Annotated in this window: 51 protein-coding genes (1 of these 51 running past the window's edge); 17 read left to right on the plus strand and 34 right to left on the minus strand. The window is 57.0% G+C overall.

Features of this window, described 5'->3' with window-relative positions; translation table 11 throughout:
• Positions 1–118: 118 nt before the first annotated feature.
• From ML541_RS00350 to ML541_RS00375, 6 genes are all read right to left on the minus strand, one after another.
• Complete coding sequence (locus ML541_RS00350; RefSeq protein ID WP_243369642.1) at positions 119–418, minus strand: zf-TFIIB domain-containing protein; 300 nt, start codon at positions 416–418, stop codon at positions 119–121.
• A 107-nt stretch (positions 419–525) separates the two neighbouring features.
• Positions 526–2,151 (minus strand): NADP-dependent glyceraldehyde-3-phosphate dehydrogenase, encoded by a 1,626-nt coding sequence (locus ML541_RS00355; protein ID WP_243369644.1) that lies wholly within the window; start codon positions 2,149–2,151, stop codon positions 526–528.
• 55 nt (positions 2,152–2,206) lie between these two features.
• Entirely contained in the window at positions 2,207–4,273 is a 2,067-nt protein-coding gene (gene fusA, locus ML541_RS00360; protein WP_243369645.1) for an elongation factor G, read from the minus strand.
• A gap of 100 nt (positions 4,274–4,373) precedes the next feature.
• Positions 4,374–5,525 (minus strand): bacteriohopanetetrol glucosamine biosynthesis glycosyltransferase HpnI, encoded by a 1,152-nt coding sequence (gene hpnI / locus ML541_RS00365; protein WP_243369647.1) that lies wholly within the window; start codon positions 5,523–5,525, stop codon positions 4,374–4,376.
• Entirely contained in the window at positions 5,518–6,108 is a 591-nt protein-coding gene (locus tag ML541_RS00370) for a class I SAM-dependent methyltransferase (protein WP_243369649.1), read from the minus strand. Before ML541_RS00370 ends, hpnI begins: the two co-directional genes overlap by 8 nt.
• Before the next feature lie 360 nt (positions 6,109–6,468).
• Positions 6,469–9,156 (minus strand): MMPL family transporter, encoded by a 2,688-nt coding sequence (locus tag ML541_RS00375; RefSeq protein ID WP_243369651.1) that lies wholly within the window; start codon positions 9,154–9,156, stop codon positions 6,469–6,471.
• 193 nt (positions 9,157–9,349) lie between these two features.
• Between ML541_RS00375 and shc the strand changes: the two genes are divergently transcribed.
• The 4 genes from shc (at position 9,350) to hpnH (ending at position 15,466) form a co-directional block, all read left to right on the plus strand.
• On the plus strand, positions 9,350–11,416 hold the full coding sequence (shc, locus tag ML541_RS00380; protein WP_243369652.1) for a squalene--hopene cyclase: 2,067 nt from the start codon (positions 9,350–9,352) through the stop codon (positions 11,414–11,416).
• 13 nt (positions 11,417–11,429) lie between these two features.
• On the plus strand, positions 11,430–12,416 hold the full coding sequence (gene hpnA / locus ML541_RS00385) for a hopanoid-associated sugar epimerase (RefSeq protein WP_243369654.1): 987 nt from the start codon (positions 11,430–11,432) through the stop codon (positions 12,414–12,416).
• A 100-nt stretch (positions 12,417–12,516) separates the two neighbouring features.
• The gene (dxs, locus tag ML541_RS00390) at positions 12,517–14,427 is read left to right on the plus strand and encodes a 1-deoxy-D-xylulose-5-phosphate synthase (protein WP_243369656.1); all 1,911 of its coding nucleotides are present in this window, start codon (positions 12,517–12,519) and stop codon (positions 14,425–14,427) included.
• 40 nt (positions 14,428–14,467) lie between these two features.
• Positions 14,468–15,466 (plus strand): adenosyl-hopene transferase HpnH, encoded by a 999-nt coding sequence (gene hpnH, locus ML541_RS00395; protein ID WP_243369658.1) that lies wholly within the window; start codon positions 14,468–14,470, stop codon positions 15,464–15,466.
• Between the two features lie 71 nt (positions 15,467–15,537).
• Here hpnH and ML541_RS00400 read toward each other — a convergent pair whose 3' ends face one another.
• From ML541_RS00400 to ML541_RS00430, 7 genes are all read right to left on the minus strand, one after another.
• Positions 15,538–17,532, minus strand: a complete 1,995-nt coding sequence (locus ML541_RS00400; RefSeq protein WP_243369661.1) for an adenylate/guanylate cyclase domain-containing protein — start codon at positions 17,530–17,532, stop codon at positions 15,538–15,540.
• An 11-nt stretch (positions 17,533–17,543) separates the two neighbouring features.
• Entirely contained in the window at positions 17,544–19,880 is a 2,337-nt protein-coding gene (locus ML541_RS00405) for a GspE/PulE family protein (RefSeq protein WP_243369663.1), read from the minus strand.
• 105 nt (positions 19,881–19,985) lie between these two features.
• Positions 19,986–20,831: a hypothetical protein gene (locus ML541_RS00410; protein ID WP_243369665.1), complete on the minus strand. Its 846-nt coding sequence runs from the start codon at positions 20,829–20,831 to the stop codon at positions 19,986–19,988.
• 64 nt (positions 20,832–20,895) lie between these two features.
• Positions 20,896–21,693, minus strand: coding sequence for a peptidoglycan editing factor PgeF (gene pgeF, locus ML541_RS00415; protein ID WP_243369667.1), 798 nt, complete (start codon positions 21,691–21,693; stop codon positions 20,896–20,898).
• Positions 21,694–21,714: 21 nt separating this feature from the next.
• Positions 21,715–22,674, minus strand: coding sequence for an RluA family pseudouridine synthase (locus tag ML541_RS00420; protein WP_243369669.1), 960 nt, complete (start codon positions 22,672–22,674; stop codon positions 21,715–21,717).
• A gap of 75 nt (positions 22,675–22,749) precedes the next feature.
• Positions 22,750–23,013 (minus strand): hypothetical protein, encoded by a 264-nt coding sequence (locus ML541_RS00425; RefSeq protein ID WP_243369671.1) that lies wholly within the window; start codon positions 23,011–23,013, stop codon positions 22,750–22,752.
• A 65-nt stretch (positions 23,014–23,078) separates the two neighbouring features.
• Positions 23,079–24,509: a DegQ family serine endoprotease gene (locus ML541_RS00430; RefSeq protein WP_243369673.1), complete on the minus strand. Its 1,431-nt coding sequence runs from the start codon at positions 24,507–24,509 to the stop codon at positions 23,079–23,081.
• A 206-nt stretch (positions 24,510–24,715) separates the two neighbouring features.
• Between ML541_RS00430 and ML541_RS00435 the strand changes: the two genes are divergently transcribed.
• The gene (locus ML541_RS00435) at positions 24,716–25,306 is read left to right on the plus strand and encodes an XRE family transcriptional regulator (RefSeq protein ID WP_243369675.1); all 591 of its coding nucleotides are present in this window, start codon (positions 24,716–24,718) and stop codon (positions 25,304–25,306) included.
• Here ML541_RS00435 and ML541_RS00440 read toward each other — a convergent pair.
• Positions 25,303–25,506 (minus strand): hypothetical protein, encoded by a 204-nt coding sequence (locus ML541_RS00440; RefSeq protein WP_243369677.1) that lies wholly within the window; start codon positions 25,504–25,506, stop codon positions 25,303–25,305. The genes ML541_RS00435 and ML541_RS00440 overlap by 4 nt on opposite strands.
• A 171-nt stretch (positions 25,507–25,677) precedes the next feature.
• On the opposite strand from ML541_RS00440, the gene ML541_RS00445 reads away from it, so the two are divergent.
• The gene (locus ML541_RS00445; RefSeq protein ID WP_243369679.1) at positions 25,678–27,807 is read left to right on the plus strand and encodes an EAL domain-containing protein; all 2,130 of its coding nucleotides are present in this window, start codon (positions 25,678–25,680) and stop codon (positions 27,805–27,807) included.
• Between the two features lie 109 nt (positions 27,808–27,916).
• Here ML541_RS00445 and ML541_RS00450 read toward each other — a convergent pair whose 3' ends face one another.
• A complete protein-coding gene (locus ML541_RS00450) occupies positions 27,917–29,764 on the minus strand; it encodes a phosphoenolpyruvate carboxykinase (GTP) (protein ID WP_243369681.1) in 1,848 nt (615 codons plus the stop codon).
• Between the two features lie 215 nt (positions 29,765–29,979).
• Here ML541_RS00450 and ML541_RS00455 point away from each other — a divergent pair, with 215 nt between their 5' ends.
• Both ML541_RS00455 and rd read left to right on the plus strand, forming a co-directional pair.
• The gene (locus ML541_RS00455; RefSeq protein WP_243369683.1) at positions 29,980–30,141 is read left to right on the plus strand and encodes a hypothetical protein; all 162 of its coding nucleotides are present in this window, start codon (positions 29,980–29,982) and stop codon (positions 30,139–30,141) included.
• A 252-nt stretch (positions 30,142–30,393) separates the two neighbouring features.
• A complete protein-coding gene (gene rd, locus ML541_RS00460) occupies positions 30,394–30,552 on the plus strand; it encodes a rubredoxin (protein WP_243369685.1) in 159 nt (52 codons plus the stop codon).
• A 35-nt stretch (positions 30,553–30,587) separates the two neighbouring features.
• On the opposite strand, the gene ML541_RS00465 is transcribed toward rd, so the two are convergent.
• The 5 genes from ML541_RS00465 to ML541_RS00485 form a co-directional block, all read right to left on the minus strand.
• The gene (locus ML541_RS00465; protein WP_243369687.1) at positions 30,588–30,764 is read right to left on the minus strand and encodes a hypothetical protein; all 177 of its coding nucleotides are present in this window, start codon (positions 30,762–30,764) and stop codon (positions 30,588–30,590) included.
• Positions 30,765–30,997: 233 nt separating this feature from the next.
• Entirely contained in the window at positions 30,998–32,062 is a 1,065-nt protein-coding gene (locus ML541_RS00470) for an alanine--glyoxylate aminotransferase family protein (protein WP_243369689.1), read from the minus strand.
• A gap of 121 nt (positions 32,063–32,183) precedes the next feature.
• Positions 32,184–33,437 carry an NrfD/PsrC family molybdoenzyme membrane anchor subunit gene (gene nrfD / locus ML541_RS00475; protein ID WP_243369691.1) on the minus strand — a complete coding sequence of 418 codons (1,254 nt, stop codon included), beginning with the start codon at positions 33,435–33,437 and terminating at the stop codon, positions 32,184–32,186.
• Between the two features lie 2 nt (positions 33,438–33,439).
• On the minus strand, positions 33,440–34,225 hold the full coding sequence (locus ML541_RS00480) for a 4Fe-4S dicluster domain-containing protein (protein WP_243369693.1): 786 nt from the start codon (positions 34,223–34,225) through the stop codon (positions 33,440–33,442).
• Entirely contained in the window at positions 34,200–34,694 is a 495-nt protein-coding gene (locus ML541_RS00485) for a cytochrome c3 family protein (protein WP_243369695.1), read from the minus strand. The genes ML541_RS00480 and ML541_RS00485 overlap by 26 nt, the downstream gene beginning before the upstream one ends.
• A gap of 461 nt (positions 34,695–35,155) precedes the next feature.
• On the opposite strand from ML541_RS00485, the gene ML541_RS00490 reads away from it, so the two are divergent.
• Complete coding sequence (locus ML541_RS00490) at positions 35,156–36,682, plus strand: NapC/NirT family cytochrome c (RefSeq protein WP_243369698.1); 1,527 nt, start codon at positions 35,156–35,158, stop codon at positions 36,680–36,682.
• An 84-nt stretch (positions 36,683–36,766) separates the two neighbouring features.
• The gene (locus ML541_RS00495) at positions 36,767–36,946 is read left to right on the plus strand and encodes a hypothetical protein (protein WP_243369702.1); all 180 of its coding nucleotides are present in this window, start codon (positions 36,767–36,769) and stop codon (positions 36,944–36,946) included.
• Between the two features lie 15 nt (positions 36,947–36,961).
• Here ML541_RS00495 and rocF read toward each other — a convergent pair whose 3' ends face one another.
• The 9 genes from rocF to ML541_RS00540 form a co-directional block, all read right to left on the minus strand.
• Complete coding sequence (rocF, locus tag ML541_RS00500) at positions 36,962–37,852, minus strand: arginase (protein WP_243369704.1); 891 nt, start codon at positions 37,850–37,852, stop codon at positions 36,962–36,964.
• A 32-nt stretch (positions 37,853–37,884) separates the two neighbouring features.
• Positions 37,885–38,985: a hypothetical protein gene (locus ML541_RS00505; RefSeq protein ID WP_243369706.1), complete on the minus strand. Its 1,101-nt coding sequence runs from the start codon at positions 38,983–38,985 to the stop codon at positions 37,885–37,887.
• 374 nt (positions 38,986–39,359) lie between these two features.
• Entirely contained in the window at positions 39,360–39,512 is a 153-nt protein-coding gene (locus tag ML541_RS00510) for a hypothetical protein (protein ID WP_243369708.1), read from the minus strand.
• A 3-nt stretch (positions 39,513–39,515) separates the two neighbouring features.
• Positions 39,516–40,970, minus strand: a complete 1,455-nt coding sequence (gene glgA, locus ML541_RS00515; RefSeq protein WP_243369713.1) for a glycogen synthase GlgA — start codon at positions 40,968–40,970, stop codon at positions 39,516–39,518.
• 29 nt (positions 40,971–40,999) lie between these two features.
• On the minus strand, positions 41,000–42,025 hold the full coding sequence (gene galT / locus ML541_RS00520) for a galactose-1-phosphate uridylyltransferase (protein ID WP_243369718.1): 1,026 nt from the start codon (positions 42,023–42,025) through the stop codon (positions 41,000–41,002).
• A gap of 150 nt (positions 42,026–42,175) precedes the next feature.
• Positions 42,176–44,356, minus strand: a complete 2,181-nt coding sequence (locus tag ML541_RS00525; RefSeq protein WP_243369720.1) for a glycoside hydrolase family 57 protein — start codon at positions 44,354–44,356, stop codon at positions 42,176–42,178.
• A gap of 87 nt (positions 44,357–44,443) precedes the next feature.
• A complete protein-coding gene (locus tag ML541_RS00530; protein WP_243369722.1) occupies positions 44,444–46,951 on the minus strand; it encodes a mannose-1-phosphate guanyltransferase in 2,508 nt (835 codons plus the stop codon).
• Positions 46,952–47,040: 89 nt separating this feature from the next.
• The gene (locus ML541_RS00535; RefSeq protein ID WP_243369727.1) at positions 47,041–47,415 is read right to left on the minus strand and encodes a response regulator; all 375 of its coding nucleotides are present in this window, start codon (positions 47,413–47,415) and stop codon (positions 47,041–47,043) included.
• The gene (locus ML541_RS00540) at positions 47,408–49,039 is read right to left on the minus strand and encodes a GAF domain-containing sensor histidine kinase (protein WP_243369729.1); all 1,632 of its coding nucleotides are present in this window, start codon (positions 49,037–49,039) and stop codon (positions 47,408–47,410) included. The genes ML541_RS00535 and ML541_RS00540 overlap by 8 nt, the downstream gene beginning before the upstream one ends.
• A 356-nt stretch (positions 49,040–49,395) precedes the next feature.
• Between ML541_RS00540 and ML541_RS00545 the strand changes: the two genes are divergently transcribed.
• Positions 49,396–49,848 (plus strand): DUF523 domain-containing protein, encoded by a 453-nt coding sequence (locus ML541_RS00545; RefSeq protein WP_243369731.1) that lies wholly within the window; start codon positions 49,396–49,398, stop codon positions 49,846–49,848.
• A 7-nt stretch (positions 49,849–49,855) separates the two neighbouring features.
• On the opposite strand, the gene ML541_RS00550 is transcribed toward ML541_RS00545, so the two are convergent.
• The 4 genes from ML541_RS00550 to ML541_RS00565 all read right to left on the minus strand — a co-directional run bounded on the left by ML541_RS00550 (position 49,856) and on the right by ML541_RS00565 (position 52,390).
• On the minus strand, positions 49,856–50,545 hold the full coding sequence (locus ML541_RS00550; protein ID WP_243369733.1) for a Crp/Fnr family transcriptional regulator: 690 nt from the start codon (positions 50,543–50,545) through the stop codon (positions 49,856–49,858).
• Between the two features lie 195 nt (positions 50,546–50,740).
• On the minus strand, positions 50,741–51,385 hold the full coding sequence (locus ML541_RS00555; protein ID WP_243369735.1) for a FlgO family outer membrane protein: 645 nt from the start codon (positions 51,383–51,385) through the stop codon (positions 50,741–50,743).
• Positions 51,382–52,029: a FlgO family outer membrane protein gene (locus ML541_RS00560; RefSeq protein ID WP_243369737.1), complete on the minus strand. Its 648-nt coding sequence runs from the start codon at positions 52,027–52,029 to the stop codon at positions 51,382–51,384. The genes ML541_RS00555 and ML541_RS00560 overlap by 4 nt, the downstream gene beginning before the upstream one ends.
• The gene (locus ML541_RS00565; protein WP_243369741.1) at positions 52,022–52,390 is read right to left on the minus strand and encodes a hypothetical protein; all 369 of its coding nucleotides are present in this window, start codon (positions 52,388–52,390) and stop codon (positions 52,022–52,024) included. Before ML541_RS00565 ends, ML541_RS00560 begins: the two co-directional genes overlap by 8 nt.
• Positions 52,391–52,549: 159 nt before the next feature.
• On the opposite strand from ML541_RS00565, the gene merA reads away from it, so the two are divergent.
• Entirely contained in the window at positions 52,550–53,953 is a 1,404-nt protein-coding gene (gene merA, locus ML541_RS00570) for a mercury(II) reductase (RefSeq protein WP_243369743.1), read from the plus strand.
• 45 nt (positions 53,954–53,998) lie between these two features.
• Here merA and ML541_RS00575 read toward each other — a convergent pair whose 3' ends face one another.
• Complete coding sequence (locus tag ML541_RS00575) at positions 53,999–54,565, minus strand: HD domain-containing protein (protein WP_243369745.1); 567 nt, start codon at positions 54,563–54,565, stop codon at positions 53,999–54,001.
• A gap of 356 nt (positions 54,566–54,921) precedes the next feature.
• Between ML541_RS00575 and ML541_RS00580 the strand changes: the two genes are divergently transcribed.
• The 5 genes from ML541_RS00580 to ML541_RS00600 form a co-directional block, all read left to right on the plus strand.
• Entirely contained in the window at positions 54,922–55,836 is a 915-nt protein-coding gene (locus ML541_RS00580; RefSeq protein ID WP_243369747.1) for a serine protease, read from the plus strand.
• Between the two features lie 214 nt (positions 55,837–56,050).
• Positions 56,051–56,752, plus strand: coding sequence for a DNA alkylation repair protein (locus ML541_RS00585; RefSeq protein WP_243369749.1), 702 nt, complete (start codon positions 56,051–56,053; stop codon positions 56,750–56,752).
• Between the two features lie 133 nt (positions 56,753–56,885).
• Positions 56,886–57,140, plus strand: coding sequence for a hypothetical protein (locus ML541_RS00590; protein ID WP_243369752.1), 255 nt, complete (start codon positions 56,886–56,888; stop codon positions 57,138–57,140).
• Positions 57,134–57,490 (plus strand): type II toxin-antitoxin system PemK/MazF family toxin, encoded by a 357-nt coding sequence (locus ML541_RS00595; protein WP_243369755.1) that lies wholly within the window; start codon positions 57,134–57,136, stop codon positions 57,488–57,490. Before ML541_RS00590 ends, ML541_RS00595 begins: the two co-directional genes overlap by 7 nt.
• Positions 57,491–57,523: 33 nt before the next feature.
• Positions 57,524–57,671, plus strand: partial view of a hypothetical protein gene (locus ML541_RS00600; RefSeq protein ID WP_243369757.1) — the 5' portion only. The gene runs 647 nt beyond the window's last position; 148 of the gene's 795 nt are visible here — the first part of the coding sequence; the start codon lies at positions 57,524–57,526; its stop codon lies off the right edge, out of view.

The raw sequence follows: 57,671 nt of genomic DNA on the forward strand, positions 1-57,671 counted from the left end.
GCGGTGCCACCCATGTAATGCCGCACGATGCTTAAACGTTCGCCCCCTCCTCCGTTCAAGAAATCTCTGAAGGCAAAAAGGCCCGTCGAAATCCGGCGGGCCTTTTCAGTATCCAAAATCAGCCTTCCTCTTCCCTGAACCACTTGTCGAACCAGCTGCGATGGTCCTTCGATGCAAGTATCTGCAGGTCCCTGGGACCAAGCCAGATGCCGCCGCAGGTCGGGCATTTATCCAGGGGGACGCCGCGGAAGGTCATGGGCATTATAGCGGTGCCACACTTTGGGCACCTATTCTTGCAGTAGGTCTTTATGATCTTTTCCCGGGCTGCCTCCCGCATCTTTTCGATCTTTTTCTTCTCCTCGTTGTAAATATACTGGTCTTCCAGGGCTTTTTCCCGCTCGTCCCATTTGCTGTTCATACACGCCTCCTTCTTTATTGCATTGGGAATAACATCACTTCGCCCGCCACATTCTCATTATAACCTTGTTAATGGCCGCCGCAACGGCTAACCTCTGTATAGCCAGCTTAGAGGATGAAGTCGGTGGAAAGGAAGTTGGATTTCCCCTCCCGGACGATATTGCGGATGATCTCCTTGTTCTGGTCGGACTCCCTGGCGGCCACCAGGGCACGGATGGAAAAGGCCCGCAGCGCATCGGAAACGGAAAGGGTCCCCACCGCCGAGTCCTTGCGCCCCGTAAAGGGAAAGATGTCGGGCCCGCGCTGGCACTGGCTGTTGATGTTGACCCTCGACACCTGGTTGACCAGGGGGTCGATGAGGTTGGCCAGTTCCATCGTCTCATGGCCGAAGATGCTCACCTGCTGACCATAGGCCGATTGGGTGATGTAGTCGATGGGAACGGAAAGGTCGCTGAAGGGGAGGATGGGGATGACCGGACCGAACTGTTCCTCGGTGTAGACCCGCATCTGCCCGTTCACCGGATAGAGAACCGCCGGATGGAAGAACGTTTCCCTGACCGTCCCTCCCCCTTCGTTCATAACTTCGGCACCGAGACGCGTCGCATCGTTCACGAGTCCCGACAGGTATTCCGGCTTGCCCGCCTCGGGCAATGGCGTTATGACCACCCCCGGCTCCCACGGCATGCCGCATTTCAGCGCGTTAACGGCTTTGGCAAAGGCGGCGACGAATCGATAGGCAATGGATTCATGGACGAAGATGATCTTGATGGCTGTACAGCGCTGGCCGTTGAAGGAGAGACTTCCCACCAGAGACTCCTCCACCGACTTATCCAGGTCCGCATCGGGCAGGACAATGGCCGGGTTTTTCGCCTCCAGCCCCAGAACCGAGCGCAGGCGGTGCATTTTGGGGTGGGCCTTCTGCAGGAGATCGGCTGCCTTACTTGAGCCGATGAAGGCCAATACATCCACCTTCCCCGATGACATGAGCGGGGGGGTGATGGTCCTGCCTGCGCCGAAAAGGGTATTGACCACTCCCGGCGGGAATGATTCCTGAAAAGCCTTGAGCAGCGGGGAAAATAGCAGGATGCCGTGGCGGGGCGGTTTGAGCAGCACCGTGTTGCCCATGATAAGCGCCGGGATGAGTGTTGTGAAGGTCTCGTTAAGGGGATAGTTATAAGGCCCCATGCTCAGGGTCACCCCCAGGGGGGAGCGGCGGATCTGGCCGATGATGCCCTGCTGGATGACGAAGCGGGACGAAACCCGGTCCAGCTCCTTCAAGGCGTCGATGGTATCCATGATGTAATCCACCGTCCTGTCAAACTCCTTTTCCGAATCCTTGAGGGACTTGCCGATCTCCCACATGAGCAGCCGGACCACTTCACCCCGTTTTTCCTTCATGCGCCAGGCAAATTCCTGCACGCACTCGATGCGGGCGGCCACCGGCATGGTCGGCCAGCGGCCGCGGCCAGAATCGTAGGCCTCGACGGCAGCAGCAAGAGCGGCCAGAGCATCCCCCTCGGCCATGAGGGGAAACCGGCCGATCATCTTGCGCGACAAGCCGGTGTCTTGGCGCACACACACCGGCGAATAAACCTCCTGCATTGGACCTTCCCAATGGCGAAGCTCTCCGTTGAGCAGGAACCGGTCCATCTCCACCGGCTCGGGCAGCCCATAGGCCGCCGGTATGTCGGCTTCGGCAGGGAAAAGCCCCGCCATGCTCTCTTGCAGAACCATATGACCTCCCATGTCCCTGGATCGACAGCTTTAATTTGTCCGCCCGTATTCATAATTATACCAGACCGGAACCCTTCCGGACCTCGGCGCTTGCCTCCTGGAAATGATCGAACTGCATGGTGAAACTCCCTCCCCCCCTGGTGGCGCTGCGCAGTTCGGTCATGTAACCGAACATCTCCACCAGGGGCACCTGGGCACTTATTATCTGGTTCTCCGACCATACCGCCAGCCCTTCGACCCGCCCCCGCTTCTGCTGTATCTGCCCCAGGACCCGCCCGGCATATTCGGCGGGAGTTATAATCTCAAGGGCCATGACCGGTTCGAGGACAATGGGTGCCCCCTCCTCTGCCGCCCGGGCAAAACCGCGGTGGGCAGCAGCCCTGATCCCCATCTCGGTAGTGATCCCCGGCTCGAAAGGAACCTCCACGACTTCTACTTCAAGATCAGCATAGGGATAGCCGGTCCTGCCCCCCGACGCGCAGGCTGAACGTAGGCTTTCTTCCAGAGCTGTCTGCATCTCCAGCGGCAATGGCGACGATTCGCCAAGTGGCCCGATAATCCGGATGCCCTCCCCTCGCGGCAATGGCCGGATGGAAAGCAGGACTTCCCCCTTCTGCAGGCGACCGTTCACCTCCTGGGCAAACAGCTCCCGTCTGGTCACCGGCCGACGCAAGGTCTCCCGGCACATGACACGCGGCGGACCAATCTTGACGCCGATGCCGTACTCCCGCTTCAGCCTGTCGGTAACAATCTCCAGGTGCAATTCCCCCATGCCGGTCAGGATCGTCTCTCCGGTTTCCCGGTCCTCGTGGACGCGGAAGGTAGGATCCTCCCATTGCAGCGTCTCCAGCGCCTCGGGGAGCCGCTCCCGGTCTTCGGCCCCCTTTGCTTCAACGGCCACTGATACCACCGGTTCTGGGACGGTGAGCCCCTCCAGGACCAGGGGATGGCTGGGTGCGCAGATGGTATCCCCGGTGAGGGTGTGCTTCATGCCGGTTACGGCAACAATATCCCCTGCAGTGGCCTCGCCAATCTGCTCCCGCTTGTGGGCATGCATGTGGAAGAGACGGTCAGCCCGCTCCAGAACCTTGCTGCTACCGTTGAAAACGGCCGCACCGCTGGAAAGCTTCCCCGCATAGATACGCAGATAGGTGAGTCTCCGCCCTTCTTCGGCAAGCACCTTGAAGGCAAGGGCGACCAGGGGAGACGCCGGATCGCAGGGAACTGCCACGGTCTCGCCACCTCCGGGGGGGCGTGCCGTGACCGGCGGCAGATCCAGCGGCGAGGGAAGAAAGTCCACGACCCCGTCGAGAAGGGGCTGAACTCCTTTGTTGCGCAGGGCGGAACCGCAATAGACCGGGCAAATGCTGCAGGAGACGGTTCCCTGCCGCAGGGCAGGAATCAGCCGTTCCGCGGAAATTTTCACCCCGGCGAGGTAATCGGCAAGGACCCTGTCGTCGAAATCAGCGGCAGCTTCAACCACCAGATTGCGGGCGGCTGCAGCCTCTTTCTCATATTCCAGTGAGATCGGCAGCCGCTCAACGGTCATCCCCCGGTCCGCCTCGCTGAAGAGAACCAGTTCCTCCGCCAGTAGGTCGATGACCCCGATAAAGCCGGCCTCCGAGCCGACTGGGAGCTGCACGGGCACGACCCGGACCTTCAGCCGGGATTCAATCGACGAAAGGACCGCGGCAAAGTCGGCGCCGATGCGGTCCATCTTGTTGACGAAACAGATGCGCGGCACCCGGTAACGATCTGCCTGACGCCACACCGACTCGGTTTGGGGCTGAACCCCTTCAACGGCGCTGACGATGGCGATTCCTCCATCCAGCACCCGCATGCTCCGCTCCACCTCGATGGTAAAGTCGATATGCCCCGGCGTGTCGATGAGATTGATGCGGCAGTCCCGCCAGGTGCAGCTGTTGGCGGTAGCGGTGATGGTAATGCCCCGCTCCTGCTCCTGGGGCATCCAGTCCATGACCGCCTCCCCGTCATGCACCTCTCCCATCTTATGGATTTCGCCGGTGTAATAGAGGATGCGTTCGGAAACGGTGGTTTTTCCCGCGTCGATATGGGAGATGATGCCGATGTTGCGGATCCGGGCAAGGAGTGGGGTAATCATGACACCTCGCAAAAATCAGCAGGTTGGAAGGAAAGGGAGGTCTCGGAACCAGTAGATTATAGCAGATATGGAGGGAACGGCATCCGGCGAAGGTAGTAGATCAGCGGGTCCCGTGGCTATGGTTTTCTGTGATCTTGCCGCCCGGAAGGAGTCGAAACCAATGGCCGCGCCAGGCGACCCGGTTGCCGAGAAAGGAAAGCGCCCAGGTTGCGAAGGCAAGACAGTCCCGCAGGGGAAGCAGCCAGAGCCATTTTGGAAAAAGGCGATCGCCGACGAAGGAGCGGCTGTAGATGAGGGTAACAAGAGAGCGGCAGCCATACAGGATAGCGGCAGCAGTGAAACCGGTCGCGGAAAATCGGGAAAGGGCAATGGCGAGGAGTGCGGCGGGAAAAGGCTGGGTGATGCCGGAGGCAAAGTAGCCTCCCGGGCGGCTGACGCGCATGGTTCGAGCCCAGCGCAACTGGCGGGAAAGGATATTCCGCAGGGATTCCCGGTGGAGGATGCTCTCCACATAGCAGTCGGACAGCTCCAGCCGGTAACCAGCCCTGTGGACCTTGTTTCCTAGCTGGTAGTCATCGGCCAGGTAATCTACCAGCGCAGCAAAGCCGCCGATTCTCTCAAGCGCCTCCCGTCTCACCGCCATGGAAGCCCCCAAGGCAAAAGAAAGTCCCTCCAACCTCAGGGCCACCATGACATTGGGCACCATTTCCGCGGTAAAGCCCATGGCCTCGATGGCGCTGGCGGCTCCCAAAACGCCGGTCGTCCGGTAGAGGGAAGTGACAAGCCCCACCCGTGGATCGGTAAATGGAGCGCAGACCTCCTGCAGATAGTTTGTGCGGACACGGATATCGCTGTCGCAGACGATGATGATGTCGTGCTTCGCCTTGGGAAAGGCGTTGATCAGGTTGCAGACCTTGTAGTTCGGGCCGTAGATCCGTTCATCCACCACCAGTTCCAGGTCGGCCTCGGGAAATTCCACGATCAATCGTTCGATGACCGGTATGGCCGGGTCGGCAGCGGAGGCAACGGCGAAGATCATTTGAAAGCAGGGGTAATCCTGGGTGCAAAAAGAAGCGAAATTGGCGAAGCTATCCGCATCCATCCCCTTGACCGGCTTGAGGATCGTCACCGGCGGCAGGAAGTCGCATGGCGGCTTTTTCCGGCCCAAATAGGCACGGCCGCACCAGAGAGAAAGCAGTGAATAGATCAGGGGCGGTGCAATGAGGAGAAATGGGAGAAGCGTATCAAGCATGCCTTGCTGAATCCTTAAGGGTGGATTTTTGCACAGTAACCACATATGGGGCGTTGGATGATCGATTGATCTGCCTGCTGCACCAGGCGGAGTATTGCTGCGGCGCTAGCAAGCCGGCCCATTGCTCCACCGCAGCCGCCTCCTCGCCACCACCTTCATGCCCTGGATACACGGCGGCTACCAGAATCCCCCCCGGCTGGATCAGATCTGCAGCTTGTTCCAGGGCGGCACGAGTTGTCTCTGGCCTGGTAATGCAGCTTTTATCGCTGCCGGGGAGATAGCCGAGGTTAAAAACCACTCCCCGCACCGGCGCAGTCACATGGATTGCCATTTCCTCGTGGCCCACATGGAACAGCTGTACCCGATCCAGGCAATGATGTTCCTCAAGCAGTTGTCTAGTTGCTGCCAGAGCCTCTGCCTGAACATCGAAGGCGAAGATTTTCCCCTCAGTACCCACCAGTCCGGCAAGAAACAGCGTGTCATGGCCATTGCCGCAGGTGGCATCCACCACCCTGTCCCCCGGCCTTACCCGCTCGCGCAGGAAAAGATGGCCCAAGGCCACTGCATTGCGAAAAGAATCCATCAAATTTTAGCCTCACGTGCGGCAAGGATGCCTGCCGCGACTTCGTCCGTTCGTTCGGTCGCTACAGCTGCGGGCCTTGCAGGGACTTCGCCTTCAACAGCTGTAAAACCAAATGCGGGCAGTCCCTGCTTAGAGCAATTCCAGGCGGGCGTCCGCTCGCCGCTGCAGCTCGATCACTCACTACCGAAGCCACGGCAGCCATCAAAGAAAACGTGTGAGTAAAAAAAACCGACCGGCTTCGAGAAAAGCTCCAGCTGCAAGGCTTGCGAGGACGGCAGTGCGAGGCGTAGCAGCGCTACGTTGAGCGCTGTGGCCCGCAGCATAACGCCGCAGATGGACTTTTATCGGAGCCGTCTATCCCTACTTCTTGCCGACCAAGGTCAGGACTGCCGGCAACGTAATGATAAACGCCAACTGGCACGCCGCCATCCCCAAGGACATGACGGCGCCGATGCTGAATACCCCCTGGTGGTGGGCCACCATCAGCGCGCCGAAGCTGGCCATGATGGTCAGGGTATTGAGGATGACTCCCACACCGGTGCTGCTCATGACCACCGACGTTGCCGAACCGTCTTCGCGGCGGAAGCGGTTGATGATATAGATGCCCGAATCGACCGCAATGCCCAGCACCAGGGGCATGACGATGATGTTGGCCGAATTGAAGTTGATGCCGAACAGCCACATGCCGCTGACCATGAAAAGCACCCCGACAATGAGCGGCACCAGGCCGATCAGGGCGAACTTGATGCTCCTGAAGGTGATGAGCAGAATCATGACGATGGCGATGAAAGCATAGGCGAAGGCCTTCATGTAGGAATCGCGCATGATCGTCATTGATTCATAGACCATGACCGGTTCGCCGGTGGCATGGGCATCCACCTTGCGCACGTCGTCGAGGAACGCCTTGAGCGGTTCCCGGTTGAAGATATCATGCTTGGGCACCACCTGCAGCATGTAGCGACCTGTCTTGCCGACAAAGCGGCTTTTCAGTTCCGTAGGAATGGACGAGGCAGTGACCGCCTCGGCATTCAAGGTTTCCTTGAGGAACTTGATCTTCTCGGGCAGCTCGGCGAACATTCCTCCCTGGAAATCCTTGAGCATTCCCACGGCATTACGGTCCTTCTCCTTCTCCAGTTTGGCGAAAAACCTATCAAGGGTGGTCAGAAAAGCCGCAACAGGCTGAGCTTCCGGTTTCCGCTCCTCCTCCAGCTTTGTCTTCAGCCGTGCCACGGCATTGCGGAAGTTTTCAAAGACCTCCGGCAGCTCCATGAGGCTCAGATCTTCCTCATAGGTGCCCGGCTGCACGTCGGCCAGTTCCCGGCGCAATGCGGCCAGGTCGGTTATTTTCTGGGCCTGATCCTCCGGGACGAAAGAATTGAGGCTCACAACATGATCGACCGTGGGAAGTGATTCCAGTGCCTTGGTCTTTGCCGCCGCATCCGCAGCCGAATCGGCCGTAACCACAGCAAAGTAGCCAGAGTTTTCCGAGCTGCGCATGAGCTTGTAGGCATACTTTACCGATTCGAGCCCCTTGGCCTGGAGATTCATCAGGTTGTAATCGAAGGTTACCCGGGACAGGGGATAGAGGGAGGCGAGGCAGAGAAGGAGGGAAATTCCCACCACCGCCTTGGGGTGGCCAAAGAGGAACTGTTTGACCGGCTCGGGAATCGCCACATGGGAGGCACCACCGGCGGCTTTGCGCTGCTTGTCCCTGCGAAAACGGGCCAGAAGAACCAGCATGGCCGGCAGCACAGTAAAGGTGATGATGACGCAAATGGCGACGCCGCCGGCGGCAATGATGCCCAACTCGGCGATGCCCTTGAAATCGGTAAAGATGAAGGTCAGAAAGGCAGCGGCAACGGTCGCTGCTGCCATGATGATCGCCCAGACGTTTTTTCTCACCCCGGTCTCTATGGCGGCAAGGGGGTCGCTCCCTCCGGTCAGCTCCTCCTGGTAGCGGAGCACCACCTGAATGCCGTATTCGATGCCGATGCCGATGAGCATGATGGCGAAAACCATGGAGAGAATATTCAGGTGCCCCACGGTCAGGGTGGCAAAGCCGAAGGAAAGGCAAATTGCCACCACCAGGGAGACCATTGCCGCTATGACGTTGAGGACGCCACGGAAGGCGACCAGCAGAAGGATGACCGTCAGAATGAGAGAAACGACCGTGGCCAGGGTGATATCGCTCTGGCTGGTGGACATCTCCTCGTGCTCCAGAACCGGATTGCCAGTCAGACCGGCAGTGACCTCCCTGAACTGGGGCTGCTTGCGAAGTTCCGCCAGATGCCCCCGGATCACCTTAATCGCCTCTTCCGCAGGGACGAAGCTGGCTTGGTTCTTCACCGGCAGCACGGTGATGATCTGCATCTTGCCGGCCTTGGCAAAGCTGGACTCCTTGCCATCCTTCCCCTGGAAAAAGAACTGTTCCAGTGTAGGGGGGGGACCCTGAGCGTCGCCGAAGCTTCTGAAGCCGATCCCCAGCTTGTCCAGCATGAAGGTAAGACTGCTCAACCGTGCCTCGGCATCCGGCAAAGTACGCCACTCGTCCACATACTGGTCGATGTTCCTGGTAAGATAAGTAAAGAGAGTCTGGACCGAGGGTGATGCCGAGAGTTCCTTGAGCACCGGTTTTAGGGGGGTCAGATTTTCCCGTAGCGCATGCACCTCCGGGGCAGGCATGAAGAGCAGGCCGTTCTTCTTGAAGAACTCCAGCCCGAAAGGATAGAATACGTCCTGGAAGTGCTGCTTATCGGCAACGAGTTTTTGGTAAAGGGCCGTGCCGAAGCGGGCGGCCCGCTCCGAGTCGGAGCTCTCGATGACGACGACGATATCATCCATGTCGCCGAACTCCTGGCGCCAGTTCCGGTAATCCTGGTGGTAACCGGTATTTTTCGGCATCAGATCGTCGCGCCCCGTAAGAAACTCCATCTTCCTCGCCGTATAGAATACGGAAAGAAGGGCAGAAAGCAGAGCAACCACCATAATGACGCGGGGATATGCAGCAACAAAACCGAACAGGCCTTTGAATCGTTTTTCAGTTTTCATATTTCTCCTTGAAGTGAAGCAATTCAGCTTATGTAACACAGCCGTTTGGTGAAATCAACCACGGCCGTACTTTGCAGAACGGGCGTAAACATCATTAAGGGTATACCTTTTCACAAAATTGTGCTATCCCTAGCAACTTGTATCTGAAGGATAATTTGTAAAGACTAACGAGAAAAAAGGAGCATGGTGTATAATGAGTCCCTGCAAACATCCCATATCACATGCACTGACATCCTTTAACGGCGAAAGCGTCGATACCGTACCGGCACAGCCACCAAAAACAGGGGGCAAGGTGCACCACCTCCCCCCTTCCATCTGGAAGAAGAAGGAAGGTGATCAGAAGAGCCCGCTGGATATGGCCATCGAGAACAGCCGCGACTTCTTCTTTCGCGAGCAGCTTCCCGACGGTTATTGGTGGGCGGAGCTTGAAGCGAACTGCACCATAACTGCCGAATACATCATGCTCTACCACTTCATGGACATTGTGGACCGTGAACGTGAACGGAAGATGGCCAACTACCTCCTCAGCAAGCAGACGGAAGAGGGCTTCTGGACCATTTACTACGACGGTCCCGGAGACCTTTCCACCACCGTCGAGGCATATTTCGCCCTGAAACTTGCCGGCTATCCAGCAGATCATCCGGCCATGGTCAAGGCCCGGGCGTTTATTCTCGACAACGGCGGTATTATCAAAACCCGCGTCTTCACAAAGATATTCCTGGCACTGTTCGGGGAGTTCGCCTGGTTCGGCGTACCCTCCATGCCTATCGAGCTGATCCTGCTACCCAACTGGGCATATTTCAACATGTATGAACTCTCCAGCTGGTCGCGGGCTACCATCATCCCCCTGTCCATCGTCATGACCCAGCGGCCGGTGCGCAAGCTTCCCCCCTCTTCCAGAGTCCAGGAGCTGTACGTCCGCCCGCCCAGCCCTATCGACTACACCTTCACCAGGGAAGATGGCATCTTTACCTGGAAAAATTTCTTTATCGGCGTAGACCACATCCTGAAGGTATACGAGAGCAACCCGATCCGTCCCTTCAAGAGAAAGGCGATGCTCAAGGCGGAAAACTGGGTGCTGGAACACCAGGAAGTAACCGGTGACTGGGGTGGAATCCAGCCGGCCATGCTCAATTCCGTGCTGGCGCTGCACTGTCTGGGCTACGCCAACAACCATCCGGCTGTGGCCAAAGGCCTGGAAGCCCTGGAAAATTTCTGCATTGAGAGCGAAGACAACCTGGTGCTCCAGTCGTGCATCTCACCCGTCTGGGACACGGCACTGGCATTGAAGGCGCTGGTTGATTCCGATGTTCCCAACGATCACCCATCGCTGGTCAAGGCGGCCCAGTGGCTTCTGGACAAGGAAGTGCGCAAGGCGGGCGACTGGAAGATCAAGTCTCCTGATCTTGAACCGGGCGGCTGGGCCTTTGAATTTCTCAACGACTGGTATCCCGACGTGGACGATTCAGGATTCGTCATGATGGCCCTGAAAGACGTTGCCGTCAAGGACCGTAAATCCATGGACACCGCCATCAAGCGCGGCATTGCCTGGTGCCTGGGCATGCAGAGCAAGAACGGCGGCTGGGGCGCCTTCGACAAGGACAATACCAAATACTTGCTGAACAAAATTCCCTTCGCCGACCTGGAAGCCCTCATCGACCCGCCCACCGCCGATCTTACCGGAAGGATGCTGGAGCTGATGGGCACCTTCGGCTATGCAAAGGATTATCCCCAGGCAGTAAAGGCGCTGGAATTCATCAAGAAGAGCCAGGAGCCTGACGGCAGTTGGTGGGGACGCTGGGGAGTCAACTACATCTACGGCACCTGGTCCGTTCTGTGCGGCCTTTCAGCCATGGGCGAGGATTTCAACCAGCCGTACATCCGGAAAGCAATCAACTGGCTCAAGTCCCGGCAGAATATCGACGGCGGCTGGGGAGAAACCTGCGAATCCTATCATGACCCTTCCTTGGCGGGCATCGGCGCCAGCACCCCGTCCCAGACCGGCTGGGCACTTCTGGCACTGATGGCAGTCGGCGAAGAGCATTCCAGCGCCGTAGCACGGGGCATCCAGTACCTCCTTGCAAACCAGAAGAGCGACGGCACCTGGGACGAGGACCTCTACACAGGCACCGGCTTTCCCAAGTTTTTCATGATCAAGTACCATATCTACCGCAACTGTTTCCCTCTCACCGCTTTGGGCACTTACCGTCGCAAGACCGGTGGGAAAGCCGAGCTGCAGGCCGGCGAGCAGAAAAAGTAATATCGGCGGGACAATGAAAGCTTTCGTTACCGGCGCAACCGGTTTCATAGGTGCAAGCATCGTCAGAGAGCTTCTGCAGGATGGCGCCACGGTCATGGCCCTGGTCAGGGCAGGCTCGGACCGCGGCAATCTCAAGGGGCTCGACGTGGAGGTCTGCGAAGGGGATCTCTGCGACCCGGATACCCTGAGAAAAGGGATCGGCGGATGTGACACGGTGTTCCATGCCGCCGCCGATTACCGGCTTTGGACGAAAAACCCGTCGCAGATGTACGAGATCAACGTCAACGGCACCCGCAATGTCCTTTCTGCAGCATTGAAGGCAGGTGTGGAGAAGGTGGTCTACACCAGCAGCGTCGGCACGTTGGGCAATCCAGGCGACGGCAATCCGGGCGACGAATCGACACCTGTAACACTGGCAGACATGGTCGGCCACTACAAAAAGAGCAAGTTTCTCGCCGAGCGGGAGGCGGAATCGTTCATCGCCAAGGGGCTGCCGCTGGTCATCGTCAATCCGTCCACACCAGTTGGCAGAATGGATATCAAGCCGACCCCCACCGGCAAGATCATCGTCGATTTCCTCAACGGCAAGATGCCTGCCTACCTGGATACGGGGCTCAACATCATCGATGTGGAGGACTGCGCCCACGGCCATCTCCTGGCTGCCAAAAAGGGACGCATCGGTGAGAAATATATCCTGGGAAATCAAAACCTGAGCCTGAAGCAGATTTTCTCCCTGCTACAACAGGTCACCGGGTTGTCGGCACCAAAGGTACGACTCCCCTATTACCCCATTCTTCTGGCCGCCTATGCCAACGAAGCGCTGGCGGCGCTGACAGGCAAAGAACCTTTGATCCCCCTGGCCGGCGTACAGATGGCACGCAAGTTCATGTTCTTCGACTCGACCAAGGCAGTGCAGGAACTGGGGCTGCCGCAGAATTCAGTTGGCGATGCCCTGGCAAAGGCGGTAGAATGGTTCCGCTCCGCAGGGTATGCCAAGTGAAACGTGTTCTAGGTTCTAGGTTCAAGGTTCAAGGTTCCAGTCTTGGTTTCTAACGTAGAACACCGAACATAGAACCCGGAACTGTTTTTAAGAGGTTTGTATGTCCAGCATTCTCAATAGAATAAACAGCCCCGCCGACCTGAAGACCTTGAAGGAGGATGAGCTGCTTGCGCTGACTGGTGAAATCCGTCAGTTCCTGCTCGAAACCGTTTCCAAGACAGGGGGTCATCTGGCGTCAAACCTTGGGTGCGTCGAACTGACCCTGGCGCTGCATTACTGCTTCAACTCCCCCAGCGACAGCATCATCTGGGACGTGGGGCACCAGGCTTATACACACAAGATCATCACCGGCCGTCGGGATGTCTTCCACACCCAGCGCCAGTACCAAGGCATCGCCGGATTCCCTAAACGCTCCGAATCGGCACACGACGCCTTCGGCGCCGGTCATTCATCCACATCCATCTCCGCCGGGCTGGGCATGGCAGTCGCCAACTGTCTCAAAGGAGACCGGAGCAAGGTCATCGCCGTCATTGGCGACGGCTCCCTCACCGGCGGCATGGCCTTCGAGGCGCTCAATCAGGCAGGTCACCTGCGAAAAAACCTGGTGGTGGTCCTGAACGATAACGAGATGTCCATCTCTAAAAATGTCGGCGCCCTCTCCACTTTCATCTCCCGCAAGCTGACCGGTAACTATTACCGCGGGCTCAAAAAGGAGATGCAGGGGCTCTTGCAGAACATTCCCGCCATCGGCGGCAACATCCTCCATTTCGCCCGCAAGGCGGAAAACTCCCTGAAGGGCTTTCTCACCCCCGGCACCCTCTTCGAGGCGCTCGGCTTCGAATATATCGGCCCGGTGAACGGCCACGATCTCCCCCAGCTGATCGAGATCATGAAGAATGTCCGCTCCCTGGAAGGTCCGGTCCTGGTCCACGTGGTGACCACCAAGGGGAAGGGATACCAGCCTGCGGAAGACACTCCGGACAAATTCCACGGCGTTGGCCCTTTCGACATCAGGACCGGTAAGGTTACCGGCGGCAAGCCGGGCCCCGCCTCCTACACCGGGGTCTTCGGAGACACCCTCTGCAGGCTTGCCGAAGAGGACGAAAAGATCGTCGCCATCACTGCCGCCATGCCCGATGGCACCGGCCTCTCCAAGTTTTCCAAGGCCTTTCCCGATCGTTTCTTCGATGTGGGCATCGCCGAACAGCATGCCCTGACTTTTGCCGCCGGCATGGCCACGGAGGGCTTCCGCCCTGTGACAGCAATCTACTCCACCTTCGCCCAGCGCGCCTACGATCAGATCTTCCATGATATCTGTCTGCAGAAACTGCCGGTCACCCTGGGCCTGGATCGGGCCGGCCTGGTGGGGGACGACGGACCGACACACCACGGCGTTTTCGATCTCTCCTACCTGCGCCACCTGCCGGAGATGGCCGTCATGGCCCCCAAGGACGAGAACGAGCTGCAGCACATGCTGAAAACCGCCATCTATTCCGGCCGTCCCATTGCCCTGCGCTATCCCCGCGGAGCAGGCTACGGCGTCCCCATGGACTCCGTTCTCAAGGCCATTCCTCTGGGGGCGGGCGAGCAACTGACAGACGGGGAAGATATCACCCTCATCGCCATCGGCAGCACCGTCTATCCGGCCCTGGAAGCCGCCGAGCAGCTGAAAACAAAAGGCATCAACGCCGGCGTCATCAACGCCCGCTTCGTCAAGCCCCTGGACCGCGACCTGATCCTCGCCGCGGCTGGCCGCAGCGGTTGTGTGGTCACCGTGGAGGAAAATGCCCTGCAAGGGGGCTTCGGTACAGCAGTAATGGAACTCCTCGCCGACGAAGGCACCGGCATCCGCATCAAAAGGATCGGCATACCCGACCGCTTTATAGAGCAGGGAAGCCAGGCCCAGCTGAGAAAAGACTTGGGACTGGACGCTGTCGGCATCGCCGGGGCTGCCGAAGCATTTCTCAAAGCCGGCAATCAAAGCCACCCCGGCTTGGTCCGGGTGAAATAAAATCATCGATTTTTAAGCAAACAGTATGAAAGGATAGTGAATGCGCTTCCCCCTCCGTCTCAATTACGACCTGACCAAATACATCATTGCCAACAAAATGAACAAGGTGGAGAAATACCCCCTGGTGCTGATGCTGGAACCGACCCATCTCTGCAATCTGGCCTGCTCCGGCTGCGGCCGCATTCGTGAATATGCCGACACCATCCAGCAGATGCTCTCCCTGGAAGAATGCCTGAGCTCCGTGGACGAGTGCCCAGCCCCCGTCGTCACCATCACCGGCGGCGAGCCGTTCCTCTACCCGCACATCTATGAGCTCATCGACGGGGTGCTCAAGCGGGGCAAGCACATCTACCTCTGCACCAATGCCCTTTTGCTGGAAAAAGCCCTGGACAACATGCGCCCCCATCCCAACTTCACCCTCAACGTACACATGGACGGCATGGAAGAAACCCACGACCGCATCCTGGAGCGCAAGGGAACCTTCAAGACCGCCATCGAGGCCATCAAGAAGGCGAAGAAGCTCGGCTTCCGCGTCTGCACCAACACCACCATCTTCAAGGAAACCGACCTGGTGGAGATCGAGATGCTCTTCTCCAAGCTGGAAGAGATCGGCGTGGACGGCCTTTTGGTGGCCCCCGGCTTCGGTTACGAGGCGGTCGGCGAAAAGCTCTTCCTGGAGCGGCGGGAGATCGAAAAGAAATTTGAGCAGGTCTTCGAGATGAGCAAGCGCTTCCGTTTCTTCTCCACCCCCATGTACCTGCGCTTCTTAAAAGGTGAGAAAAAGCTGGACTGCACCCCTTGGGGCAACCCGACCAGAAACACCCAGGGCTGGAAAGCCCCCTGCTACCTGATCACCGACGCCCACTACAAGAGTTTCGAAGAGATGATGGAAAAAACCGACTGGGAAAAATACGGCGTTGGCAAAGACCCCCGCTGCGCCCAGTGCATGATGCACTGCGGTTTCGAGCCGACGGTCGTCGGGGAGATCGGCAAGAGTTGGAAGGATATTTGGGAGATGATTGTGTGGAATTTGACGTAGAAAACTGCAGCACATACCACAACAAAAAGCCGACCTTGTTACCCAAGGCGGCTTTTTGTTTTTAAAAATTGTCACTTCTCCAAAAACCGCACCACCGCCACCTCGGGGCAGTCTTCGATGATGAGGGGCTGCGACGGGTCGGGCTGTTCATCCAGGCGGTAGAGAGCCACCGGTTCTGCCTTTCCCTTGACGATGACCCGCTCCATGCCGTGGATGGCCAGGCCCGAGAGCCTGTTGTCCGGGCCCTTCGCGCAGAGCTTGGCGATGGTGTTGGCGGTGATGAGGATCGGCACCCGGTAGTGGCGGGTCAGGGATTCCACCCGGGAGCCCAGGTTGACCTGGTCGCCGATGACGGTGTAGTCCATTTTCTTCCCCATGGCGCCGATGTTGCCCACCAGCACTTCGCCGGTGTTGATGCCGATGCCGGCATAAAGCGGCGCTTTTCCTTCTCCCAGCCATTTTTCCCGCAATCGTCTCATCTCTTTGGCCATTTCCGCGGCGCAGCCGATGGCCCGCTCCGCATGGTCCGCAGCAGGCAGAGGCGCCCCCCAGAAGACAACAATGGCATCGCCGATAAACTTGTCCAGGGTCCCCTGCCACTTGAGGACGACGTCGGTCATCACCCCCAGGTACTCGTTGAGCACCGCCACTACCTCCTCCGGCGAGTGCTGCTCGGAAAAGGTGGTGAACCCTACCAGGTCGCTGAAGAGCACCGTCACCTCCCGCCGCTCCCCTCCCAGTCGGGCCATGTCGGGATTGTCGATCAGGGCATTGACTATGGTGCGGGCCACATAATTGGAGAACATGGCCCTGATGCGGCGCGCCCGCTGCTCCTCGAAGGCATAGTTGAAGGCGGTGACGCCGATGAAGATGAAAAGCAGGTTGTTGGTTGGGTAGGCCAGGTTGAGCCAGATCCCTTTCAGGCTGAAGAAGAAATAGCCGCTTGCCAGGAGCCCCACCATACCGAAGGCCGTTGTCATGATGGCGCCCATGATTTTTCTGCGGCTTAAAATCGCCGTCAGGAGCAGACCGCTGACGATGAGTATGGCCAAATCGGCCCGGGCAGGGAGTTTGCGGATAAAGGAACGGTCAATGATGGAGGCAACGATGGCGGCATGCTTCTCGACCCCCGGCATGGCGGCCGCCATGGGGGTCACCCGCAGGTCGTAGATCCCGGGAGCGGTTGCCCCCACCAGGATGACCCGGTTTTCCAGGAGCTTCGTGGGAATTGTGCCGTCGATGATGTCGCTGATGGAGTAGTGGGGAAAGGAGCCACCGGGGCCGTAGTAGTTGATGAGGGTCCGTCCCCAGATGTCGGTGGGAATCACCGCCTGGCCGACGGCAACCGACTCCGTTGCCCTGACGACGATGCTCTCAGGAGGCACGCCTAGGAAATAGGCGGCAGACTGCAAGCCGAGGGGTGGAAAGTAACGGCCGCCGCAGGAAACGAGCAGAGGCTCCCAGCGCATGGTGCCGTCGCTGTCGGGAAGCATGCTGATATGTCCGAATCCCATTGCTTCGGTGCTCAAGGCCGACACCGGCAGGCTGACGCCGCTCGCAGTGGGGGGGACGAAGGCGCTCAGAAGCGGCTGGTTGTGGATGTTTTGGTAGGCGGAGGCGTTCAGCAGGGGATCAAAGCCCCCTCCTGGAGTCCCGTAGAAATCGAAGACAACGGGAAGAACGACATTGCCGGCACGATTGATGGCCCGGGCAAAGAGCGGGTCGTTTTTGTCCGCCTCGGAAAACATCACGTCGAAGGCGATAACTGCGGCATTGGCTTCTGCCAGCCGGTCCACCAGCCTCGCCATAACGCTCCGGTCCCACGGCCAGCGGCCGATCTTCTGCAGGCTCTTTTCGTCGATCTCGGCAATGGCCACTGCATCGGGAGGATTGACCTTGCCCCTCAGCATGAATGCGGTGTCGAAGAGCTTCATCTCCAGGAGTTCCAGGGGATAGAACTGCCGGAGCATGAGCAAGACCATCACGGCGGTGACGAGCAGGCCGATGAGCACCCGCCAGACCGGGGCGGGAACCGTTGCCAGACGCTGGAAAGAGAGCCGCTTCATGGGCTGCTCCGTTACTTGATGCAGACCCGGCGGACTTCCTTCAAGTCGGTCAGACCCTGGAAGACCTTGAGGATGCCGTCCTGCTTGAGGGTAGTCATGCCGTCGGCGATGGCCTGGCGGCGGATCACATCCACTTCATCCTTGCGCTTGATCAGGGCCTTCATGGCATCGGTGCATTCCAGGATCTCGTGCAGGCCGAGCCGCCCCTTGTAGCCGGTGTCGTTGCACTTGGGACACCCCTTGGCGCGGCTCAACTTTATGGTCTCCCGGTCAACTCCAAGCCGGGCGAAATGTTCCGGGCCATATTCCTCGATCACCCCGTCCAGTTCCCGCGCATCGGGGGCATAGACCTCCCGGCAATCGCAGAGCCTGCGGGCAAGGCGCTGGGCGAGGATGCAGAGCAGGGCGTCGGAAAAGCTGAATGGGTCCATCCCCATGTCCAGGAGCCGGGTGACGGTCTCCGGGGCGGAGTTGGTGTGGAGGGTAGAAAATACCAGGTGGCCGGTCAGCGAGGCCTCGATGCCGGTGGAGGTGGTCTCGGCGTCCCGCATCTCGCCGACCATGATCACATCCGGATCGGCACGGAGGAAAGAACGGAGCGCCGCAGCAAAGGTAAAGCCGATGCGGGAGTTGACCTGCACCTGGCGAAGCCCCTTCTGGGTGATCTCCACGGGATCCTCGGCCGTCCAGATCTTCGTTTCCGGGTCGTTGATGCGGGCGACCGCCGAATGGAGGGTGGTGGTCTTGCCCGAGCCGGTGGGGCCCACCACCAGGATCAGGCCGTAGGGCTTCTTGATCGACTCCTCAAAGATCCGGGTGTTGCGCTGGGTGAGCTCCAGCTTGTCGAAGGGGATCGGCTCCCCGGAGGCGAGCACCCTGAGCACCACGTCCTCCAGCTGTCCGGCAGTGGGAAGGGTGGCAACGCGCAGTTCCACATCGATGGGGCCGAATTTCTTGAAGTCAATCTTGCCGTCCTGGGGCTTGCGCCGCTCGGCAATGTCCAGCCCCGACATGATCTTGATGCGGGAGGTGATGGCGTGCTTGTACTTGTAGGGGATGCGCTGGTAGACCTTGCAGCGGCCATCGATCCTGATCCGCACCAGGACGTCGTTCTTTCCCGGGTAGGGCTCGATATGTATATCTGATGCCTTGGCGTTGTAAGCATCGCAGACGATCTTGTTCACCAGCTGGACTATTACACTGTCCTGGTCCGAGACCTTCTGCACCTCCTGCTCCACTTCCGGCTCGTCTGATGTGTCGAGCTTATCGAGCAGCTCGGAGATGGTGGAGGAATCACCGGGCAGCCCCCCCAGGTTATAGAAATGATCGATGAAGAGGTCGATGTCCTGGCGATAGGCGCCGACAAAGCTCAAACGACGATACTCGGGGTAGACGAACTTGATCAGGTCCTGCTTGGCCAGATCGGTAGGGTCCTCCATGGCCACCTGCAAGACACCGTTTTCCACCTTGACCGGCACCCAGCGCTCCTTCTTCAGTCGGTCGGGCTTGATCCGCTCCAGGAGATCGACCAGTGGAGGGAGTGCACCGTCAAAGCAGATAAAATCGGTACCAAAGTAAAGGCTTAAGCTCTTGACCATATCCTCGGAGGAAATGGAAAACTCGCGCATGATGACATGATCGAGACCGATCTTCGCCAGGTCAGGATGGGCCGATGCTTTCTGGATGTCCTTCTCGTCGAGCAGGTTCTTGTCCAAGAGGTAGTTGTAGCGGGAGTTCTGACGAATGATCTTGACCGAGGCACTGAGGCGATAGATGTTGTGGATGGCGATGGAAAGCGAGGTAGCGAGTTCGGAGGCGTAGTTCAAGTCGGTAGCGGTAAAGGCTACAGCACCCTTCTTGTTGATGAGCTGCATAACGCCGATCAGCTTGCTGTCGAAGATCATCGGCACGCAGAGCACCTGCGAAGTACGGAAGCCGGTCTTCTGGTCCCATGTCTCGTCGAAACGGAGGCTGGTGTTGATCATTTTCAGCTCGTGGCTGTCGTAGGCGTTGGTAATATTGACCAGTTGCTGCGACGTGGCGCAATAGCCGGCGATGCTTTCCGGGGAGATGGGAACGACGATCTGCTTGACCTCATCCCCCGATTTGATCCGTGAGATAAGCACGTTCCGCTGCCGGTCCGCCACGTAAATGGTCATCCTTTCCGCCTTGAACAGTTCTGCGATGCTGTCTTTCAGCTGAATGAGAATGCTGTTCAGGTTGGCGGCGGAATGGATCTCATTGATCTTCTCCATGAAACGCTTGCGGTATTCCAGTTGCTCCTTCAGTACGCCGGTTGCCATATCCATAACAGTTCCCTCGACTGCAGTGATAATTTCATTAAACATAGCAGGCAGCTGCTGTTTTGCAAGCATGTATAAAGCAAGACCCGCGCCAAGCCGGTGCGGGTCTCTTTTCATCCGTTATTGTAGCGTCTGATCCTCAACGTCGCGTCACTTCTGCTCGGCCCCCTTCTGCTCCTTGCCGTCATCCTTTTTGCCGCCGAATAAGTTCCGCTCGGGCTGCTGCAGCGAAGCCATGTCGGCGAAGATGTTGTTGTAGATGGTGGAAACCTGCCCTTTCCCCCGGGCGGCTTCCATTTTGGCAAAGGCCCGGGCGATGCCGGGGATAGTCTTGAAATGCACCTCGACACGGTCGCTCTCGTTGGCCTTCGCTTCATCGAAGTCGGGGTACTGGAGAGCAAACAGCATGGGGTAGGAAAGGGAACGCTGGCGGAAGTTGGGGTATTCCCAGAGGGTGTTCCCTTCTGCATCGAGGATCTGCGCGGAGACGGCCAGATAGTTGTAGTCGCTGTCCAGGTAAGAGAGCAGGTTGCTGGAATAGACCTTCTCCTGAGAGGTAAGGCCGTTCACTGTCACCAACATGACGGCATCAACGCCGTTTTTGGCAATGAGGTTCTTCAGCTCCTCCGGCTTGAAAAAATACTTGTTGTACTTGACCCCGGCGTCATCACGCCTCTCCCGACGCGAGAAGAGCGTGGAATAGAGCTGTTCCGCGTTGTCGTCCAGGAGCCTCACGGCAAAATAGGTTCCCGTCTCCCGCAGTTGGGCCACCAGTTCCTTCTCATTCTTGCGGTTGTTTTCCCTGACCAGGTTCACCAGCGCCTCCTTTTCCGGATGCCTGATGTCCGAATCGGCATCCACGAAAATGGGCGCCACCCCCAGGGTCCGCACCTGCTTTTCGTAGACCTCCCGGGGAACGTTGTAGAAATTCTGTGCACAGCCGAAAGTAACGAGTGATGCCAGTAAAATAAGACCAGATCTGAAAACCGCTTTCATTCGTACATCCTCCCGTAAAGATTGGTACCTTCTGTGCTTCTGCAGAAGGGTTGGAATTAAGCCTCTACTGCAACATGATGAATCCCATCTGCCGCCCCGTCTCCCCCTGATCCCTGCGATAGGAGAAAAAGAGCTCCGGATTGCAGCTGACACACATAGTAGATACGGAGATATTGCCGTCTGAAAGGCCCGCCTCCGTCAACTGCCGTCGGTTGGCCCCTGCCAAATCAAGCCCCCACTTACCCTCCCCCCTGGGAACTGCGTGCAGGTCCCAGCCTGAAGCCCCCTTTTTAAAAGCTTCCATGACCGGGGCATCCACTTCATAGCAGCAGGGGCCAATGGCGGGGCCGACAGCGGCCAGGATCTCAGCCGGATTGGAGCCGAAAAGTTCCTGTAAGGCGGCGACCCCCTTTTTGCAGATCTCCCCTGCCGTCCCTTTCCACCCCGCATGGAGGGCGGCAATCGCACCATTGACCGGATCATGGAGGAGGACCGGGACGCAGTCGGCAACGGTGACACCGATTAAGACCCGGGGCTGATTGGTGATGATGCCGTCGCATTCAAGGGCATGGAAATGGGCAAAATCAGGATTGGGCGCATCAATGACGAGGAGATCGGTGCCGTGGACCTGCTTGACCGTCACCAGCCGGTCCAGGCTCGCACCCACCGACCGGGCAAGGAGACTTCGATTCCCCTCCACGTTGTGGGGCGAATCGAAGGTGTTGGAGCCCAGGTTGAGGGAATTGTACGGTGGACGGGAAACCCCTTCGTGGCGGGTAGTAAAACCCATCACAGCTTCCCCCCGTTTCGTCATCTGCTGCGGCTCCAGGTAGTGGACCTTGCCTGCTTTCTTCATTTCCATAGATATTATCCTTGTATCCTTTTATTTCTGAGCCGGCTGCTCCAGGTGCCCGATGATTGACGCCATATCCCGGGGCAGTTCCGTGTCGAATTCCAGGTACTCCTTCGTGGAGGGGTGAATAAAGCCGAGGGTCTTGGCATGGAGGGCCTGGCGCCCCAGCTCCTTGATCAGCCTGCGCAGCACCGGGTCTTTTACCGATGCCAGTCTGGCGCCCCCCCCGTAAACCTCATCCCCCACCAGCGGGTACCCCGCCTCGGAAAGATGGACCCTGATCTGGTGGGTCCGGCCCGTCTCCAGGCGCAGGCGGATCAGGCACATGCCGGGGTAACGGCCTATAACCCGCCAGTGGGTCACTGCGTGCTTGCCGTGCCTGGCCTTGCCGGACATCCGCTTCCGGTCCGTCGGATGCCTGCCGATCACCGACTCCAGCCGCCCCGTGTCTCCCTTCAGCGAACCGTAAACAATGGCATAGTAAATGCGTTTTATGCTGTGTTCCCGGAACTGTTCCGACAGGGCCAGATGGGCCGCATCGTTCTTGGCGACCACCAGGATGCCCGAAGTATCCTTGTCGATGCGGTGAACGATTCCGGGGCGCAACTCTCCGCCAATACCCGAGAGATCGGTGCAGTGACCGAGCAGGGCATTGACCAGGGTGCCGCTGCTGCTTCCCGCCCCCGGATGAACCACCATGCCCGCAGCCTTGTTGACAACGATCAGGTCGCGGTCCTCGTACAGTATTTCCAGGGGAATGTCTTCGGGGACAGGCGCTGCCTCCACCGGCGGCGGGACGACTACGGTGACGCGTTCACCACCTTTGAGCTTCAGGGAAGGTTTTGGTGGCACGCCATCGACCGTGACCATGCCGCTTTCCACCAGGCGCTGGACCGCCGCCCGGGTCAGGGTCTCCACGTTCCTGGCAATGAAGGTATCCAGGCGTTCACCCTCCACGTTTTCGGGTACAGTTAATTCAATGTCTGTCACTACGATGCCCTGCCAAAAAAACGAGGCGCGATTGGATAAACCGCGCCTCGGATGATGTATCTATGAACCGCAGCCCTACCAGATGGACGATTCGATTTTGCCTGACCGCTTGATGAGGACATCTACGACGGCAAGCTCGAAGACGTTTGATTGGGCCAGTTCAGGGGTGACCCTGGTGTTGAAATGCTGCCGCCCCTCGTCCAGCTCTTCGGTAAGCAGCTCAAAGATATTGTCGTTCTTGATCCCCTGCTCCACCTTTTCACGATTGTAGATGGCGACATCGGATATGATGGCCCGTGCCAGTCGCCGGGCCTGTTCAGGGTTGTCTATAAGGCTCATGCTCTCACCCGATCATCTTTTTTGTTTTGCTGCCGTGGCACTTTACTCCATTTCAACCGCAGATACTACCTTAATTTCATGGCAAAGTATATGCTGGCATTACCCCTTCTCGCCAGCAGGGCAACCGATCCCTTGCGTTCCGCATCCTTCAGTGCCCGTGCATAATCGGCGGTGCCAGAAATCTTCTTCTGGTTGACCGAGACCAGCACATCTCCCTGCTGAATACCGCTTTCCGCAGCCAGGCTTCCCTCTTCCACATCCGTGACTATGACTCCTTGGAGTCCCCTCTGCCGTAGTTCACGCGGCAATTCGGCAACGGTCAACCCCAGTGCCTCAGAACCGGCCTCCGAAGTAGCCGGTGCCTGGGCCGCCGCACTATCAGCCGAAGCTGGGGCGACGGTGAGTTTCTTCGTCTGCCCTTCCCGCAGCACCTCTATCTCGACGGAAGTGCCGACCGGGGTGTTGGCCACCGCCAGCTGCAACTGCTGCACGGATGTTATTTCCTTGCCGCCGTACCGGGTAACCACGTCCCCCTGCCGTAATCCGGCCTTGGCTGCGGGACTGCCGGGCACGACATCGCTTACCAGGGCTCCTTTGGCTCTCTTAAGACCAAATGACTGGGCCAGGTCTTCCGTGACGGGCTGAATTGAGATGCCAAGCCAGCCACGAGTTACATTTCCCTTCTTGATCAATTGCGGTACGGCAACTTTCGCCATGTTGATGGGAATGGCAAAGCCGATTCCCTGCCCTGCGGCAACGATGGCCGTATTGATGCCAATGACCTCGCCGTAGACATTGAGCAACGGTCCCCCTGAGTTACCGGGATTAATGGAAGCGTCGGTCTGGATGAAGTTCTCGTAAGTCTCGATCCCCATGTTGGAGCGGCCCGTGGCGGAGATGACTCCCACCGTGACGGTACGGTTGAGGCCGAAGGGATTACCGATGGCGATGGCCCATTGCCCGACACTGAGCTTGTCCGAATCGCCGAGTACCGCCACAGGCAGATCCCCCTTGGCACCTATCTTGATGACGGCTATGTCGGTCTTGGGATCGCTGCCGACGACCTTCCCCTTGTAGCTTTTTTCATCTGAAAGGGTGACCTGGATACTTTCCGCATCTCTGACCACATGATCGTTGGTGATGATGTAGCCATCCTTGCTGATGATGAAGCCGGAACCGAGGCTGTTTTCACGCCGGTAGCGGGGCAAGCCCCCCCCGCCGCCAAAGAAATCCTCGAAAAAGGGGGACATCTCGAAAAAAGGCTGAACCAGCTTTTTCTTGCTGATCGTGGAAATGTTTACCACGGCCGGATTGACCGCCTTCACCACATTGGAAAAGGCCTGCTGTGTGGCGAGGATGTCCCGGGGGACCTCCTTGACCGGCGCCTCGGCAGCGCCCTTGCGGCTTGATTCCGAGAAGTACGCCTCCTCCTTTTTTCTGCAAGCCGGAAGCAGGGTGATGAAAACCAGCAGGACGACAAGAACTCGGTGTGCCATTGTCTTTACTCCAGAATGGTTTATGCAGTACAAACGGTGCAAGATTAGCCAAATTCATGGGCGCTGTCAACGGCTTTGAAAGCCGGCAGATTGACCGGAAAGCCTTCCCAGACGAGGTTTGCATGCCATCGGCCATTGGATGACCGTGCAATTACCCACTTGACGCAGGGCGGTCTTTTGCTTATAAAGCCATAACAGGAGGATGAGTGAAAGAGATAAAATCCGAAGTGCTCGAATTGAAACTGGGCGAAAAAATACGCAAACTGAGGCAGGAAAAACGGCACACCCTCCAGGAACTGGCCGAATCAACTGGTCTGTCCAAGCCCCTTCTGTCCCAGATCGAAAACGACCAGGTCACCCCTCCGCTGGCTACCCTGCTGCGCATTGCCAAAGGTCTGAAGGTCGGCATTCACTATTTCTTCGAAGAGGAAGGCGACCGTCAGAAATTCGTCCTCACCAGGGGGGGCAGCGGACCGTTCAGCAGGCGCCGCTCGGGAGCGGACCAGGTCCAGGGATATCTCTACCGCCCCCTGGCCCCGGGCATACGGCACAAACAAATCGAGCCGTTCCTCATCGAATTCGAGAAGGCCGCCTGGGATGACAGCCGCTTCTATAGCCACGAGGGGGTGGAGTTCATCTATCTCCTGGAAGGGGTCCTGGAATTTCATTACGGCCAGGAGATAATGACCCTCATGCCTGGGGACAGCATCTATTACGATTCGGCGGAACCCCATGGCTATGTTTCCACCGGCACCAAGCCGGCAAAAGCAGTCGCCGTCCTTTACTCGAAAGATTAAGCCCCACCTTTATCCTCTTCGCATTCCTCGGGGGGCCAGCTGTCCAGCTCGCCGTTCTCCAGTTCCACCTGAATGGTCTCGCCGCTGGGGGTGCAGCTGAAGGTCAGCCCCACCTCTCCGGTCCGCGTATTCCGCAGTCGGACCCGCTCATCCTTGTGTTCCGTCCGCTGGCAAACATAATTGTGGTCAGTCTTTTTCATGCGCCACCTCCCACACTGTCCCCTGCAGTGTAAGGGTAACATGGCTGCGACCCGTTGCAAGCCGCTATCCCCTCCATTGACCATCCTGCCCTCCCCCATTGACTGAGCCGAAAAACCTGATTTACTATAAAAGTTAAAACACACCAATAAACAAGCAAACGGCACATTTAAATGGAATTTACCACAGCCAAAGCACCCGCTCCGACACTACTTTTCGTCGAGGATGACGGCGCCACCAGAGAATTGATCTCGCTGGTCATAGCCCGTAGATTTCCGGGAATGAATCTGTTCACGGCGGTGAACGGTGCAAAGGGACTGGAACTGTACCGGACCCACAGGCCTGACATTGTCCTTACCGACATGAAAATGCCGGTCATGGACGGCATTACCATGGCAAAGGAGATAAAACAGCTGAGCGAGGGGGCAAAGATCATCATTCTTTCTGCCCAGTCAGATACCAGGCTTCTTCTGGAAGCCATCGACATCGGCATCAGCCATTACGTACTGAAACCCATCGACCATGGCAAGCTGCAATCGGTCATCGAGGAATGCCTGGAATCCTGCAGACAGGAGCAACGGCTCCGGGAGCAGGAGGATTTCATCCGCAGCCTCTCCCGTGCCGTCGAGCAGAGCCCCGTTTCCATCATGATCACCGATACCGGGGGAAGAATCCAGTACGTCAATCCTACATTTACGAAACTTACCGGTTACAATCCCGCTGAAGCCGTGGGCAATAAGCCGAATATGCTCAAGTCGGGTCAGATTGCCCCTGAAGAATACCGAAAACTCTGGGAGATCATCAGCGGCGGCGGCGAATGGTGGGGAGAGTTCCATAACCGGAAAAAGGACGGGACATTTTACTGGGCGCTGACCTCCATTTCCCCCATCACCGATGGCGAGAACAGCATCACCCATTACATCGCCTTCCAGGAAGACATCACCGAGCGCAAGGCGGCAGAAGAGACCATCAGACAGATGGCCTATTACGATACACTCACGGGGCTGCCGAACCGCCAGCTGTTCAACGAGCTGATGCACTTGGCCCTGGCCCAGGCCCAGCGCCACGGACGCCTTCTGGCTATTCTCTTTCTGGATCTGGACCGGTTCAAGGTCATCAACGATACCCTCGGCCACGGCGTGGGGGATGAGCTGCTCAAGGCTGCCGCCCTGCGCCTGCGGGAATGCTGCCGCCGCGACATAGATACCGTCGCCAGGAGAGGGGGTGACGAATTCATCATTCTCCTCCCCGACCTGGATTCGATCCAGGAAGCGGTACGGGTCGCCCAGAAGATCATTGAGGCCTTCAACCGGCTCTTCGTCCTCCCGGACATCGAGTTGTTCGTCAGCACCTGCATCGGCATCAGCATTTATCCCGACGACGGCAAGGATACGGAGACGCTCATCAAGAATGCGGACATGGCCATGTACCGAGCCAAGGAGCAAGGACGCAACCGATATCATCTCTACACATCCTCAATGGATGAGCAGGCCATGCGAAGGCTCATCATGGAGAACGACCTGCGCCGGGCATTGCAGAACGGTGAATTCCTCCTCTACTACCAACCGAAGATCAATATCAACTCCGGGCGCATCGTCTGCATTGAGGCGCTGGTACGCTGGCAGCACCCGGAAATCGGCCTCGTGCCCCCCAAGCAGTTCATCCCGCTGGCAGAAGATATCGGCCTGATCGTCCCGCTAGGGCAGTGGGTGCTCCGAGCCGCCTGCAGGCAGAACAAAAGCTGGCAGGAGATGAATTACCCCCCCATGCGTGTGGCGGTGAATTTTTCGCCGCGCCAGTTTCAGCAGCCGATGCTGGTGAACATGGTCGAGCAGGTCCTGATCGAGGAGGACATGGATCCGCGCTGGCTGGAGATGGAAGTGACCGAGAACATCATGCTGCAGAATTTCGACAAGACCATCGAGACCCTCAATCGCCTCAACAGCCTGGGTATCCATATTTCCATCGACGATTTCGGCACCGGCTACTCGTCCCTCTCTTATATTAAAAAGCTGCCGATCCAGACGCTGAAGATAGACCAGTCCTTTGTCAGCGACATCGACACCAACAAGGACGATGCGGCCATAGCCACGGCGGTCATCAACATGGCCAGAAGTCTGCGTCTCAACGTCATCGCCGAAGGGGTCGAAACGGTGGAACAATTGAAGATGCTGAGCAACCTGGACTGTCAGGAGATGCAGGGCTATCTCTTCAGCAGGCCGGTTCCGGCAGAAGAAGTCACCAGCTTGCTCCACAGTACCGAATGGCCCTACCTGGCCATGGACAGTCTGATCTCACCCTGAATCCACATCCAGAAGACATCCGCATTTTTCGAAATCTAGAACACAACAAAAAAAAGAGGCCCCGCAGCAAACGGGGCCTCTTGGCATTCACGGCCGGCGGTGCCGGACCTTAGTCGTTATACCCTTCCACGAAAGGGTTTATCTGCTCCCAGTGTTCAGGCGAACGCCAGAGGCTGGAAGTGATCAGTTCGCGCATGTGGAGGAATTCCTTGGGTAGACGGTCGAAGAGCTTGAGGAAAAGTTCCTCATGGGCGATAAGCTCGTTCTGCCACACATCGCGGTCCACCGAGGTCAGTTCATTGAACTTCTCCCTGCTCATATCCAGCCCTTCCCAGTCCATGTCCTCGTAGCGCGGCATCCAGCCCAGCGGCGATTCGACCGCTGCGGCCTTGCCCTGAACGCGCTCGACGATCCATTTGAGGACGCGCATGTTGTCGCCATAACCCGGCCAGATGAATTTGCCGTTGGCATCCTTGCGGAACCAGTTGACACTGAAGATCCGGGGCGGCTTCGGAATGGAACGGCCGAACTGGAGCCAGTGGCCGAAGTAATCGGCCATGTGGTAGCCGCAGAAAGGAAGCATGGCGAAGGGATCGCGGCGGACGTTGCCGGTGGCGCCGACGGCAGCGGCAGTGGTCTCAGAGCCGAGGGTCGAGGCAAGGTAGACGCCGAAGTTCCAGTTGAATGCCTGGTAAACCAGCGGCACGGTATCCTTGCGGCGGCCACCGAAGATAAAGGCGCTCATGGGCACCCCTTTTGGGTTCTCCCAATCGGGATCGATGGAAGGGCACTGGGATGCCGGGGCGGTGAAGCGAGAGTTGGGGTGAGCGGCGTTACGGCCGCAGCCGGGGGTCCACTCCTGCCCTTGCCAGTCGGTAAGCTTTGCCGGCGGCTCATCCGACATGCCTTCCCACCACACATCACCATCGGGAGTAAGGGCTACGTTGGTGAAGATGGTGTTCTTGGCGCAGGAGGCCATGGCGTTAGGATTGGTCTTGACATTGGTGCCGGGAGCGACGCCGAAGTAGCCATACTCCGGATTGATGGCGTAGACCTGGCCGTCGGGACCGGGCTTGATCCAGGCAATGTCGTCGCCAAGGGTGGTTACCTTCCAGCCCTTGTCCTGCAGAGGCTTGGGCGGGATCAGCATTGCGAAGTTGGTCTTGCCGCAGGCGCTGGGGAAGGCGGCGCCCACATAGGTTTTCTCCCCGGTCGGCGACTGAACGCCCAGGATCAGCATGTGCTCGGCCAGCCATCCCTCGTCTTTCCCCTGCTTCGAAGCGATGCGCAGTGCCAGACATTTCTTGCCGAGGAGGGCATTGCCGCCGTATCCCGAGCCGAAGGACCAGATGGCACGCTCCTCGGGGAAGTGGACGATGTATTTTTCCTTGTTGCAGGGCCACGGAACGTCCTTCTGCCCAGGCTCCAGGGGAGCGCCGACGGAGTGCAGGCAGGGAACGAACTCACCGTCGCCGAGGACGTCGATGACCTGCTTGCCCATGCGGGTCATGATCTTCATATTGGCCGCAACATAGGGGGAGTCGGAGATTTCTATGCCGATTTTGGCAATAGGCGATCCGAGCGGTCCCATGCTGAAGGGAATGACATACATGGTGCGGCCACGCATGCAGCCCTTGAAGAGGCCGGTCAGGGTCTTTTTCATCTCCTTGGGGTGAACCCAGTTATTTGTGGGGCCCGCTTCCTGCTTGGTCAGGCTGCAGATAAAGGTCCGGTCCTCGACCCTGGCCACATCGCCGGGATCAGACCAGGCAAGATAGCTGTTGGGACGCTTCTCCGGGTTGAGCTTCCGGAACGTACCGCTTTCGATCAACTGATTACAGAGCTTGTCGTACTCTTCCTGCGAACCGTCGCACCAGTGTACGTTTGCAGGCTGGCACAGTGCTGTGACTTCTTCGACCCATTTTCGCAATTGTTCATTCTTTACTTCGTAACCCATTACAATCTCCTCCTCATTTCAGTAAGTTACTACGGGACAAATACACGCATTATTGATCTAATTAGTGTTTTCTTAGAAAAAAATAGCTTCTTCTCCGCCCCACCAAAAATTTTATTATGCTTAACAACGGGGTAAACGCGGAAAGCTGATGTGTCGGGTAATTTTTAAGTCTGTGCCTGGATCGGAATATGGAAGGAAAAAAAGGGGGGGCGGGAATGGAAGCATCCGCAGAGCATGTTGGATTCTGGACTTTGGCAGCCTGTGCTAAGGGAAATTCCCGAGAAGGAACGGCAAGTCTCTCTCATAAAAACCATGCCTTTCTGAATGGTCAGCTCAAAAGGATGCGCGCATCCGCTGAAACTAATGAAGAAAGCTGAGACCCATGTTTAGTTTTGCTAAAATAGCACAAGATTTTGTAAAATCAAGCTGAAATTGCAAATACCATGAGATTGTCGCAATTGACAGCAAAGAACCATGTGCTACACTCCTACCGCTGAGCCGGCACAGGGCACACCAGTACAAATAAAAGATTTGATTAATTAACGAACCTCAACAGTATAAAACAGAACCTTTTTTTTGCAACTGCATTTTGATATGGCGGGATTTTTTTAGCGGGAAAGGAGAGTGAAATGGAAAAGTATGTCTGCACTGTATGCGGCTACATCTACGATCCGGCAACAGGAGATTCCGAAAACGGCATCGCCCCCGGCACCCCTTTCTCGGACCTGCCCGAAGACTGGGTATGTCCCCTCTGCGGTGCTGGAAAGGACGCATTTGAGCCGGCTTGAATGAAGCAGGCTCTCATCCGCCTGTGGCAGCTGCCTTACTTCTTGTCAGCTGCCTTGATAATGTCGATCTCAGCCTTCTCACCGGACATCTTGACCCTCCAGACAAGGCCGCAAGCGCCGCATTCCTTCACCGGCGACTGCTCGGCGGAAAATCCCGAAGAATGGATATCGATTTCGACTGATTTTCTGTCTCCACAATTAGGGCACTTCATTTGATCCTCCCTCGTCGGCACTTAGAACTGGAATAACAGATGCTCCGTTACCGCGGGAACGGGCAGTCTCAACACCTTTTCCAGCGGATTTTCAGATGGTCACTGATGCTGTCCATGCGGACCGAGAAGCGTCCGGATGCTTCACACATGGCCATTATCCGGAATTCGGAGGAGTAAGTCCAGATATTTAATACGGATAACGAGCGCCCACTCGGCCGGGGATGGACGTCTGGTCAACGGAGAATGTCGTCTATCTGCCGGGTGAAATCCTGCAGGTCCGCCAACTGCATGTCTCCCATGTGGGCGATGCGGAAGGTCTTCCCTTTGAGCTTGCCGTAGCCGTTGTCGAAGGCATAACCGCGCTCGCCCAGTTTTTTCTTCAGATCCGCCAGATCCACATCCCTGCTGTTGACGGCGCAGGTAAGGGTAAGGGAGCGGTAAGGCCCGGCAGCCAGAAAATCGAAACCCCGCTCCCGGACCCATCCCCTCACATACTCGGCCAATGCCAGATGCCGCTGCCACCGCGCCTCCAATCCCTCAGTAAAGATGCGCTCCAGTTGTCGATCAAGGGCATAAATCAGGGAAATGCACGGCGTCGAAGGAGTGTTATCCTTCTCGTCCATGGCGGCAAATTCCTGAAAATCGAAGTAATAGCCACGCCCTTCCATGGTTCTGCTCCGCTCCAGCGCCTTGGCACTGGCGGTGAAAACAGCCAGCCCCGGAGGCAGGGCAAGCGCCTTCTGCACACCAAAGATGCAGCAGTCTATGCCGAGCTCGTCCAGCGGAATCTTCAGTGCGCTCATGGATGAAACGGTATCGATGATGGAAACCACCTCCGGGTATTTGCGGAGCACCGCAGCTATCTCCGGCAGGGGTGACATGACACCCGTGGAGGTTTCGTTGTGAATAAGGGTGATGCTGTCGTATTTCCCGGTGGCCAGGGTGGCATCAACCAGTTCTGGCGTGATGGGTTGCCCCCACTCCACTTTTATGGCGTCGGCCTCCTTGCCGCACCGCTTGGTCACGTCGTGCCATTTGTCCGAAAAGGCACCGTTGCAGAAATTGGCGCAACGTTCGCCCACCAGGTTCCGCACCGCCCCTTCCATGACGCCGAAGGCGCTGGACGTGGCAAGGAAAACCTTGCCGCGGGTAAAGAGCAACTCCTTCAGCTTGTCGGTCACCCTTTTGTGCAGGGCTGCATATTCAGGCATCCTGTGGCCGATCATGGGAGAGGCCATGGCCTGCAGTATCTCCGGTGCTACCTCGATGGGACCGGGAATGAAAAGCTTTTTCGACATACGTGCTCCTTGGAAGTAATTCGTTTGCCCTGCCGCTTTTGCAGGGTCGATACCACCCGGGAGGCTAGCAGAAGGAGGTCCTAATGTCAAGGCAGGCGCCCGGCATCCGCCGGAGGGAGGCTCAACGACTGTCATTCCTGCCGAACACCGGCAGAACCCATGTCACCAGCCAGAAGAGAACAAAGGGGGTTATTCCCACCATGAGCGCTCCGAAAAGCCCCTCCTTGAATGTCTCGAAACTGTCGGGCCAGATGGGGAGCTGGTAGTGCATAAAGCCGGCAAAGGAGGATGAGAAGGCCTGACCGCCGATGACGACATTCCACCGCATCATGAATACCCCCAAAAGCACCAGCGCGCACCCCGCGGCGGCCCTTCTGATGGACAGCCCGGGGATGAGAAAGAGGATGAACGGCACCAGGTTGCCGAGGCCGTACTGGAGAATGAAGATATTGACGAAGTCGCGTCCATAGATGACGCTGCGCAGGATGTCCCACGATTTGACTGCCGTGTAACCCCGGAAAATCAGGTCCAAAAGCTCCAGGGTGATCGCCAGAACAAGGAACATGATAAGGTAGCGGGATGTCATTCTAACCACCTGGATCTCGGCACTCTTCAGCTCTTCCTTGGTCTCCAGCGCCCGCCCGTGTTTCCTCTGCCAGGAGAGAACCAGCTTCCTGATCTCCATGGTGGCTATATAGGTAAGAATGCATAAGGCGATACCTGAAACCACCGCCGAGCAGATGAAGATCACCGGCATCAGCGGGGTCATCCAGAGGGCATTGGCCTTGACCGAACCGAAAATGAAGCCGGCATAACCATGGAGGAAGCAGGCCACTGGGATGCCCACCGCCGCCAGCACCCTGACTGCTTTCTCATCCCGCGCCAGGGACTCTTCACCCAGGTCACGGGCACCGAGGGTCAGCACCGAGTAGAGCAGAAACCACGCCTGTTCAATCTTGCTGCGGCTCGCTTTGCCCCCCAGCCCGGCCGCCGTGGTGACAAAATGGCGGCGATAGACGAACCAGAGCTCGGAAGCGACGATCATGCCGTAGGTGGAAAAGACGATGCCGAAGGCGGCGATGGCCGACGTGAAGTGGGGGGTCATCATGACCTCGAACCCGCGCTGGGGCTGCTGCAGATGCAGCATGAGCGGCATCATGGCCACCGGCAGGAGGGCAAAGGAAAAGACCAGGGAGAAACGCGCTATCTCCTTCAACTGCTTCACGCCGAACACGTGATACAGTGATGAGAGAACAAAAGCGCCGGCGACGAGACCGGTCATGAAGGGATACATGACGATCTGGATCGTCCAGTAGATATATTCGTTCGGGTAAACGAAAAATTCCTTCAGCGTCCAAGCTTCACCATGTACCATGGCTACCTCACCTCCCTGGAAAGGCCCCGGTAGAACACCTGGGGCTTGGTCCCGTACTCTTCCTTGAGCACGGCAACACGCTCGCTCATGATGACCTTGGTGACCGGGTCATCCGGATTCCGCAGATTCCCCACGAGCCGCGCGCCGAAGGGACAGGCATCGACACAGGCGGTCTTCATCCCCTTGCTGATCCGGTGGTAACAGAAGTTGCATTTTTCGGCAACGTGGTAAACAGGATGGAAAAAGCGCACCCCGTAGGGGCAACCCATGATGCAGTAGCCGCACCCGATGCACCAGGAGCGATCGACCAGCACGACACCGTCGGCGGCCTGGTAGGTGGCTCCCACAGGACATACCTGGACGCATGGCGGATTGTCGCACTGATTACAGAGCTTGGGGACAAAGAAGGCTTTTTCAATATCCTCGTCCCGTATTGTCTCCATGCGCCCCTCTCCCAGATCGACCCTTTTGTCGATGAAACCGTCCCGGGCGGCTTTGGGGGAGTCGATATGGGTGCGGCCGTCCTTGGTGACGATATAGCGTTCGACCCAGGTACGGGAAACATCGGCATCATAAGGGGTCTCGTTCTCGATTTTACAGGCCTTGACGCACATGCCGCAGCCGACGCATTTATATGTGTCCACCAGGAACCCCCAGCGCACCGGGGCAGCATCCTTCCTCTCGGCGTGAAGCCTTTTCGGATCGAACCATTCGAGAGCCGCCAGGGGCATGGCAATGCCTCCCGCCACAAGGAGGGCGTTTTTACAGAACCTTCGCCGCGTGATCATGTTGCGCCTCCTTCAAGGGATTGTGGGGATAATGGCAAAGTACACATTCTGCCCCGGGATTGTGAGTATCGGGATCGATGCCGCGGATGTTACCTCTGATGCTGGACTTGTAGGGAAGGCGGCTGTGACACCGCAGGCAGAGTTTTCGTTCCCGGTTGATGGTCAGGGTGGGAGGATCTTCGGGGTGCCCCAAAGCGGGACCATGGCAGTCTTCGCACATGATCCGCCCATGGGGAGAGCTTAACAGTTCCGTGTATTTTTCCCTGTGGCACTCCTTGCAGTACTCGTTGGTCTTATACTTGACCCGGATGTTCTTCCATTCCTTTTCATTGCCGAGACGGTACCAACCGTACATGTAGCCCCGGTCGTGGATGCCGAAGTCTCTCGGCACCGCCACCACCCTGACGATCAGGATAAGTGCGATAATGCAGAGAGCCACATTTAACGGCCGCCAGACATGATTATTCACATCCCCCTCCTGCCGGCCTTGTTTTTCAGCCGGATTGCATTAGCAGGTTGTTGAAAAACGTCGAGAGGAGGCCGAGATGCAAGGCTTAAGCGAGCGAAAAGCCGAAGCGTACCCACTGTACGCTGAGGTTTTGAGCGAGTTATAACGCAGCAGATCGGACCCGCAACAGTTTTTCAACAGCCTGCTAGGTTTTAACTGTAGCAAAAGATCGGACACACGCAACAAATGGCCACCTTATAAAGCTGCAATTCAAGATACTTAACAATGCCCTCCTGAACGGAAACTTTCGGATGCGCCTTTTACAGAGCTTCATTAAAGACAAAACATTGTTCCATACTAAGAAAAAACACAATAGCCCATTTGCTTTTTGATTTGACAAATTCATAACAGCCATTGTAGATTTATCAATCTAACTTGCCAATTTTACAAGATAATCTTAATATACCATCCATGGAGGAACGATGAACAATTCTAAAACACCGATTACACGATACTTGTACAACCCCATAAGTCTGGCCGGAATTGTACTGGCTGCTGTGGCAACCGGACTTATCATTGCCTTTCTGGCAATGGAGATGATTACCGGTGTTGAAAACCCCTACCTGGGGCTGCTCGTCTATTTCGCCTTTCCCGGTATGCTCATTCTCGGCCTGCTCCTGGTACCTGTGGGCGGATTTCGCGTCAGGGCCAAGATGCGCAGCGGTGCCCCTGAAGAAATTCCCCCCTTTCCCCGCATCGATCTCAACGATACTCATAAACGGCGCTTTTTCATCTTCTTCGTCGTTGCCACCTTCATCTTCGTTCTCATTGTTTCCATCGCCTCCATCAAGGGCTTCGAGTTCACCGAATCCACAACCTTCTGCGGCGAGCTCTGCCATCAGGTAATGAGCCCAGAACATACGGCCTGGAGCAATTCTCCCCATGCAAAGGTGAAATGTGTCGAATGTCACGTGGGACCAGGGGCCGAATGGTACGTCAAGGCAAAGATTTCGGGTCTGCGCCAGGTATATGCCGTATTGAGCCATACTTTCCCCACCCCCATCGAGACCCCCATCGAGAACCTGCGTCCGGCCCGGGATACCTGCGAGCATTGCCACTGGCCCGAAAAGTTCTACTCAGGACGGCAGAAGGTCTTCTATCACTACGCACCCAACGAATTTAACACCCAGCGCGAGGTCAACCTGCTGATCAACATCGGCGGCACACCCAAGACACCCCATGCCAAGGGCATCCACTGGCACATCGGCAGCGAGGTCACCTATATCGCCACCGACAAGAAGCGACTGGAAATACCCTACATCTCCGTCAAGGATAAGGACGGCAAAGTCACTGATTACATGAGCACCGAAAAACCCCTGACCAAGGAGCAGATCGCCAAGGCGAAGAAGCGGCTCATGGACTGTACCGACTGTCACAACCGGCCGACGCACATCTACCGTTCACCGGGACAGGAGATGGATGAGAATTTCGTCAGCGGCCATATCGATGCTTCGCTGCCGTACGTGAAGAAAGTGGCCGTCGAGCTTCTGACCAAGCCTTACAAAAATGTTGCAGAGGCCAAAACGGCCATTGCCACCGGCCTACATGACTACTACAACAAGAATTACCCGAAGCTGGCTGCGGAAAAGGCAGCAGCGATCAATAAAGCAGTTGAAGAAGTCCAGGCCATTTACGGCCGTAACTTCTTCCCGGAAATGAAGGTTTCCTGGAACACCTATCCGAACCATATCGGCCATTTCTACACCCCCGGGTGCTTCCGCTGCCATGATGGCAAGCACAAGTCGCCCCAGGGCAAGGTGATCTCAAAAGACTGCAATCTCTGCCACACGGTCCTCAGCCAAAAGCAGGAGAACATCCCTGCCGGCACGACGGTGAAGAACTTCGTTCATCCCGTTGACATCGGCAATGAGATCTACACCACAAACTGCAGCGAGTGCCACTCGGCTGGCGGTGAAGACATCCCCGGCGGCGGCAGCCACGAGAAGTAAACTGCATCGCCTTTGACACGAAAAAAGCCCCTGGGATATCCCGGGGGCTTTTTTGTTCTCCAGACATTTCGGGGGAAGGCAGTCGTGGCATCGGGAGAGAGCGACGAGCTACAGCGGCAAGCGGACACCAGCCGCATGTGGAACGGAGGCAACCATGTCAATCCAAGCATCATGCACCATTACGCGTGCGGCACCACAAGGTCCGCAGCTGTGGCGACAGAGCGAACGGACGATGTGGTGACTGCCTTCCCGGGATGGTGGTGATTTTGACAAGGGCCTTCAGAGAATCCGCTCGCCGAAAAGGGAAGCGGTCAGGTCGCTGACAACCCTGGCGCTGTGGTTGCGGTTGTCGAAGACAGGGTTTATTTCCACCACATCCAGAGAAGAAAGCCGCCTGCTGTCGGCAATGATTTCCATAAGCAGCTGGGCCTCCCGGTAGGTTATGCCGCCGGGGGTCGGCGTGCCGACGCCGGGAACCTCCATGGGGTCGAGCACATCCGCATCGAGGCTCACATGGATCCGCTCGTGGTGACCGAGAAAGTCCAGACACTGGCGGGCGATGTTTCCCATCCCCTGTTCATCCACATCGCGCATGGTGAATACCTTGATGCGTTTTTCCCGAAGCCGCAGCCGCTCCTTGGGATCCAGATCCCGCACCCCCACCAACACCACGTCATCCCGCTTCAGTTTCGGCCCGGGCCTTCCCAGGTTCACCAGCCGCACATATCCGTCCCCCATCAGGTGCGAGAGGACCATGCCGTGGATATTGCCCGAGGGGGAGGACTTGGGTGTATTGATGTCGCCATGGGCGTCGATATAGATCACACCGGCCTGTTTCCGCTCGGTGATGCCGCCGATGGTGCCGATGGCCAGAGAATGATCGCCGCCGATAAAGATGGGGGCGAATCCCTGCTCGACCGCATCTCGTGCAGCCACATATGCCGCTTTGCATACCCTGGTTATGGCTGCCAGGTAGGTAACATCCCTTCCCCGGGAGAGGGCCTCCCGCACCGGCACCGCAAGGTTGCCGCAATCCCATACCTCATGACCCAGATTTGCCAGCCGTTCCGCCAGTCCCGCATAGCGCACGGCACTGGGTCCCATGTCCACCCCCCGCAGGGATTGCCCCAGGTCCAGGGGTACACCGATCAGCTTTATTTTCCTCCGCACCACTACCTCCTTGCGCTACAGGACGCTGGGCATCATGCACTCTCCCCATGAAGGTTGTGCCACAGGTTTACCATAAAGTCCTGGGCATTGGTCAGAATGGCAACAGCCTGGGCGGAGCCCCGGTTGGCCAGCTTATCGGCGGAAAACTCCGTCATGTCGATTATGTAGAAAAAAACGGGGCGGACATCACCACTCTCCAGCACCTTGTATCCAGGAACCATGTTGCCGAAGGCGATGGCATGGAGTTGGGTGGCCACGGCAATGACGGTGGTGGCTTTCCTGGCATGGACGCGCATGGCATCCTGCGCAAGACAGACATCGGTGATCACCTCCGGCAGCGGCCCGTCATCCCGGATGGAACCCGCTAGCACATAGGGAACCCCTTTTTTTTCGCAGGCGCAGATGATCCCGTCATGTAGCTTGAGGGCCGCGACGGCCGCAGCTATGGATCCATATTCGCGGACCCGGTTGATGATCTCCAAGTGGTTGTAGTGACCATGGGGCATCAGGGCCTGGGTATAGATGTCCTGCCCCAGCCCCGTGCCGAACTGGGCTGCCTCCAGGTCATGTGTGGCCAGGGCATTTCCAGCCAGCAATGCATGGCAGTATCCCGCTTCGATAATGCCTTGCATGGCATCGCGGCTGTCCTTGTCGAAGGCCACCGCCGGGCCGAGGACCCAGACGATGTGCCCCTGCTCCCTGTCATGGCGCAGTATCCGGTAAAGTTGATCATAGGAGCGGGAAAAGGGGGTCTCGCGGGTATCACGGCTGCGGAAGGAGAACTTTTCATGCCCGGCAGCGCCGGCTTGGGCGAAGCCATCCGGGTGCACATAAATGCCTTCCTCCCCGTCCTCCGTCCTCCCCACCACCACCCGGTCCCCTTTCCGCAGGCGTCGGGCTTCCACCGCCTCGACCGTTTCTCCCCGCAACACCAGCACCGCATCCATACGACTCTCGGCGACCAGCAGCCACCTGCCCCCTCCAATGTGGAGATACTCCGGGTGATTGGAAGTACCGTGGAAGTTGTCCGGTGCCACCCCCTGCCGGGGAGCGGAGGCTGTCCGCACGGCCGGAGCATGAAGCAGCTTCGGCGCGGTAAAGTCTGGGGGCGTATAGGTAGGAATAATGGACATGGTGCATTCCCTCCAGCACATCATGAATGGTTGATGTGCTTTGAGGGTCAATTATTGCGGAGCTTTGCCGATTGTCAACAGCGCCCCGGAATGAAAAAAAGGTCCTTCGGACATTTTCGGGGAAGACAGTCGTGGCATCGGGAGAGAGCGACGAGCTGCAGCGGCGAGCGGACACCCGCCGCATGTGGAACGGAGGCAACACCGCCGATTCAAGCATCAGGAACCATTACGCGGGCGACATCGCAAGATCCGCAGCTGTAGCGACAGAGCGAACGGACGATGTCGCGACTGCTTTTTTTTCACAGAATTCCTGGACGAACCGAAAAAAGCCGCTCTCTTCCGAAAGCGGCTTTCCGTAACTCATATGGTGCAATCTACAGCTCCTCGAAAACCTCCGCCTCCCCGTTTTCGTCGTCTTCCGACTCGAAATCCTCGTCGAAAACCCGCTGCAGAAACTTCTTATTACTATCGATGTTTCGCTTGATTTCCTGGGCCAGTTCCTCCAGGAGATCTTTCTCTTCAGCCACCCGCTACCTCCCCTTTTTGGCCAGAACCTGACGATAGAGCTCCTCGTATTTCCTGGCCGAAGCATTCCAGGAGAAATCGCCTGCCATGCCGCGTTTCATCATTTTTTTCCATGAAGCTTTATCGGCGTGGGCATTGATAGCTCTGGACAACGCCTCCCACAGAGCTTCAGGTGTGTAGTCGTCAAAGGAGAAGCCGTTGGGCTCCCGTGACTGGTCCCGTTCGTCGAAAACGGTATCCGCCAGCCCCCCCGTTTTCCTGACCACCGGCACGGCCCCGTAGCGCAGGGCGATCATCTGCCCCAGACCGCACGGCTCATAGCGCGACGGCATGAGGAAGATATCGCTTCCCGCGTAGATCTGCGGGGCCAGCTCGGGATGAAAGCCGATGTTGACCGAGATGTTGTCCGTTCCAAGAGCCGCAAACTCCTGGAGCAGCTTCAGATACTTTTCGTCGCCGGTACCTAACAGCACCAGTTGCAGTTTTGCCTTGGCAATCCTGGGCAGTAGAGCCTCCAGGAGGTCGAAACCCTTCTGCTCTGTAAGCCGCGAAACCATGCCGATCAAAGGGACATCCTCGGCGACCTCCAGACCGAGACGTTTTTGCAGGGCCTTCTTGTTATGGGCCTTTCCCGCTGGGGCGGCAGGGGTATAGTTTCTGCTGATGCCCCGGTCCGTTGCCGGATTCCAATGTTCGTAGTCGATGCCGTTCAACACACCATATAGATCATTCCTGCGCAGGGCCAGCACCCCATCAAGCCCATCACCCGCCTCGGGGGTAAGAATCTCCCGGCAATAGGTCTCGGAAACGGTGTTGATCACGTCCGCCGTCAGGATCGCCCCCTTCAGCAGGTTAATCTTGCCGTAAAACTCCAGGCAATCGATGGTGAAAAGAGACGGGTCGAGTCCCATGTCCACCATGGCCTCGCGGGGAAAGAGTCCCTGGTAGGCAAGATTGTGGATAGTGAAAACGGTGCCTGTCTTGCTGAAAAAAAGATCATCCCCCTTCTCTTTCTTCAGGATCAGGGGAATCATGGCTGTCTGCCAGTCATGGCAATGGATGATGTCGGGGCGATAATCCATCTTTTTCAGGAGATCGAGCACACCCCGGCAGAAAAAAGCGAAGCGCTGATGGTTATCGGGGTATTCGCCGCTTGCCGTCCCGTAAAGGTGGTCCCGGGAGAAATATTCCTTGTTCTCCAGCAGATAGACCGGGATGTCCTCAAGGGTGGTGTGGCGGAACAGCCCCCGTTTGGCGGAGCCGCCGACCATGACGTCCACGCTCTTGCGCCCCTTTCTGATCCCGTACCCTCCCCTTTCCACCTCGCTGTAAAAGGGAAGGATGATGCGGACGTCATGCCCCTGTTTCTTCAGGCTTTTGGGCAGCGCGCCAGTTACATCCGCTAGCCCGCCGCTTTTGGCGAACGGGGTGACTTCCGATGCGACAAAAAGAATTTTCATACAAGCACTACCTTTCTGTAAAGTTTCTGCTATATCTCGGCCTCGCGGAGGAAAGCCGCCGCATCCTCCGGTGAGGTGGGATTGATGTAAAAACCGGTTCCCCATTCGAAGCCGGCAATCTGGGTCAGCCGCGGCACCAGCTCCATGTGCCAGTGGTAATCGTATTCGATCGAGCCCCAGTAGTCAGGCTTTCCCAGGCGCGGCTGCCGGGGAGGCGCCGTATGAAGAATGAAGTTGTAAGGGGGATCCTTCAGCACCGTTTTCAGTCTTTGCAGCATGTCCTTCATGGCAACAGCCAATTCACCCAGCTGCCCGTCGTCCATCATAGCAAAGTCGTGGGAATGTCGCTTCGGATAGAGACGCACCTCGAACGGAAAACAGGAGGCATAGGGGGTGATGGTCACGAAGTTGGCGAATTCCTTGACGATTCTGCTGCCGCTTTCCAGCTCGAAATCGATCAGATCGCAGAAAATACAACGCTCCTTGCTCTCGAAGAAATCCCGGCAGATCTTCAGTTCCGTAGCCGCAACCGGCGGCATAAGGGGGACGGCAATCAGCTGACTGTGGGAATGGGCCAGGGTGGCGCCGGCACGAATGCCGTGATTTTTGAACAACACCATGTAGCGAAGCCTTGAATCTCGTCGCAGGTCCAGGTAGCGGGCGCGGTAGGCCTTCAGCACATCGGTGATCTCCGCCGGGGAGAGATCCGCCATCCCCTGGTCGTGCCTGGGGGTTTCGATGATCACCTCATGGGCGCCGATGCCCGACATGACGTCATAGACGCCGTATCCCCGGCTCTTCACCTCCCCCTCGACCCGCAGCACCGGGTATTTATTGGGGATGACCCGCACCTTCCAGCCGGGTGAGTTGGCCGGACCGGAGGGACGAATGGCAAAGATCTCCGCCGGCGTCTTGTCCTCATTGCCGTAGCAGAACGGACAGCTGGTAACCTCCTTCTCCTGGGGCTCCGACTGAAAGTCCCGCGGACGCCTCCCCCGCTCGGTGGCGATGATCACCCAGTGCAGCTTCAGAGGGTCCCAGCGCAGTTCAGACATGCTTCCTCCAATCAGAATAATGCAAGGCAGTGTTCGCGCTCAAAAATCCCCAGGTGCAAGGCGTCGAGGAGCGAGCAGCGGAGCATACGCCAGTATGTGAGCAGCACAGCGACGAAGACAACGCCGCAGATGGGCGTTTTTGGGTGCGAACTATATGAGCCACGTTTCCAGTTCCAGATCCGCCCCCGCGTAATTCAGCATGAGCGGCGAATCGGCAGGCCATCGCCCCATTTCCTCTTCGCCCCGCATCAAGGTAAAGTAGGCGAAGAGTTTGTCCCCCGGCAGCAGGTTCAGGATGTCCAGGGGCACCCGCGCTTCGGCTACCTTGACTATTTTCCAGCTGCAGATGGCCTCCGTAGGATGCCATTCCCTTTCCCCCTTGACCCACAGCGGCCCCTCTTCCGCCTCCAAGGTCATGGACAGCCGGTACTCGTTCTCATGGATCAGGTGCAGGTTCAGATGGTCCTTGGACAGCAGGGTCTTTCCCAGGGATTGAACACCATCGATCCGAAAATACATGTATTTACGATCAAAGCCATAGAAAAAGGACTGCATCAGGGCTTCGGCCGCATGCATCGCCGAGGCCTGCTTGGTCAGATCGTAGAGCCCGGCCGCCAGCCACTCAAAGTAATCGGTGACGAAACCACTGATTGCCGGCGAAAGCAGTGCCGCCGGTTCACGGACGAAACCGGCCACCCCTTTCTTCTTGATCGACTCGTAGAGCTCGCTGGGGATGGCCAGGCCGAGCAGCCGGTAAACGTTCATCAGGTGACGGCGGAACAGTGCATCGAAACGGTCGCTGTGGGGAGAAAAATGGTCATCCCCATACCACCAGAACCAGTCGCTTCCCTCGGCTGCATAGAGTGACCGGCACACGGCCAGGGCCGTTGCCGAACCGCCATCCCCTTTGCCGGCAAGGAGTGCCGCCACCTCAGGGCTGGCCTCAACAGCAGCATGACGTGCCTTCGCCAGATAATCCCAGCCGAGATTTTCTTCCGGATGGCCGACCCAGATGCCGTAGTTGGCGTTTATCCAGGAGCCGGGATGGATATGGTCGATGCTGCGTCTCTCCCCCACCCTTTCCAGCACCTGGGAAAAGGTTGCCGGAGTAAGTCCCGGCGTCTCCGCCACCGCCCGGTAAAGGCGGCTCAGGAACGTGTAGCCGTTGTCGGCATAATACTCCCAGGCATTCTCCCCGTCCAAGATTACCGGCACGACCCGGGCACCATGGATGCGGTGGCGGATATCCTTCAGCCGGTCAACGAAGTCGGCAACGGCCCGTTCCGGGCTCCACTGGGAATAGGTAAAGCCGATCAGGTCGGAAAGGGCATGGTCACGAAAGAAGAGGGAGATATCCCCCCCCTGCTGTCGAAACCGGTAGGGCTGGTAGAGGGCCTCCCTGCTACCGCCGATTCCTCCTTGAAGGGTATGGGCGAGGACCCCTTCGTCGGTGGCAGCCCATGCAATGCCGCACTGGGCAATTATGCCGAGCGCCTCATCACTGACGGAGCCTTCCGACGGCCACATCCCCAGGGGTTTGAAACCGAATATCTCCTCGAAGCGGGCAACCCCTTGGGACACCTGGGCAAAGGCATCCTCCGGGTGCAGAAAGGAAACGGCCGGCAGGTTGACCTTGGGCATGGCCACCCGGGCCATTTTCATGTCGCAGAGAAGGGGCAGGATCGGGTGGAAATAGGGGGTGACCGACAACTCTGCTTTTCCTTCCCCGTGCAGTTTTCCGTACAGGGGAATAATCTCCCCCACCAGTTCCCGCTGCAGCGAGAAGAGCAGCGCTTTGTCCTCGGGGGAAAAGTTCTTGCCCTTTGCCATCAGCTGCCTGAACTGAGGGAATCGGCGCCGTGCAGCCTCACCCGTCCAGGCCAGAAAAAACCAGACCTGCAGGTCCAGGATGTCCTGGTCCCTGAACTGGCGCAGGCGGTCCTCGACTCCCCCCCCTTCACCAGCCAGGCAGTAGAGTTCGAAATAGCGCTTGTACGGCTCTATCATACGCTGCCGGTTGGCGGAAAAAAAGTTCTCCAGGAGAAACCTTTTTTCCTCTTCCTGCATATCCGCAGGAGCCTTCTGTCCAAGCAGCAGAAAGGGGTCTACAGCATTACCCGAGGCATAATCGAGGATCTGATCCAGGAGGGACGGCACCAGGTTGAAAACCGCCCTGGCGCCGGGAGTTTCATCGACAATGGCCGCCATGTCATAATAATCCTTGATGGCATGGAGGTATGTCCAGGGCAGGGCGTACTCACCCTTGAGGGGGTCTTTGTAGTACGGCTGGTGCATATGCCAGAGAAAGGTTATGTACAGGGGGTCTGTCATTTATAATCCGGTGCGAGGTTCGACGTTCGAGGTTCGAGGTTTCGATCCTTTAACTTTGAACTTCGAACTTCGAACCTCGAACTGTTTTTATTGCAGCTCCTTTTTCCATTTCTCCACTTTTTTCCGGTACTCGTCCAGCAGCCGGTGGGCCACCTTCTGGTCTTTGGCCTCGGCAACTATGTGTACATATGGGTTGTACTGGTCGGGAAGCACCAGCACCCAGTCCTCACCGAAATGGACCTTGATGCCGTCGATGTAGATCGCTTCCTTTTCCAGGCTGTCCTCACTCATCTTGCGCATGATCCCCCCCTTCATGTCCCAGGTGCAGGGCACCTTCCCCTGAAGGAAGGTTCGCCGGGGGATGTCTTCCAGAATGCGGGACAGGGCCGTTTCTGCAGCCGCCGCCAGCTCTATGGTTTTGGCAATGGTGAACATGCCGTCGAAGGCCGCCTGGAATTTCGGGAAGGCAAAGCGGCCATCCATGGATCCGGCCATGATCACCTCCGACGACTGGGCAGCTTCGATCATGGAGCGCTCCGCACTCTTTGTGCGGCGGACCGAACAGCCCTTCTCGTGGGCCAGTTGTTCGATGACGGACGGTGCCGAGACAGGCACGGCAAATGCCCCTCTGACCCCGGTTTTGAGCGACAGGGCCACCAGCATGGTGAGAAACTCAGAGGGCTCGTAGATCTTCCCGGTCTCATCTACAAGGATAACCTCTTCGGAAGTGGTATCAAGCCAGAAACCCGCTTTTGCCTCCAGGGAAGCGACAATTTTTGCCAATTGCTGCAGGCTCTGGGCATTGTTATCCGGCTTTTTCGTCCCCCGTTCTTCGTCGATATAGGCATTGATGCCGATCACTTCGCAGCCCATGTCATTGAGGATGGCCGGCAAGGTCTGCCCCGCAGGTGAGTGGTTGAAGTCCACCACCACCTTGAATCCGGCCTTTCGCAGCAATTCCATGTCCAATGCCCGGGCGAATCCTTCCCGATAGAAGTCGGCCACCTGGGGCAATTCGCTGATTCCCCCCGGTTCCATATGGTGGGCACGGCGAAAGTTTTCCTTGTAAAAAATACGCTCCACGTTTTTGCCCATGGAACTGGAAAAGTCCAATCCATCGGCATCGAGAAAGACGATCTCGGTGGATGCCGGATCGTCGATGGCCTGGCGGAAGTGGACCCCCCCTGTCTCGCCGAAGGTCCGGAGCTTGTATCGCATGATGGGAAGGGACACCATTTTCAGGTCGCGCACGTTCACGCCTGCAGAAAGTATGCCGCCAAGAAAGCTTCGTTTCAGCATCCGGGAGGAGAGGGATGAATCGCGCCCCGCCAGGACGAAACTCCCCTTCTGGAGCGATGTTCCGTAGGCGCACCCCAGCTTGGCGACGAACTCCGGCGTCAGTTCGATATTGGTCAGTCCCTTGATCATCTTTCCTTCAAAGAGCGATTTTTTCCATCTTTCACCCCATATGAGGTTGCCGGTGACCGTCGATCCCCCCTCGATGACTTTGCGCGGCCAGATTTTCACGTCCCGCTTGATGTAGACATCCTCGCCGATGGAGGTGTCATCGGCGACGATGGTCCCCTCCTCCATGACCACTCCCTGGCCGACGCTGACATTGTTGCAGACGACGCTGTCGGTGATCTTGGCCCCCCGCTTGATGTAGACGTTATCCCAGATGACGCAGCGGGAGAGCCGCACCCCCGGTTCGATGGTGCAGTTGCGGCCGACGACCGTGTCCTTCAACTGGGCATTGTCCTGGACCTGGGAGTTGTCGCCGATGACGACGGTGCCGTCAAGACCGACGCTGCGGTCGAGCTTGACGTCGGCACCGATGCGCAGGTCCTTGCCGATCAGGTCCTGCTTGTGGGCATCTATGCGCGTGTATACCTTGCCCCGCAGGATGTCGTGATGGGCCTCCCGATAGGAATCAGTGTTGCCGATATCCCGCCAGTAGCCCTTCAGGGGAAAACCGAAGAGCGGTTCCTTCTTTTTCAGCAGGAGCGGGAAGAGATCCTGGGAAAAATCGAAGTTCTCCCCCTCCGGAATATATTTGAAAATCTCCGGTTCCAGTACATAGATGCCGGTATTGATGGTATCGGAAATGATTTCTCCCCAGCCCGGCTTCTCTAGAAACTGGGTAATCCGCCTGTCCTTGTCTGTTATGACCACGCCGAACTGGAGCGGATCCTTGACGGAGGTCAGGGTGATGGTCGCCAGAGCCTTATTGTCTTCATGGAAGTTGATCACCTTCTGCAGGTTGAAGTCGGTCAGCAGATCGCCGCTGATGATAAGGAAACGCTCGTTGAGATACTTCTCGGCACATTTGACCGCACCTGCGGTCCCCATATCCTCAAGAGGAGTGACATAGGTGATCTTGACGCCGAAATCGGCACCGTCGCGGAAGAAATTCTTGATGATATTGGGCTGGTGATAGAGGAGCAACACCAGGTCGGTGACATGGTACTTCTTCAGAAGCTCGACGATGTGGAGCATGATCGGCCGATTGAGGAGGGGAACCATGGGCTTCGGAGTATTACAGGTCAGGGGTTGCATGCGGGTGCCGAAGCCCCCGGCCATGATAACTGCTTTCATAGAAACATAGCTCCTTTTACATTAAATTGACATTCGATGGTCATGCCCGTGCAGAAAGATGCTGCATGCGTCTCCGCCTTGCAGCGACGTCAGCCGGCCTTGAGTCGCCCCTTCTTCTCCAAGACCCGCCGTATTTCGTCCTTCAACTCCTGCAGATCGCTGGATTTGACCACGTAGGCATCGGCAAGCCAGGCGGAAAAATCATCCTTATAGAGGGAAAAAGCGCTGGAGAGAATGACCGGCAGATCATGGCGCTCCTTGACTATCTGCTGAAGGAGCTCAATGCCGCTTTCGTTCTTCAGCTTTATGTCCAGGACGACCAGATCTACCTCATGGGTTTTCAGCTGCTCGACAGCCTCGGCGGCAGTAGCGGCAGTAATCACTTCATATCCCTCGTCGGTGAGCTCCTGAGAATAAAGCAGCCTGATATTGGCTTCATCATCCACCACCAGTAGTTTACTCATGCATGGGTTCTCCTTTCTTGATGGGAAGCTTCATTTTATAAATCGTACCTCCGCCGGGGCGGTCCTCGATGATGAATTCATTGCCGTGACGCTCCAGGATGGCCCTGCAGACAGGCAGCCCGGAACCTGAACCCAGCTCCTGGGTATCCACAAATGGGGTGGTCAACGATTCCCTGATTTCTTCCGGCATGGCCGGACCATTATCGCTTATTTCCACAACGACACAGTCCCCTTCACGGCTGGTCTTCAACCATATTGCCCCGTTATCGGCCATGACTTCCATGGAATTGATGATGAGAGCTCTGACACAGTAGCTTATCTGCTTATAGTCGATCCAGACCATGGGCAGGTCCGTCGTCTGGTCCAGGTGGCCGTCGATGCCCCGCTGCTTCAACCGTTCCAGCATCTCCACGTAGACGGAATTCACCAGTTGGTTCACATCCCACATATCCATGGCGGGAAAGAGCGAATCCGAATAGCTCAGCACCTCGGCAAGGACGTTCTCCAGCTGCTTCGCCTCAGCAACGATGGTCTCGATCTGGGCTCTCCGTTTGTCGTTTTCGTCGCTGTTCTTCAAGAGCGAGCGGGCAAAGCCGCCGATGATCATGAGCGGATTACGGATAGAATGGGCGATACTGGAGGTGATCTTGCCCACCAGCGCCATTTTTTCCATCTTGACGATCAGTTCCTGCTGCTCCTTCAGCTTGACGTTGGCAGCGGTGAGTTTGGACAGTTCCTCCCTGAGCCGCTCGTATAGAGAAGCCCGTTCCAGGGCGAACGCCACGGGAAAGGCAAAAGTCTCCATTGACTGCATGTCCTGCACCGTGATCGGCTTATGTGTGACGCAATTGTCGGCGACAATCACACCGATGCGGCGTTTCCTCGAAATGAGCGGCATGACCAGGAAGCAGTCCACACCGAGAACAGCAGCCAGCTCAGGGTCCACATCCGGATTATGAAAGGCGTTTTCCACCAGTACCGGCTTCTTGCCCCGCAGTGCCCGGTTAAGGATGTGCGTTTCATCGGTGAGCGGCACCGACAGCTTCTCCAGGACGTCCTGGAACTTGACCTTCTCCGACAAGAGCTTGGTCTTCTGAAAGGTCCTTGCCATGCCGTGCAGGGAATCATTGGTCCGGTCGATGTCCTGCCAGATCTGCCAGGCCTCTTCGTAATTTCTCGGTCCCACCCCAAGGTATCCCTTCAGATACTGGCGGTCCTTGTCCGCCATGAGCAGGAATGCCCGGTTCATGCCGAATCCCTTGCCGGCGGTAATGGCAGTCATCGCAACGGAAAGCACCTCGTCCAGGTCCATGGAGGTCTGCAGCACCACGCTCAGTTCGTGGAGAAACCGCATCTCCCGGGTCTTGCGGTTGACGAAATTGGTCATGGAGGCCATTTTGGCCTTCTGTTCCAGATACTCGGCCACAACCAGCGGCAGGATTCCGGACAAAGGGTCGCCGGAATCTTTCAGGCGCTCCATGTCGTTCCTGAACCGGGGGCACTCCAGACATTTTTCCATGATCCGCTGCTGCAGCGCTCCGTAGAGCACTTCCTCCCCCTCGGCAATAAAGGGACACTCTGCAGCAGTTATCTCTTTCTTCTTCCAGCAGCACTCCCAGTCCAAGCAATCCTCCGTGAAGCACGTTCCGGCAACCGGCAACAGTGGGAACCCGGCAGAGCTGTATCCCTGCGGATTTTGCCTTTTCAACACCCGGCAGGGTGCGGAAACTGCAAAAGTATACCAGCATGAACCTTTTTTTCAACCGACGGAGATTTTCACCTCCGATCCCGGCATTATGGTATAAACAAAAGGTGCTGATTACGCGAAATTCTGCCCCGAAGCACATCGTTCCCGCGCCGGAAGAGAAAAAGGAATTATTTTAAAAAAGGAATTAATATCGATGGTCGGAAAAAGCATCAGGATCGGAGTCAGTTCTTGTCTTCTGGGAGAAAAGGTCCGCTACGACGGTGGACATAAGCATGAGCCGGTCATCACCCATGTTCTGGGCGGTCATTTTTACGCTGGTGGGGGTCTGCCCCGAAACGGGATGCGGCCTTCCCATACCCAGGCCAGCCATGCGCCTGGAAGGAAACCCGGCAGCGCCGCGACTCGTGGTAATCTCCACCGGGGAAGATGTGTCCGCCTCCATGGAGGCTTTTTGCAGGGTCGAGGTGCAGCGGCTGGCGGGGCTGGATTTATCGGGGTTCATCTTCAAAGCGAGATCACCCAGCTGCGGGCTTTGCCGGGTAGAAGTCTTCAATGGAGGGGTGCCCGCCGCAACGGGCCGGGGTCTGTTTGCAGCAGCAATGGTCGATCATTTTCCGCTGATGCCCATGGCAGAGGAGGAAGGGGTGCGCCTGCCGGAAGTCAGGGAATCTTTCATCCGTCACGTGCTGGATTACCACCGCAGGCAGGAAACGGGGAACCGGTGACGGGCTGTCAGCCCCCCTTACCAACCAGCCCCTTGAGCCGTTCCATGTCATGGACGACCACCCGTCCTCCGTCCACCTCGATGAGCCCATCCTCCTTCAGCTTCCTGAAGGTGCGGGAGAGGGTCTCGCTGACCGTCCCGAGACGGGAAGCCAGCTCCCCTTTTTTCATGTCCAGGTCGATATAGGTCCTGCCCTGGAAGGTGGTGGATTTCCGCTCCGCCAGCTCCACCAGGTACGCGGCAAGGCGTGCCGGCACATCGGCAAAGGAAAGCTCCTCGATCTGGCGGGCAAAACGGCGCAGGAGCAGGGAGAGGGAGACGATCAGATTGAGGGAAAAGCGCGGGTTTCTCTCCAGAAGCCCCATGAAGGCCTCGCGCGGAAAAAAGATCGCTTCGCCGCTCTCCATGGCCTTGGCCTCGGCAGGATACTTGCCGTCGCCGAAAAAGGCGGCCTCGGCAAAAGTCTCCCCTGCATGGACGAAATGCAGCACCTTTTCCCTGCCATCCGGTGAAATCTTGCACAATTTCATGGACCCTTCCGCCAGGAGATAAAAGCCGCCGGCAACCTCCCCCTCCGTAAAAAGGGACTCCCCCCGGGCAAAGAGGCGCTTCACGGCAATCGCCTCCACCTGGGCCAGGTTCTCGTCATCCAGCCCGGAGAAGAGCAGTGATTTTTTCAGAATCTGCAGGGTTTCCATTAGATGCGCCTCCAGTGCAATCTCGTCCCGTTTTCTCGGATACCGCCAGGCAGCGGTAACAAGTCACTATTCCACATCATCTTGGCGCCGCTGTCAATCGTCCTTGATTAAAAAAGATCCCGCCCGATTGCTGCGAGATCTCACATGGTGCCGCCACTTTTGCCCTGTTCCATTTTGACTGCCCATACCAATGGATTACTTTATGGAATACCCCACCACATTCCGCCCTGTGCAGGAATAATCGATTTCCTTGGTGACCATGCGGGAGATGGTGCCCGTTTCCGTGTTCATCTTCCTGACAAAGAGGACGATTTTGCCGTTATTCATGTAGTTATAGGTGCCAACCACCACGTCGGACCGGGAATACTCGTCCTTCTTGATTTCGCTGAGCTTTCTCGTCAGGACCACCAGTCCGTTTTCCGAGAGCTTGAAGTACTTGCCGAATTCAGCCTGGACAATGCGATGGCAACAGACGTTGTTCAGCCCCGCCCGCATCAGCTCGCCCATGAGCAGGCCGGACTGACTGGGGAGAAAGGTCTGGATATCGGCAAAATCGGTAACGAGGACAGTCGTCCGCCCGGCATCGGCGCGGTTCAGACAGGTACGCGGCGCCTTCTTGTCGGCCATACCGGATGGGGAACAATCGGAGCACGTATCGGTGCAAAGCTCTGCCGCTATTTCCTCGAATAGTGCCCGCAGGTCAGTAGAATCGAGAAGGACCGGCAACGGCTTGTTCTGACAGGTTCCGCCAACCAGGTTGGATGCAAGCGAACCTGCACACCCCGTCAGCATCCAGCTCAATATAAAGGCTGACCAGCAGATAATGATCCGTCGTCTCATCGTGCCGTACCAGATGGGCCGTCACCCACGATCTTCATCGGTTTCAGGTGGTCGCTGTTGAACAGCAATCCCTCCGTAAACCAGCCGACCGGCATGTGTACCTGCCCCGACGACGCAACCAGCCCCGTTTCCATATCGATGACCCGGGCATTCACCACCACATTATTATCTGCAACCGAATAGGTCCCAGTGACGATACCCCCCACCTTGTAAGCTTCCTTGATCTTCGAGATATCCCGGCTCAGGGAAAACTCCCCGGTCTCGTTGATGGTCACATCCCTGGTCAGCCTTACCTCGAAGACCTTCCATCTCCGCACCTGCAGCTCATGGATCAGGTCCTCGGCCACCAGCCTCCCGAAAGCGGTCGTTTCCGAGAGCCGGTTGAGATTGGTGAAGCTGGTGACGATAAAGGTGTTGTCGGTGCTTTTTCGGTCAATATTCCGTTCGATCTGGTCAGCGAGGAAAATGATCCGGGCATTGAACCTGCCCACAGACGAATTGCTTGACGGAGACCGTAGCTGCTCGTCGACGATGTATCTCTCACCGGGATTTATGGTAGCGACCTCGGCACATCCGGCCAGAGTGGTCATGGAAAAGACAACGAAAAAAGAAACAAGCGAAATCGCCCGCGGCAGATTATTCATTCATGTCCCCTTTCGGGCTTTCTCCAAGCCCCTTGGTATTCCCCCCAGCCGGAAGAGTCACCGTATAGCCATGGGGATCGTCCGCATAGACATATTCGTTGCTCCGGTACGAAACGGGAAAGTCGCCCCCCCGGGAACAATCCCGGGCGCCGCAGTCCGACTGGGAACAGCCGCCCTCCTGGCACCAGGATTCCCATGTTACATCGTAAAGCGGCTTTCTAAAGCAGAAAACATCATTATCGCACCGCGTTATGGTCTTTCGGCTGATGCCGTTATCCATGACGACGGGAGGTGTGGTTGAGACACATCCTGAAACAATCAGACAAACCCACAGCAGCAAGAGACATGACACCCGCTTCATCGGCTCCCCCTGGTCAAGACGACTCCTGAATTATCAACACGTGGTAGTACCTATCGGCTGCAATCGGCAATCCTTTAGGGACGGGTTGCACCCGATTTCCGAAACCACCATTGCCAGCGGTAAAGGTTCAAGTAAACTTAGTTGCCAGGGAGTATGCCAATGTCCACGGAAGAGATACTGATCGTCGGTTCCGGTTCCACCGCCTTTGCCGCTGCCTTGCGAGCGCAAGCCCTGGGGCTCACGGTGAAGATGATCGAAAAGAGCGTCCTTGGGGGGACATGCATCAACTGGGGCTGCATACCGAGCAAGACCTTCATCCACGGGGCCTTCGTACGCCATACGGCTTTGACCGGCGCAGAACTGGGCATGGGGACGGCAACGGACGGCCCACGCCTCTCACGGTTCTTTGCCCATAAGGAGCAGGTGGTTGCTCATCTCCGCCAAACCAAGTATCTGGATGTGCTCAAGAAGACACCGGGGGTGGAGGTAATCAAGGGAACGGCGCGATTCATCGCGCCGGGCGCGGTCCAGGTGGAAGAGCAGGTCATCCGCAGCAGCCGGATTCTCGTTGCCGTAGGCGGCCACCCCCGCATCATCCCCATCCCCGGACTGGACACGACCCCCTACCTCACCAGCCGTAGTGCTCTCCTGCTGAAGGCCATTCCCCGGTCGCTGATCATTATCGGTGGCGGTGTCATTGCCGTAGAGCTGGGGCAGATGTACCTGCGGATGGGAAGCCGGGTGACCATACTGGAACACGGGCCACGCCTCTTGCCCATGGTGGAGCCGGAACTGGTCACGGCCCTGGAGGAGGCGCTGTCTGCAGAGGGGATGGAGATCGTCGTCAACGCCTCCACCTGCGCCGTCAGCCAAGACGGCACCGGAACCATAGTGGACGCGGAAGTGGACGGCAAGCCGCAGCAATTCCGGGCGGAGAGATTATTAATGGCCGTCGGCACGGCACCGGCCACCGCCGGCATCGGCCTGGAAAAGGCCGGCATCGAATTGGACTCCAAGGGTTTCATTCGGGTCGATCACGAGATGCGCACAACCGCGCCGGGCATCTGGGCTGCCGGTGACGCGGTCGGCGGCATGATGATCGCCACTGTCGGCGCCCGGGAAGGGATTGTCGCCGTGGACAACATGGTCAATCCGGGCTGCGGCTGCCGCGTGGACTACCACAAGATCCCCATGGCCATATTTACCGATCCGGAAGTGGGCATCGTCGGCTACACAGAAGCGGAAGCCCGCAAAGCCGGTTTCCAGGTAACGGTCAACACCATCCCCGCAGCCGCCATTCCCAAGTCCCATGTGACTGGAGACACTCACGGTGCCGTAAAGATGGTCGCAGATTCAGCCAGCGGCCGCCTGCTCGGCATCCATCTCTGCTGCCATCGCGGGGCGGACGTTATAAACGAAGCCGCCCTCGCCATCCAGTGCAAGCTCACCATCGACGATCTCGCCGGAATGCTCCACGTCTATCCCTCCATGGCCGAAGGACTGCGCCTCTGCGCCCAGGGGTTCAGCCGTGACATCAGCCGGCTTTCCTGTTGTGCGGAATAGAGGAAAGCTTGGGCTGCATGGCTCCCTGCCACCTTCGGCGCGGCCTTATCGTTTTTCCCCGGCAACCGTCTCCTCGTAGAGATCAGCAATGATCCCGATATTTCGTTCTTTTGCGCCGGTGCCGATTGAACCGGCAGCATCGGCAGCGCAAACCTCCAGCAAAAGCGGGAAAAGCGGATGTTCCATGAAACGGCGCTGCTGCCGCGTCAATTTTGCATCACCCCGCACCTGCCATGAGAAATGAAAATGATGATGTTTCACCAGCCAGGCCACATCGGCACCCAGCTCCGGGAGGCCGAGCCGGGACATGATAGCCGAAACCTTTGCTGCCCCAGCATTGTCATGGCCATAGGCGCGCCATCGTCCTTTGATGAATTCGGTGGTAGCGGCTTTGCCGATGTCATGGAGCAGCACCCCCCAGAACACGCGCCCGTCGCTCAAGTCATCCACAGCAGCAAGAGCAAGCATGGTGTGAGTAAATGCATCCCCTTCCTTGTGAAAGTCCTCCGGCTGAGGCACACCGCGCAGGGCTGCGACTTCAGGAAGAAGCAAATCAAAAAGGCCTTCCCGATGCCATTTCTCAAGCAGATTGCGGAAGTCCCCCGCCAGCATTTCCCCTCCCCCAGTGCCTAACGGTATAAAAGAAACATACCTCTCGCCCAGTGAAGTGCAATTGCTTTAGGAACGTGATTGGCATCAGGTCCACCTGTGGCCTTGATTGGTACTGCTGGTAAAGGTGGGAAGGAAGCACAATCATGGCTCAATACCCTATAGTTTTTAATTCACGTTTTATGGAAATTTGCGTATAGTCGGCGACAGAAAATTTGCAAAAATTTACCGAGGATGCCATGAAAACCGCTTGATGCCCGGAAACAAACCAGAGAATCAAGACGGTACATCTATATCGAAGCATATACATATAACTGGCCTATAAGTAGTTGGGCGAGGAAGAGGAAAAAGCCAAAACCATGAACCAAGAACCGATTAAAACAAAACTATACCCAGCGTCTCTGGCGTCCCGCTGTGTCGTACCTATTCGGAAAATCGTTTCCACCCCCCTCGGCGATCGCCATTTCGGCACAGGAACCGGGTTCCACTATCGCGACCAACTTGGTGGCAGCTGGCTGATAACAAACTGGCACGTTCTGACCGGACGGCGGCCAGACGATCCAGGATTTTTGCTCTCAGACGCCCCTCAAAGCCCATACAAAATCGAAGTAACATATCCGAGCTGTGAGATTGGCACTTTTTTACCGCCAGTATATCTAGACATATACGAAAACGGTAGGCCCATATGGAAAGAGCGCCTTCTAGACCAAGGCGTTGATATTGTTGCTATCCCTGTTTCCCCTCCTGAAGGTGCTCGCATACCATTTGTACAGGAATTCTCATCGTCTGAGATGGTAGCAATGCAACCAGGCCTTGATGTCGTGATAATTGGCTTTCCTTTCGAACACAACAAGAATATGCCTTTCCCCATTTGGAAAAAAGCCATGATCTCCTCTGAGCCGGGTTATACAGTTTTTGGGCAATTGCAGGTTCTTGTTGATACACCAGGAATGCCTGGAATGTCAGGTTCGCCAGTTTTCACTCTTTCCGAAGGTTTTTCTGTATCCAAGAGGCAGTACGAAATGCTCAGGGGATGTCAGCGCGGTGACATTTCTGCGTTAGATGCACTCGGCTCAATTGACCTAGCAAATTGCGAACCTTCGCCATGTCTGACATTTGCTGGAATATATGCTGGAGCTACTGGAAAGGGCGCGGCCGGACTCGAACGGCTAGCTTTAGGCCGCATAATGCTTGCACCAATGATTGAAATGATCGTCAAAGATGGGCAGCCCGGCAATAATCCATTTCCTCCAGAAGTGCATTCCGTTTCCTGAGATAGAGCGAGGAGAGAACCAGCGGCAACGAAGTTGATTAAAACAATAGGCATGAGATGGTGCCAAGCTTGCAATTTTGAGGCATGAGATGGTGCCAAGCTTGCAATTTTGCAATTTGGCATGTAGTTGGAAAAAACCTGACACTCAACAATTTTCCGTTGGGTATTAGTCTTTGAAAAGAGGAAGCAGTCCAAAACCAGCTGCGAAGGAATCAATGATCAGCCAACTTGAGCAACGAATGGCCGAATTGGCCAATGCCGAAGACGGTATATTCCTCCAGCGATACTTCAAGACCGGCCCGGGCCAGTATGGGGAAGGGGATATCTTTCGCGGTATTCGCGTTCCGCCCTTGCGCAAGCTTGCGACGGCTTACCTGGCTATGACCATGGGGCAGGTGGCGCTGCTTTTATCCAGCTGCTATCACGAGGACCGGCTGCTGGCCCTGTTGATCCTGGTGGAAAAGTTCAAGCGGGGGACCGACGGGGAGCGGCAGGCTATTTACCGGCTTTACCTAGAGAACACCCGCTTCATCAATAACTGGGACCTGGTGGATGCCTCGGCGGAGCATATTGTCGGGGGTTATCTTCTGGGAAGGGATTGCGGGCCGCTTCATGGGCTGGCCCGGTCCGGCATCATCTGGGAAAGAAGGATCGCCATCATGGCAACGTTCCATTTCATCCGCCGGGGCAAGTTTGATAAGACCTTGGAAATTGCGGAGATGTTGCTTCAGGACAGGGAAGACCTGATACACAAGGCGGTGGGCTGGATGCTCAGGGAAGTGGGGAAGCGCGACCTGCCGTCGGAAGAGGCTTTTCTTGCCGCCCATTACCGGCAGATGCCTAGAACCATGCTCCGTTATGCCATTGAGCGCTTTGCCGAGGAACGGCGGCAAGGCTACCTGAAGGGGATGTTGTAGGGAATCCCCTTAATCCCCCTTGTAGCAAAGCAGTGGCCCCCCCTCAGTCCCCCCTGTTCCATAGGGAGGAAGTGAACCTGGTGTTGACTAAGGTATAACCGAAGGTTATACTTTTTTCGAAAGGAGTATAACCATGCAAGCAATCAAAACAGCCATCTCAATTGATAAAGAACTCTTTGACCAAGCCGAAAATATTGCTCGATCAATGAAGGTTTCGCGCAGCAAGTTATTTGTCATTGCACTACAGGATTTTATTGAGCACCAGAAAAATAGGGAATTGCTCGTCCAGATCAATGCTGCTTACGCAGATGAACCTGATGAAACAGAACAGACTCTCCGCCATAAATCACGACGGCAGCACCGACGCATACTGGAGAGAGAATGGTAATCAATCAGGGAGATATTTACTGGGTAGAACTTGACGAGCCTGAAGGTTCAGAACCAGGTTACAGGCATCCCCATGTCATCGTACAGAACAATCTTTTTAACCGCAGCAATATTAAAACAGTCCTCGTATGTCCCCTTACAACAAATCTAAAGCGTGCAAATGCGCCGGGAAATGTCCGTCTGGACAAAAAAGAATCAAATTTGCCTAAGGAAAGTGTTGTCAACGTTTCCCAAGTTTTCACAATTGACAAGTCTCAATTGGAAGATTTCATAGGAACTCTTTCACCTAAGCGAATGACAGAAATATTAAATGGCATCAAACTGGTTCTGGATCCGCGAGAGCCGGATTGAATCGATTGAGCCCTTCCTTGCGGAGAAACACCAATGGAAGACACGGAAAAGAAACCTACCCTCGACCCCGCTCTCTCCCGCCAGCTGCACGGTGCCCTCACCGCAAACAAGGAGGAACTGTACCTTGTGCTCCAGTCGGCCTCCATGGAGGTGCTGCGGGCGGCACTGCGCAATCAGGCCC

Source organism: Geotalea sp. SG265 (genome assembly GCF_022808985.1).
Classification (GTDB): Bacteria; Desulfobacterota; Desulfuromonadia; order Geobacterales; family Geobacteraceae; genus Geotalea.

Coding starts and splice junctions, on each gene's coding strand:
- ML541_RS00350 (WP_243369642.1), bottom strand. CDS start 418: ATGAACAGCAAATGGGACGAGCGGGAAAAAGCCCTGGAAGACCAGTAT.
- ML541_RS00355 (WP_243369644.1), bottom strand. CDS start 2,151: ATGGTTCTGCAAGAGAGCATGGCGGGGCTTTTCCCTGCCGAAGCCGAC.
- fusA (WP_243369645.1), bottom strand. CDS start 4,273: ATGATTACCCCACTCCTTGCCCGGATCCGCAACATCGGCATCATCTCC.
- hpnI (WP_243369647.1), bottom strand. CDS start 5,525: ATGCTTGATACGCTTCTCCCATTTCTCCTCATTGCACCGCCCCTGATC.
- ML541_RS00370 (WP_243369649.1), bottom strand. CDS start 6,108: ATGGATTCTTTTCGCAATGCAGTGGCCTTGGGCCATCTTTTCCTGCGC.
- ML541_RS00375 (WP_243369651.1), bottom strand. CDS start 9,156: ATGAAAACTGAAAAACGATTCAAAGGCCTGTTCGGTTTTGTTGCTGCA.
- shc (WP_243369652.1), top strand. CDS start 9,350: ATGAGTCCCTGCAAACATCCCATATCACATGCACTGACATCCTTTAAC.
- hpnA (WP_243369654.1), top strand. CDS start 11,430: ATGAAAGCTTTCGTTACCGGCGCAACCGGTTTCATAGGTGCAAGCATC.
- dxs (WP_243369656.1), top strand. CDS start 12,517: ATGTCCAGCATTCTCAATAGAATAAACAGCCCCGCCGACCTGAAGACC.
- hpnH (WP_243369658.1), top strand. CDS start 14,468: ATGCGCTTCCCCCTCCGTCTCAATTACGACCTGACCAAATACATCATT.
- ML541_RS00400 (WP_243369661.1), bottom strand. CDS start 17,532: ATGAAGCGGCTCTCTTTCCAGCGTCTGGCAACGGTTCCCGCCCCGGTC.
- ML541_RS00405 (WP_243369663.1), bottom strand. CDS start 19,880: ATGTTTAATGAAATTATCACTGCAGTCGAGGGAACTGTTATGGATATG.
- ML541_RS00410 (WP_243369665.1), bottom strand. CDS start 20,831: ATGAAAGCGGTTTTCAGATCTGGTCTTATTTTACTGGCATCACTCGTT.
- pgeF (WP_243369667.1), bottom strand. CDS start 21,693: ATGGAAATGAAGAAAGCAGGCAAGGTCCACTACCTGGAGCCGCAGCAG.
- ML541_RS00425 (WP_243369671.1), bottom strand. CDS start 23,013: ATGAGCCTTATAGACAACCCTGAACAGGCCCGGCGACTGGCACGGGCC.
- ML541_RS00430 (WP_243369673.1), bottom strand. CDS start 24,509: ATGGCACACCGAGTTCTTGTCGTCCTGCTGGTTTTCATCACCCTGCTT.
- ML541_RS00440 (WP_243369677.1), bottom strand. CDS start 25,506: ATGAAAAAGACTGACCACAATTATGTTTGCCAGCGGACGGAACACAAG.
- ML541_RS00445 (WP_243369679.1), top strand. CDS start 25,678: ATGGAATTTACCACAGCCAAAGCACCCGCTCCGACACTACTTTTCGTC.
- ML541_RS00450 (WP_243369681.1), bottom strand. CDS start 29,764: ATGGGTTACGAAGTAAAGAATGAACAATTGCGAAAATGGGTCGAAGAA.
- ML541_RS00455 (WP_243369683.1), top strand. CDS start 29,980: ATGGAAGCATCCGCAGAGCATGTTGGATTCTGGACTTTGGCAGCCTGT.
- rd (WP_243369685.1), top strand. CDS start 30,394: ATGGAAAAGTATGTCTGCACTGTATGCGGCTACATCTACGATCCGGCA.
- ML541_RS00465 (WP_243369687.1), bottom strand. CDS start 30,764: ATGAAGTGCCCTAATTGTGGAGACAGAAAATCAGTCGAAATCGATATC.
- ML541_RS00470 (WP_243369689.1), bottom strand. CDS start 32,062: ATGTCGAAAAAGCTTTTCATTCCCGGTCCCATCGAGGTAGCACCGGAG.
- nrfD (WP_243369691.1), bottom strand. CDS start 33,437: ATGGTACATGGTGAAGCTTGGACGCTGAAGGAATTTTTCGTTTACCCG.
- ML541_RS00480 (WP_243369693.1), bottom strand. CDS start 34,225: ATGATCACGCGGCGAAGGTTCTGTAAAAACGCCCTCCTTGTGGCGGGA.
- ML541_RS00490 (WP_243369698.1), top strand. CDS start 35,156: ATGAACAATTCTAAAACACCGATTACACGATACTTGTACAACCCCATA.
- ML541_RS00505 (WP_243369706.1), bottom strand. CDS start 38,985: ATGTCCATTATTCCTACCTATACGCCCCCAGACTTTACCGCGCCGAAG.
- glgA (WP_243369713.1), bottom strand. CDS start 40,970: ATGAAAATTCTTTTTGTCGCATCGGAAGTCACCCCGTTCGCCAAAAGC.
- galT (WP_243369718.1), bottom strand. CDS start 42,025: ATGTCTGAACTGCGCTGGGACCCTCTGAAGCTGCACTGGGTGATCATC.
- ML541_RS00525 (WP_243369720.1), bottom strand. CDS start 44,356: ATGACAGACCCCCTGTACATAACCTTTCTCTGGCATATGCACCAGCCG.
- ML541_RS00530 (WP_243369722.1), bottom strand. CDS start 46,951: ATGAAAGCAGTTATCATGGCCGGGGGCTTCGGCACCCGCATGCAACCC.
- ML541_RS00535 (WP_243369727.1), bottom strand. CDS start 47,415: ATGAGTAAACTACTGGTGGTGGATGATGAAGCCAATATCAGGCTGCTT.
- ML541_RS00545 (WP_243369731.1), top strand. CDS start 49,396: ATGAGCCGGTCATCACCCATGTTCTGGGCGGTCATTTTTACGCTGGTG.
- ML541_RS00550 (WP_243369733.1), bottom strand. CDS start 50,545: ATGGAAACCCTGCAGATTCTGAAAAAATCACTGCTCTTCTCCGGGCTG.
- ML541_RS00555 (WP_243369735.1), bottom strand. CDS start 51,385: ATGAGACGACGGATCATTATCTGCTGGTCAGCCTTTATATTGAGCTGG.
- ML541_RS00560 (WP_243369737.1), bottom strand. CDS start 52,029: ATGAATAATCTGCCGCGGGCGATTTCGCTTGTTTCTTTTTTCGTTGTC.
- ML541_RS00565 (WP_243369741.1), bottom strand. CDS start 52,390: ATGAAGCGGGTGTCATGTCTCTTGCTGCTGTGGGTTTGTCTGATTGTT.
- merA (WP_243369743.1), top strand. CDS start 52,550: ATGTCCACGGAAGAGATACTGATCGTCGGTTCCGGTTCCACCGCCTTT.
- ML541_RS00575 (WP_243369745.1), bottom strand. CDS start 54,565: ATGCTGGCGGGGGACTTCCGCAATCTGCTTGAGAAATGGCATCGGGAA.
- ML541_RS00580 (WP_243369747.1), top strand. CDS start 54,922: ATGAACCAAGAACCGATTAAAACAAAACTATACCCAGCGTCTCTGGCG.
- ML541_RS00585 (WP_243369749.1), top strand. CDS start 56,051: ATGATCAGCCAACTTGAGCAACGAATGGCCGAATTGGCCAATGCCGAA.
- ML541_RS00590 (WP_243369752.1), top strand. CDS start 56,886: ATGCAAGCAATCAAAACAGCCATCTCAATTGATAAAGAACTCTTTGAC.
- ML541_RS00595 (WP_243369755.1), top strand. CDS start 57,134: ATGGTAATCAATCAGGGAGATATTTACTGGGTAGAACTTGACGAGCCT.